This is a genomic window from Nocardia sp. XZ_19_385 (genome assembly GCF_015355755.1).
Classification (GTDB): Bacteria; Actinomycetota; Actinomycetes; order Mycobacteriales; family Mycobacteriaceae; genus Nocardia.
This window is the reverse complement of record NZ_JACVEE010000001.1, coordinates 2,513,295-2,568,852: the sequence shown is the minus strand read 5'-3', so window position 1 is coordinate 2,568,852 and position 55,558 is coordinate 2,513,295. Positions and strand designations below refer to the sequence as shown.

The 55,558-nt window shown below is 67.2% G+C and carries 55 protein-coding genes and 2 pseudogenes (1 of these 57 running past the window's edge); 30 read left to right on the top strand and 27 right to left on the bottom strand.

Annotation, left to right across the window (positions count from 1 at the left end):
- Nucleotides 1–79 precede the first annotated feature (79 nt).
- Both IBX22_RS12135 and IBX22_RS12130 read left to right on the top strand, forming a co-directional pair.
- On the top strand, nt 80–958 hold the full coding sequence (locus tag IBX22_RS12135; protein WP_375540235.1) for a carbohydrate ABC transporter permease: 879 nt from the start codon (nt 80–82) through the stop codon (nt 956–958).
- Between the two features lie 14 nt (nt 959–972).
- Nucleotides 973–1,818, top strand: coding sequence for a carbohydrate ABC transporter permease (locus IBX22_RS12130; protein ID WP_194815773.1), 846 nt, complete (start codon nt 973–975; stop codon nt 1,816–1,818).
- On the opposite strand, the gene IBX22_RS12125 is transcribed toward IBX22_RS12130, so the two are convergent.
- Together IBX22_RS12125 and IBX22_RS12120 are read right to left on the bottom strand one after the other, a co-directional pair.
- The gene (locus IBX22_RS12125) at nt 1,819–2,232 is read right to left on the bottom strand and encodes a VOC family protein (protein ID WP_194815369.1); all 414 of its coding nucleotides are present in this window, start codon (nt 2,230–2,232) and stop codon (nt 1,819–1,821) included.
- Nucleotides 2,233–2,242: 10 nt separating this feature from the next.
- Complete coding sequence (locus IBX22_RS12120; RefSeq protein ID WP_194815368.1) at nt 2,243–3,079, bottom strand: AraC family transcriptional regulator; 837 nt, start codon at nt 3,077–3,079, stop codon at nt 2,243–2,245.
- A 194-nt stretch (nt 3,080–3,273) separates the two neighbouring features.
- On the opposite strand from IBX22_RS12120, the gene IBX22_RS12115 reads away from it, so the two are divergent.
- Nucleotides 3,274–4,194: a zinc-binding dehydrogenase gene (locus tag IBX22_RS12115; protein WP_194815367.1), complete on the top strand. Its 921-nt coding sequence runs from the start codon at nt 3,274–3,276 to the stop codon at nt 4,192–4,194.
- 5 nt (nt 4,195–4,199) lie between these two features.
- Here the strand turns inward: IBX22_RS12115 and IBX22_RS12110 are convergent, their stop codons facing one another.
- Nucleotides 4,200–4,625, bottom strand: a complete 426-nt coding sequence (locus IBX22_RS12110) for an SDR family oxidoreductase (RefSeq protein WP_309234590.1) — start codon at nt 4,623–4,625, stop codon at nt 4,200–4,202.
- Here IBX22_RS12110 and IBX22_RS12105 point away from each other — a divergent pair.
- Nucleotides 4,558–5,109, top strand: coding sequence for a hypothetical protein (locus tag IBX22_RS12105; protein ID WP_228538800.1), 552 nt, complete (start codon nt 4,558–4,560; stop codon nt 5,107–5,109). The two genes, IBX22_RS12110 and IBX22_RS12105, sit on opposite strands and share 68 nt — an antisense overlap.
- Before the next feature lie 55 nt (nt 5,110–5,164).
- Entirely contained in the window at nt 5,165–6,244 is a 1,080-nt protein-coding gene (gene ychF, locus IBX22_RS12100) for a redox-regulated ATPase YchF (RefSeq protein ID WP_194815364.1), read from the top strand.
- Nucleotides 6,245–6,357: 113 nt separating this feature from the next.
- Here the strand turns inward: ychF and IBX22_RS12095 are convergent, their stop codons facing one another.
- Together IBX22_RS12095 and IBX22_RS12090 are read right to left on the bottom strand one after the other, a co-directional pair.
- On the bottom strand, nt 6,358–7,362 hold the full coding sequence (locus IBX22_RS12095; protein ID WP_194815363.1) for an NADP-dependent oxidoreductase: 1,005 nt from the start codon (nt 7,360–7,362) through the stop codon (nt 6,358–6,360).
- 29 nt (nt 7,363–7,391) lie between these two features.
- Nucleotides 7,392–8,084 carry an SDR family oxidoreductase gene (locus IBX22_RS12090; RefSeq protein ID WP_194815362.1) on the bottom strand — a complete coding sequence of 231 codons (693 nt, stop codon included), beginning with the start codon at nt 8,082–8,084 and terminating at the stop codon, nt 7,392–7,394.
- Between the two features lie 118 nt (nt 8,085–8,202).
- Here IBX22_RS12090 and IBX22_RS12085 point away from each other — a divergent pair, with 118 nt between their 5' ends.
- Nucleotides 8,203–8,772 (top strand): TetR/AcrR family transcriptional regulator, encoded by a 570-nt coding sequence (locus IBX22_RS12085; RefSeq protein WP_194815361.1) that lies wholly within the window; start codon nt 8,203–8,205, stop codon nt 8,770–8,772.
- A gap of 64 nt (nt 8,773–8,836) precedes the next feature.
- On the opposite strand, the gene IBX22_RS12080 is transcribed toward IBX22_RS12085, so the two are convergent.
- Nucleotides 8,837–9,466, bottom strand: coding sequence for a maleylpyruvate isomerase family mycothiol-dependent enzyme (locus IBX22_RS12080; RefSeq protein WP_228538772.1), 630 nt, complete (start codon nt 9,464–9,466; stop codon nt 8,837–8,839).
- Nucleotides 9,467–9,660: 194 nt separating this feature from the next.
- On the opposite strand from IBX22_RS12080, the gene IBX22_RS12075 reads away from it, so the two are divergent.
- On the top strand, nt 9,661–10,941 hold the full coding sequence (locus IBX22_RS12075) for a lipase family protein (RefSeq protein ID WP_194815359.1): 1,281 nt from the start codon (nt 9,661–9,663) through the stop codon (nt 10,939–10,941).
- A gap of 20 nt (nt 10,942–10,961) precedes the next feature.
- Here the strand turns inward: IBX22_RS12075 and IBX22_RS37435 are convergent.
- Nucleotides 10,962–11,165: pseudogene (locus IBX22_RS37435) on the bottom strand (lipase); the annotation flags it as partial.
- A 22-nt stretch (nt 11,166–11,187) separates the two neighbouring features.
- Between IBX22_RS37435 and IBX22_RS37430 the strand changes: the two are divergent.
- Nucleotides 11,188–11,359: pseudogene (locus IBX22_RS37430) on the top strand (helix-turn-helix domain-containing protein); the annotation flags it as partial.
- A 60-nt stretch (nt 11,360–11,419) separates the two neighbouring features.
- Here the strand turns inward: IBX22_RS37430 and IBX22_RS12065 are convergent.
- From IBX22_RS12065 to IBX22_RS12055, 3 genes are all read right to left on the bottom strand, one after another.
- Nucleotides 11,420–12,754, bottom strand: a complete 1,335-nt coding sequence (locus tag IBX22_RS12065) for a lipase family protein (RefSeq protein WP_194815357.1) — start codon at nt 12,752–12,754, stop codon at nt 11,420–11,422.
- A gap of 135 nt (nt 12,755–12,889) precedes the next feature.
- A complete protein-coding gene (locus IBX22_RS12060) occupies nt 12,890–14,080 on the bottom strand; it encodes a CdaR family transcriptional regulator (protein ID WP_194815356.1) in 1,191 nt (396 codons plus the stop codon).
- Between the two features lie 51 nt (nt 14,081–14,131).
- Entirely contained in the window at nt 14,132–15,124 is a 993-nt protein-coding gene (locus tag IBX22_RS12055) for a TIGR03557 family F420-dependent LLM class oxidoreductase (protein ID WP_194815355.1), read from the bottom strand.
- Between the two features lie 163 nt (nt 15,125–15,287).
- Between IBX22_RS12055 and IBX22_RS12050 the strand changes: the two genes are divergently transcribed.
- Nucleotides 15,288–16,751, top strand: coding sequence for an NAD(P)/FAD-dependent oxidoreductase (locus tag IBX22_RS12050; protein ID WP_194815354.1), 1,464 nt, complete (start codon nt 15,288–15,290; stop codon nt 16,749–16,751).
- A gap of 24 nt (nt 16,752–16,775) precedes the next feature.
- Here the strand turns inward: IBX22_RS12050 and IBX22_RS12045 are convergent, their stop codons facing one another.
- The gene (locus tag IBX22_RS12045; protein WP_194815353.1) at nt 16,776–17,231 is read right to left on the bottom strand and encodes a nitroreductase family deazaflavin-dependent oxidoreductase; all 456 of its coding nucleotides are present in this window, start codon (nt 17,229–17,231) and stop codon (nt 16,776–16,778) included.
- Between the two features lie 173 nt (nt 17,232–17,404).
- Between IBX22_RS12045 and IBX22_RS12040 the strand changes: the two genes are divergently transcribed.
- Together IBX22_RS12040 and IBX22_RS12035 are read left to right on the top strand one after the other, a co-directional pair.
- Nucleotides 17,405–18,409 (top strand): alpha/beta hydrolase family protein, encoded by a 1,005-nt coding sequence (locus IBX22_RS12040; RefSeq protein WP_194815352.1) that lies wholly within the window; start codon nt 17,405–17,407, stop codon nt 18,407–18,409.
- 201 nt (nt 18,410–18,610) lie between these two features.
- A complete protein-coding gene (locus tag IBX22_RS12035) occupies nt 18,611–18,853 on the top strand; it encodes a CsbD family protein (protein WP_194815351.1) in 243 nt (80 codons plus the stop codon).
- 64 nt (nt 18,854–18,917) lie between these two features.
- On the opposite strand, the gene IBX22_RS12030 is transcribed toward IBX22_RS12035, so the two are convergent.
- Nucleotides 18,918–20,519: a serine/threonine-protein kinase gene (locus tag IBX22_RS12030; RefSeq protein WP_309234550.1), complete on the bottom strand. Its 1,602-nt coding sequence runs from the start codon at nt 20,517–20,519 to the stop codon at nt 18,918–18,920.
- Nucleotides 20,520–20,690: 171 nt separating this feature from the next.
- On the opposite strand from IBX22_RS12030, the gene IBX22_RS12025 reads away from it, so the two are divergent.
- Nucleotides 20,691–21,296 (top strand): TetR/AcrR family transcriptional regulator, encoded by a 606-nt coding sequence (locus tag IBX22_RS12025; RefSeq protein WP_228538307.1) that lies wholly within the window; start codon nt 20,691–20,693, stop codon nt 21,294–21,296.
- 50 nt (nt 21,297–21,346) lie between these two features.
- The gene (kstD, locus tag IBX22_RS12020; protein WP_194815350.1) at nt 21,347–23,032 is read left to right on the top strand and encodes a 3-oxosteroid 1-dehydrogenase; all 1,686 of its coding nucleotides are present in this window, start codon (nt 21,347–21,349) and stop codon (nt 23,030–23,032) included.
- 55 nt (nt 23,033–23,087) lie between these two features.
- Here the strand turns inward: kstD and IBX22_RS12015 are convergent, their stop codons facing one another.
- From IBX22_RS12015 to IBX22_RS11995, 5 genes are all read right to left on the bottom strand, one after another.
- Nucleotides 23,088–23,804 carry a hypothetical protein gene (locus IBX22_RS12015; protein WP_194815349.1) on the bottom strand — a complete coding sequence of 239 codons (717 nt, stop codon included), beginning with the start codon at nt 23,802–23,804 and terminating at the stop codon, nt 23,088–23,090.
- A complete protein-coding gene (locus IBX22_RS12010; protein ID WP_194815348.1) occupies nt 23,804–24,361 on the bottom strand; it encodes a hypothetical protein in 558 nt (185 codons plus the stop codon). The genes IBX22_RS12015 and IBX22_RS12010 overlap by 1 nt, the downstream gene beginning before the upstream one ends.
- 130 nt (nt 24,362–24,491) lie before the next feature.
- Entirely contained in the window at nt 24,492–24,731 is a 240-nt protein-coding gene (locus IBX22_RS12005; protein ID WP_194815347.1) for a hypothetical protein, read from the bottom strand.
- Nucleotides 24,732–24,837: 106 nt separating this feature from the next.
- Nucleotides 24,838–25,164: a hypothetical protein gene (locus IBX22_RS12000; protein WP_194815346.1), complete on the bottom strand. Its 327-nt coding sequence runs from the start codon at nt 25,162–25,164 to the stop codon at nt 24,838–24,840.
- A 70-nt stretch (nt 25,165–25,234) separates the two neighbouring features.
- A complete protein-coding gene (locus IBX22_RS11995; protein WP_194815345.1) occupies nt 25,235–25,693 on the bottom strand; it encodes a MarR family winged helix-turn-helix transcriptional regulator in 459 nt (152 codons plus the stop codon).
- Nucleotides 25,694–25,767: 74 nt separating this feature from the next.
- Here IBX22_RS11995 and IBX22_RS11990 point away from each other — a divergent pair, with 74 nt between their 5' ends.
- The 4 genes from IBX22_RS11990 (at nt 25,768) to IBX22_RS11975 (ending at nt 30,146) form a co-directional block, all read left to right on the top strand.
- Nucleotides 25,768–27,204 (top strand): MFS transporter, encoded by a 1,437-nt coding sequence (locus IBX22_RS11990; protein WP_194815344.1) that lies wholly within the window; start codon nt 25,768–25,770, stop codon nt 27,202–27,204.
- Between the two features lie 70 nt (nt 27,205–27,274).
- The gene (locus IBX22_RS11985; protein ID WP_194815343.1) at nt 27,275–27,871 is read left to right on the top strand and encodes a CHAP domain-containing protein; all 597 of its coding nucleotides are present in this window, start codon (nt 27,275–27,277) and stop codon (nt 27,869–27,871) included.
- Between the two features lie 267 nt (nt 27,872–28,138).
- Nucleotides 28,139–29,254: a hypothetical protein gene (locus IBX22_RS11980; protein WP_228538306.1), complete on the top strand. Its 1,116-nt coding sequence runs from the start codon at nt 28,139–28,141 to the stop codon at nt 29,252–29,254.
- A gap of 196 nt (nt 29,255–29,450) precedes the next feature.
- Nucleotides 29,451–30,146, top strand: a complete 696-nt coding sequence (locus tag IBX22_RS11975; protein ID WP_194815341.1) for a DUF1906 domain-containing protein — start codon at nt 29,451–29,453, stop codon at nt 30,144–30,146.
- Between the two features lie 88 nt (nt 30,147–30,234).
- On the opposite strand, the gene IBX22_RS11970 is transcribed toward IBX22_RS11975, so the two are convergent.
- From IBX22_RS11970 to IBX22_RS11960, 3 genes are all read right to left on the bottom strand, one after another.
- Nucleotides 30,235–31,593, bottom strand: a complete 1,359-nt coding sequence (locus tag IBX22_RS11970) for a hypothetical protein (RefSeq protein ID WP_194815340.1) — start codon at nt 31,591–31,593, stop codon at nt 30,235–30,237.
- Between the two features lie 221 nt (nt 31,594–31,814).
- Nucleotides 31,815–32,174, bottom strand: coding sequence for a hypothetical protein (locus IBX22_RS11965; RefSeq protein WP_194815339.1), 360 nt, complete (start codon nt 32,172–32,174; stop codon nt 31,815–31,817).
- A gap of 100 nt (nt 32,175–32,274) precedes the next feature.
- On the bottom strand, nt 32,275–33,063 hold the full coding sequence (locus IBX22_RS11960) for a hypothetical protein (protein WP_194815338.1): 789 nt from the start codon (nt 33,061–33,063) through the stop codon (nt 32,275–32,277).
- Between the two features lie 355 nt (nt 33,064–33,418).
- On the opposite strand from IBX22_RS11960, the gene IBX22_RS11955 reads away from it, so the two are divergent.
- Nucleotides 33,419–34,699 carry a mannosyltransferase gene (locus IBX22_RS11955; protein ID WP_194815337.1) on the top strand — a complete coding sequence of 427 codons (1,281 nt, stop codon included), beginning with the start codon at nt 33,419–33,421 and terminating at the stop codon, nt 34,697–34,699.
- On the opposite strand, the gene IBX22_RS11950 is transcribed toward IBX22_RS11955, so the two are convergent.
- Nucleotides 34,629–34,934 carry a 4a-hydroxytetrahydrobiopterin dehydratase gene (locus IBX22_RS11950; protein ID WP_194815336.1) on the bottom strand — a complete coding sequence of 102 codons (306 nt, stop codon included), beginning with the start codon at nt 34,932–34,934 and terminating at the stop codon, nt 34,629–34,631. The two genes, IBX22_RS11955 and IBX22_RS11950, sit on opposite strands and share 71 nt — an antisense overlap.
- A 21-nt stretch (nt 34,935–34,955) precedes the next feature.
- Nucleotides 34,956–35,132: a hypothetical protein gene (locus IBX22_RS11945; RefSeq protein WP_194815335.1), complete on the bottom strand. Its 177-nt coding sequence runs from the start codon at nt 35,130–35,132 to the stop codon at nt 34,956–34,958.
- Nucleotides 35,133–35,282: 150 nt separating this feature from the next.
- Here IBX22_RS11945 and typA point away from each other — a divergent pair, with 150 nt between their 5' ends.
- From typA to IBX22_RS11915, 6 genes are all read left to right on the top strand, one after another.
- Nucleotides 35,283–37,181, top strand: a complete 1,899-nt coding sequence (gene typA, locus IBX22_RS11940; protein WP_194815334.1) for a translational GTPase TypA — start codon at nt 35,283–35,285, stop codon at nt 37,179–37,181.
- Between the two features lie 95 nt (nt 37,182–37,276).
- Complete coding sequence (locus tag IBX22_RS11935) at nt 37,277–39,010, top strand: ABC transporter family substrate-binding protein (protein ID WP_194815333.1); 1,734 nt, start codon at nt 37,277–37,279, stop codon at nt 39,008–39,010.
- A complete protein-coding gene (mshB, locus tag IBX22_RS11930) occupies nt 39,010–39,903 on the top strand; it encodes an N-acetyl-1-D-myo-inositol-2-amino-2-deoxy-alpha-D-glucopyranoside deacetylase (RefSeq protein ID WP_194815332.1) in 894 nt (297 codons plus the stop codon). Before IBX22_RS11935 ends, mshB begins: the two co-directional genes overlap by 1 nt.
- Before the next feature lie 91 nt (nt 39,904–39,994).
- A complete protein-coding gene (locus IBX22_RS11925; protein ID WP_194815331.1) occupies nt 39,995–41,473 on the top strand; it encodes an amino acid permease in 1,479 nt (492 codons plus the stop codon).
- 28 nt (nt 41,474–41,501) lie between these two features.
- Complete coding sequence (locus IBX22_RS11920) at nt 41,502–41,660, top strand: hypothetical protein (RefSeq protein WP_194815330.1); 159 nt, start codon at nt 41,502–41,504, stop codon at nt 41,658–41,660.
- The gene (locus IBX22_RS11915; RefSeq protein WP_194815329.1) at nt 41,657–42,142 is read left to right on the top strand and encodes a hypothetical protein; all 486 of its coding nucleotides are present in this window, start codon (nt 41,657–41,659) and stop codon (nt 42,140–42,142) included. The genes IBX22_RS11920 and IBX22_RS11915 overlap by 4 nt, the downstream gene beginning before the upstream one ends.
- A gap of 19 nt (nt 42,143–42,161) precedes the next feature.
- On the opposite strand, the gene IBX22_RS11910 is transcribed toward IBX22_RS11915, so the two are convergent.
- The 3 genes from IBX22_RS11910 to IBX22_RS11900 all read right to left on the bottom strand — a co-directional run bounded on the left by IBX22_RS11910 (nt 42,162) and on the right by IBX22_RS11900 (nt 46,172).
- Nucleotides 42,162–43,997, bottom strand: a complete 1,836-nt coding sequence (locus IBX22_RS11910; RefSeq protein WP_375540219.1) for an APC family permease — start codon at nt 43,995–43,997, stop codon at nt 42,162–42,164.
- A gap of 85 nt (nt 43,998–44,082) precedes the next feature.
- Nucleotides 44,083–45,618 carry a PH domain-containing protein gene (locus tag IBX22_RS11905; protein WP_194815770.1) on the bottom strand — a complete coding sequence of 512 codons (1,536 nt, stop codon included), beginning with the start codon at nt 45,616–45,618 and terminating at the stop codon, nt 44,083–44,085.
- Nucleotides 45,619–45,674: 56 nt separating this feature from the next.
- Nucleotides 45,675–46,172: a PH domain-containing protein gene (locus IBX22_RS11900; protein WP_194815769.1), complete on the bottom strand. Its 498-nt coding sequence runs from the start codon at nt 46,170–46,172 to the stop codon at nt 45,675–45,677.
- 279 nt (nt 46,173–46,451) lie between these two features.
- On the opposite strand from IBX22_RS11900, the gene IBX22_RS11895 reads away from it, so the two are divergent.
- The 3 genes from IBX22_RS11895 (at nt 46,452) to dapC (ending at nt 50,597) form a co-directional block, all read left to right on the top strand.
- On the top strand, nt 46,452–48,986 hold the full coding sequence (locus IBX22_RS11895; protein WP_375540234.1) for a bifunctional FO biosynthesis protein CofGH: 2,535 nt from the start codon (nt 46,452–46,454) through the stop codon (nt 48,984–48,986).
- Between the two features lie 184 nt (nt 48,987–49,170).
- The gene (gene fdxA / locus IBX22_RS11890; protein WP_194815326.1) at nt 49,171–49,491 is read left to right on the top strand and encodes a ferredoxin; all 321 of its coding nucleotides are present in this window, start codon (nt 49,171–49,173) and stop codon (nt 49,489–49,491) included.
- Complete coding sequence (gene dapC / locus IBX22_RS11885; protein WP_194815325.1) at nt 49,488–50,597, top strand: succinyldiaminopimelate transaminase; 1,110 nt, start codon at nt 49,488–49,490, stop codon at nt 50,595–50,597. The genes fdxA and dapC overlap by 4 nt, the downstream gene beginning before the upstream one ends.
- Before the next feature lie 41 nt (nt 50,598–50,638).
- Here dapC and IBX22_RS11880 read toward each other — a convergent pair whose 3' ends face one another.
- Together IBX22_RS11880 and IBX22_RS11875 are read right to left on the bottom strand one after the other, a co-directional pair.
- Nucleotides 50,639–50,806: a hypothetical protein gene (locus tag IBX22_RS11880; protein WP_194815798.1), complete on the bottom strand. Its 168-nt coding sequence runs from the start codon at nt 50,804–50,806 to the stop codon at nt 50,639–50,641.
- A 28-nt stretch (nt 50,807–50,834) separates the two neighbouring features.
- Nucleotides 50,835–51,245 (bottom strand): hypothetical protein, encoded by a 411-nt coding sequence (locus IBX22_RS11875; protein ID WP_228538304.1) that lies wholly within the window; start codon nt 51,243–51,245, stop codon nt 50,835–50,837.
- Between the two features lie 181 nt (nt 51,246–51,426).
- Here IBX22_RS11875 and IBX22_RS11870 point away from each other — a divergent pair, with 181 nt between their 5' ends.
- The 3 genes from IBX22_RS11870 to IBX22_RS11860 all read left to right on the top strand — a co-directional run.
- The gene (locus IBX22_RS11870) at nt 51,427–52,923 is read left to right on the top strand and encodes a serine/threonine-protein kinase (RefSeq protein ID WP_309234548.1); all 1,497 of its coding nucleotides are present in this window, start codon (nt 51,427–51,429) and stop codon (nt 52,921–52,923) included.
- Nucleotides 52,924–52,993: 70 nt separating this feature from the next.
- Complete coding sequence (gene pruA, locus IBX22_RS11865; protein ID WP_194815324.1) at nt 52,994–54,634, top strand: L-glutamate gamma-semialdehyde dehydrogenase; 1,641 nt, start codon at nt 52,994–52,996, stop codon at nt 54,632–54,634.
- Nucleotides 54,635–54,659: 25 nt separating this feature from the next.
- Nucleotides 54,660–55,558, top strand: partial view of a proline dehydrogenase family protein gene (locus IBX22_RS11860; RefSeq protein WP_375540218.1) — the 5' portion only. It continues 64 nt past the right edge of the window; 899 of the gene's 963 nt are visible here — the first part of the coding sequence; its start codon is at nt 54,660–54,662; the stop codon falls past the right edge of the window.

Below are 55,558 nucleotides of genomic sequence, written 5' to 3'. Positions count from 1 at the left end.
CCTGCCGTCCAGCGGAACGCCTGACACCAGCGGCGGCAGCTCGGACCGGGAACGTGGTCCGGGAACCGTGCGGAGCCAACTGGCCCGGCGGCGCGAGCGGGCGGGCTGGATGTTCATCGCGCCGAATCTGGCCGCGGTGCTGGTCTTTCTGGTGTTCCCGCTGGCCTTCTCGCTGTACCTGAGTTTCCACTCCTGGGATCTGTTCAGCGCGCCGCGGTTCGTGGGCATCGCGAACTATCGGCGGCTGTTCGGTTCGGATCCGCTGTTCCTGATCGCATTGCGGAACACGGCGGTGTTCACGGTGCTCACACTGGTGCCGACGGTGGCGATCGGGCTCGCGGTGGCGTCCGCGCTGCACCGGAAACTGCGCGGTATCGGCATCTTCCGGACGATCGCGTTCCTGCCGCTGGTCGCCTCCACGGTGGCCATGGCGGTGGTGTGGCGGTTCATCTTCACCACTGACGACGGGCTGCTGAACCTGATGCTCGGCTGGGCCGGCATCGATCCGGTGCCGTGGCTGACCGACCCGAACTGGGCGCTGGTGTCGCTGAGCATCGTGACCGTCTGGAAAAGCGTGCCTTTCGCGACGGTGATCCTGCTCGCGGCCCTGCAGGGTGTGCCGGAACCGCTGTACGAGGCGGCGAAGATCGACGGTGCCGGTGCGATTCGCCGGTTCTGGTCGGTGACGGTGCCGCTGATCCGGGGGCCGCTGTCGTTCGTCTTCGTCATCACGGTGATCAACTCGGTGCAGGCTTTCGACCAGGCGTACGCCCTGACCGGGAGCGGCGGGGGGCCGGAGACCGGCACCTATCTGCTCGGAATCATGTTGTTCCAGCACGCATTCGGGTTCTACGAGGTCGGTTACGCCGCTGCGCTGGCTTGGGTGATCTTCGCGATTCTGCTGCTGTTGACGCTGTTGCAGTTGCGGTTCGCGCGGCGGGCGGAGGTGGAACTGTGAACCGCCCGGCGCGGATCCAGCCTGTCCAGCGCAGGGTCGTCCGGCGGGTACTGGGCGGCGTGGCCGCCTACCTCGCGCTGGCGGCGATCGCGTGGTGCGCCCTGCTGCCGATCCTGTGGGCGCTGTCGGGCTCGCTCAAGCGAGACGGTGAAATCACCGAGACTGCGATGCTTCCCGAACAGCCGCAGTGGTCCAACTACGGCAAGGTCTTCGAGCTGCTGCCGCTGGGCCGGATGTTGTTGAACACCATGGTGTATGCCGTCTGCGTCACCGCCGGGCAGGTGTTCTTCTGTTCACTGGCCGGATATGCGTTTGCGCGCTTGCGATTCCGCGGTCGCGACGTGCTGTTCATCGCCTACCTCGCGACCCTGATGGTCCCGCTGACCGTCACGGTGATCCCGCAATTCCTGCTGATGCGCGCTCTGGGCTGGGTCGACACCCCGTGGGCGATGATCGTCCCGGGCTTGTTCGGCAGCGCGTTCGGTACCTACCTGATGCGCCAGTTCTTCCGAACTCTCCCAGCGGAATTGGAGGAAGCCGCCATCATCGACGGTTGCAGCACCTGGCAGGTGTACTGGCGAGTCCTGTTGCCGCACACCCGCCCCGCTCTGATGGTGCTGGCGGTCCTCACCTGGATCACCGTCTGGAACGACTTCCTCTGGCCGCTGATCATGATCCAGCGCAACGAGATCGCCACCGCCACACTGGGATTGGTGCGTCTGCAAGGTCAGTACCACACGCAGTGGCCGATCCTCATGGCCACCGCGATCGTCATCCTGTTGCCGCTGCTCGTGGTCTACGCGTTCGCCCAGCGCGCTTTCGTCCGCGGTATCGCGATGTCCGGCTTGGGCGGCCGCTGATTATTCGCCGCGATAGGTGCCGAAGCTCCACAGGTTGCCCTCGGGGTCGCGGACACTGAACCCGCGCGAGCCGTAGCCTTCGTCGCGCAGGCCGCGCACCACCTCGGCGTCGGCGGCGGTGGCGCGTTCGAACAGCTCGTCGGGGTTGTCGCAGACGACGTAGAGGCTGGCGGCGCCGGCCGGGCGGGTGCCGAACGGGGAATCGTCGCGGCCGGTGGAGCCGAACATGATGCCGCCGCCGAGTGGCCAGCGCAGCTCGCCGTGCTCGACGATCGACGGGTTGTCCTCGCGGGCGTAGACGGCGGTCTCTTCGAAGCCGAAGGCTTTGACCAGGAAGGCTGTGGTGCCGCGGGCGTCGTCCAGGGCCAGGGCGGGCCAGATGAAGGCGGCTTTGGTTTCTGTTGAGTTCGTCATGAATCCAGCTTCATCCTCGGAGCCCGGGGTCGTCTTGGACGGATGGAATCTCCTCGGCCAGCCAGGTGGTCGGGCTGCATCCGGCCAGTTCGGCGAAGTCGCGATTGAGGTGGGCCTGGTCGTAGTAGCCGCAGGTGGCCGCGACCTGGGCGATCGTGACGAACGACGGGGTGCGCTCGATCATCCGCCGGGCCCGCTCGAAACGGGTGATGCGGGCCGCGAGCTTCGGGCTCAGCCCGAATTCAGTGCCGAATCGGCGGGCGAGATGCTGGCGGGACCAGCCGATGCCGGTGGCCAGCGCTCCGATATTGGTGGTGCCGCCGGATTTCACCAAAGTCCGCCAGGCCCAGGACAATTCGGGGGTCACGAGCCGGTCGGGGCAGGCCAGCCGGGTCAGCAGCCGATCGCAGGCGGCGAAGCGTTGCGGCCACGACGCCGGGCCTTGCAGGCGTTCCCACAGTTCGTCACCGACCGGGCCGGCCACATCCGCGAATTCCAGCGAGGTGTTCCAGAGTTCGCTCGCGGGCACGCCGAACAGCGTGCGCGACCCGAGCGGGGTCAGCGCGATCGCCACGCCTTCCTGGTGGCCGGAGTGCGAGATGGCCGCCGGGCTCGCCTGCAATCCGCTCAGTACACAGCGATAGTTCGCCGGTCGCTGGCCCGGATCCGTCTGGGCGACAACGTCGACGGTGTGCCCGATGGCGACGATGAAGGTCAGATGCCGTGACGGCAGGCCCCGATGCAGCCCGGGTTCGTACCCGGTCATCCGGTAACCCAGGTAGTGGTCGATGAACCCCGCCAGTTCGGGCGCGGGCCGTGCTGCCACCACCTCCGTGGTCGGCTCCATACGCGTCACGCTACGCCGCCGCATTTTTCGCGCAACCCGGTTCGTTCGACGGGAACGGTCGGCCGAGGCTCTTCGGTGTGCGCACACGGCGGCCGGACCGGCGGTGAGAATTCGCACATGTCCGGGTCGCTGTCTGCGAGATCGGGTTGCTGCCCGGTTACCGTTACGCGTTCTAACGGTTTTCTGGAGGTGTGATGCGGCGGGTCGGGTACGAGCGCAGTGGTGGTCCTGAGGTGCTCGAGCTGTCCTCGGCCGAGGTTCCGACGCCGGGTCCCGGCGAACTTCTGGTCAAGGTGCAGGCGATCGGCGTGACGCTGCCCGTGGTCCGGAAGGTGCGCGAATCCGCCGATCCGATCCCACTGGGCGGGGAAATCGCAGGTGAGGTCGTCGCGATCGGCGACGGGGTCACCGGCTACACCCCGGGGTACCGCGTCACCGGCCTGTGCTTCGGGCACGGTTACGCCGACTACGCGATCCTGGCCGCGCGCATGGCTTCTCCGATTCCCGACGGCGCCTCCGCAGTCGATGCGGTGGCCCTGGTGCGTAGCGGCCTGGTTGCTCTCGGCGCGATCGACTCCGCCCGACCAGAATCCGGCGAGACCGCGCTGATCACCGCCGCGGCCAGCGGGGTCGGCCACCTGGCCGTGCAGCTGGCGCGGGTCCGCGGTGCGTCCTGGGTCGTCGGCGCCGTCTCCGACGCGGCCAAGTCCGACTTCGTGCGCGGCCTCGGCGCGGACGAGGTCGTCACCTACGACCAATCCTCCTGGGGCAAACCCGCCGACTACGCGCTCGACGCCGTCGGCGGTGAACTCCTGAAGCCTGCCCTCGGCGCGCTGACTCCCGGCGGCCGCCTCGTCGCCTACAGCTCCGGCGGCGGCACCATCGAGGCCTACGACCTGCTGGTCGAAGCCAAGACAGTGATCGGGTTCCAGATCCGCCGCATCGCCGAAGGCAAGCCGGACGTCTACGACCATTGGCGCCAGGAACTTTGGCAGTACTTCGCCTCCGGCCAGCTGCGCCCTGTCCACACCGAGTTCCCGCTCGAGGACGCGGCGCAGGCGCACGCCCTCGTCGAGTCCCGCGCCAACCTCGGCAAGGTCGTCCTCATTCCCTGAGCGCCTCAGTTGGCCACGTTGACGTGCTGGCGGATAGTGCTGGGATCGGACATCAGCTCGAGCATGCAGGCCGCCAGGTCGTCACGGGTGATCTGAATACCGAAGGTGACGTTGCGTTCGATCGCCGTGCGGTAGGCGCCCTTCGCCGTCTTGTCGGTGAGTTGCGGCGCGCGGACGATCGTCCAGTCCAGCACGCTGTCGCGCGCGATCTGCTCGGCCGCGGCCATGTCCGCGAGGCTGTGCCGCAGTAGCGGGCGCAGGATCAGTGGCTTCACCACGAACCGGGTGAACCAATCGTCGCCCGGCCCAGCGATTCTCGCGCTGTTGCTCACCAGCAGGAAGCGCCGGACATCGGTTGCCTCCATGGCTTTGGTGATCGATAGAGCGGCGTCGGCGCTCACCGTCGTCGGTCCGGAGTCGCGCGAACCGATGGTGCTCAGGACCGCGTCCGAGCCCTGGATGGCTACTCGCGACCGGATCCTCGACGCCGCCGCGGAGATCATGCGGCATCGCATGCCGGGGCCCGAGGGCGCGCGGCCCGAGCCGGGGGAGTCGACGGTCGAGGCCAATCTGGCGGCCATCGCCCGCGGTGCGCTGTCCTTCTACCAGCAGTCGTTACCGCTGCTCGGCGGTCTGCTTGCCCAGCCGAAACGCATGGCGACGCACCGGGATTCGATGAGCAAGCACGGTGCGGGACCCGGGCAGGCCATCGCGGGTATCGCCGCGTATCTGCGGGCCGAACAGGGGCTGGGCCGCGTGGAGGCGGACGCGGATGTGGACACAGCGGCCGCTCTGCTCGATGGCGCCTGTTTTCATCAGGCATTCCTGCGGTTCTACGACGAGGGTCCGGACGCGACTCCGGTTCCGCCGGAGCTCGCAGCACGCCTCGCCCGAACCCTGGTCGGCCGCCTCTGACGCTCGGCCGGGCGGCGGCGGAGGCGGGCCGGGGTCCGCGTAGACTCTCCTACTCGTGAGTCTCACCCTCGGAATTGTCGGTCTGCCCAACGTCGGAAAGTCGACGCTGTTCAACGCGTTGACCAAGAACGACGTGCTGGCCGCGAACTATCCGTTCGCGACCATCGAGCCGAACGTCGGGGTGGTGCCGCTGCCCGATCCGCGCCTGGGGACGCTCGCCGAGATCTTCAGCTCCGAGCGCATCGTCCCGGCTGTGGTGTCCTTCGTCGACATCGCGGGCATCGTGAAGGGCGCGTCCGAGGGCGCCGGTCTCGGCAACAAGTTCCTCGCCAACATCCGTGAGGCGGACGCCATCTGCCAGGTGGTGCGCGTGTTCGCCGATGACGACGTGATCCACGTCGACGGCAAGGTGGACCCGATGGCCGACATCGAGGTGATCGAGACCGAGCTGATCCTCGCCGATCTGCAGACCTTGGAGAAGGCGGTCCCGCGCTTCGAAAAGGAAGCCCGGATCAAGAAGGACCGCAAGCCGCTCGCCGACGCCGCCAAGCTGGCTCAGGAGATCCTGAACGAGGGCACCACCCTGTTCGCGGCCGGCAACAAGGTCGACACCGAACTGCTCAAAGAGCTGTCGCTGCTCACCACCAAGCCTTTCCTCTACGTCTTCAACGCCGACGAGTCGGTGCTCACCGACGAGGCGAAGGTCGCCGAGCTGAAGGCCGCCGTCGCCCCCGCCGACGCCGTCTTCCTCGACGCCAAGGTCGAAGCCGAACTCCTCGAACTCGACGACGAATCCGCGCTCGAACTCCTCGAATCCATCGGTCAGACCGAGCCGGGCCTGCACGGCCTGGCCCGCGCCGGCTTCCACACCCTCGGCCTGCAGACCTACCTCACCGCCGGCCCCAAAGAAGCCCGCGCCTGGACCATCCACCAGGGCGACACCGCCCCCAAGGCCGCCGGCGTCATCCACACCGACTTCGAACGCGGCTTCATCAAGGCCGAAATCGTCGCCTTCAAGGACCTGGTCGACGCGGGCTCGATGGCCGCAGCCAAGGCCGCCGGCAAGGTTCGCATCGAAGGCAAGGACTATGTCATGGTCGACGGCGACGTCGTCGAGTTCAGGTTCAACGTCTAGCCGCTGACATATCACGTCGCTGATTTGGCAAACATGCAGGTCAGAGAGGGCCCGACTCTTCGGAGTCGGGCCCTTGGTCTTTCCCGTGGCCGGTCGATGCCAGCGCGCCCGGCCTACGTCATGGAGACGACGACCTTGCCGGCTTTCGCGCGGCCCTTCTCGACGTACTCCATGGCCTGGAGGGTCTCGTCGAACGGGAAGACCCCGTCGACGATCGGGCGGATCTTCCCGGCGTCGATGAGGGCGGTGAGTTCGCGCAGTTGGTCACCGCTGGCCTTCATGAACAGGAAGGAATACGTCACACCGAGACGCTTCGCCTGGCGCCGGGTCTTGGCGCTGAGGGCGGTGATGGCCAGACGCAGGACCGGGTTCGAGCCGAGTTCGCGGGCGGTGGCCGGGTCGGGCGGGCCCGCGACGGAGATGGCCAGGCCGCCGGGCTCGAGGATGCGCAGGGACTTGGCGAGGTTCTCGCCGCCGAGGGAGTCCAGGACGACGTCGTAGCCGGTGAGGACTTCGGAGAAGTCCTGCGTGCGGTAGTCGATGACTTCGTCCGCGCCGAGTTCCTTGACGAGGCCGACCTTGGCGGTGCTCACGGTGGTGGCCACATGCGCGCCCAGTGCCTTGGCCAGTTGGATGGCGATGGATCCCAGGCCGCCGGCGCCCGCGTGGATGAGGACCTTCTGGCCCGGCTGTACGCGGGCCCGCTCGACCAGGGCCTGCCAGGCGGTCAGCGCGACTAGGGGGAGGGAGGCGGCCTCGGTCATGGTGAGCGTGGCGGGCTTGGGGGCGAGGTCGTCCTGGTGGACGGCGAGGAGTTCGGCGAAGGTGCCGATGCGGTCCTTGTCAGGCCTCGCGTAGACCTCGTCGCCCACGGCGAAGCGATCGACGGACGATCCGACCCGGACGACGGTCCCGGCGAGGTCGTTGCCCAGGACGAGCGGGAGGCGGTAGGGCAGGATCGCCTTGAGCTCACCGTTGCGGATCTTCATGTCCAGCGGATTGACGCTCGCTGCGTGGATCTTGACCAGGACGTCGTCGGCGCCCACCTGGGGGTCGGGCACCTCGGCGGCGCGCATCCCGGTCGCGTCACCGTACTTCTCGACCATGAAAGCCTTCATCGTCATCTCCGTTCCGATAGGGGTGAGCGTCAGCCTGCGTTCGGCTGGGGTGCCGCGGACAGGCTCTGCTTGACGTACCGGCTGGTCTCGTCGGCGAGGATCTCGGTCAGGCCGGTCTCGATGCCGGACAGGGCCTGGGCCGCGACGTCGGCGGCGGCGACCTTCTGGTCGGCAGGGACGCCGGCGGCCATGTCGGTGTCCATGTAGCCGACGTGCAGCGCCGAGACGGCAATGCCCCGGGGTGCCAGCTCTTCGCGGGTCGCGTCGCTCAGTGCCCAGGCGGCGGCCTTGGAGGCGGCGTAGGAGCCGACGGCGGCTGGGTGGAACCAGGACAGGGCGGATAGGACGTTGAGTACGGCGCCGCCGCCGTTGCCCTCGATGACGGGGGCGAAGGCGCGGGTCGCGGCGAGCGGGCCGTAGAAGTTGGTCTCCATCTCCCGGCGCACCTCAGCCAGGTCGCCTCCGATCAGCGTCGCGCCGGTCGAGATGCCCGCGTTGTTGATCAGCAGGGTCGCATCCGACGCGATGCGGGCGGCCTCCCGTATCGATGCCTCGTCCGTCACGTCGAGGCGCAGCGGGATGACACCCGGCACATCGACGGTCTCGGGGCGGCGGGCGGCCGCGTACACCTTCGCGCCGCGCTCCACGAGCTGGGCGGCGAGGTGCCGCCCGAGGCCTCGGTTGGCCCCGGTGACGACCGCGACCGCGTTCTTCAGTTCCATGCCCGCTCCTTGTCTATGGCGGGTGCCGTCAGGTCACCCACACGGTTTAGATTATGCAACCAATCTAAACACTGGTCTATGATAGATGTCAATCGACATCCAAATGGGAGAGTGATGCATGAGCCGCGTATCGCAGGCGCAGGCGGAGGAGAACCGCAGGCGGGTGGTGGACACCGCCTCGCGGCTGTTCCGGGAGCAGGGAACTCAGGTGAGCGTCGCCGACCTGATGAAGGCGGCCGGCCTGACCCACGGCGCCTTCTACAAGCAGTTCGCTTCCAAGGAGGCGCTCGTCGACGAGGCCACCGCCCACGCCTTCGACGAGCTCACCCAGCGCCACAGCGCCGGGCTGGAGCGGCACGAGGGGCAGCGCGCCGCCGCCCAGCAGGCTCTGATCGACACCTACCTCTCCGTCGAACACCGCGACGACCCGGCGGACGGCTGCCCGGTCGCCGCGCTCGCCACGGACATCGCACGCGATGGCGGGGGTCGTGAGGCCCGTCGGGTCTACACCGAGGGGGTGGCCGACTTCGCCGACTTCCTCGGCGGTGACGACCAGGACGGCATCGTCCGCCTCTGCACCCTGTTCGGTGCGCTGGTCCTGTCCCGGGCCACCAAGGGCTCCCCGCTCTCGGAGGAGATCCTTGCCGCCGCATACGCAGCCTTGATCGGGGGCGCGGCGGTCGAGTAGGCGAGGGCGATCAGCAGCAAGACGTTGGTCTGTACCGGAACGCAGTCGAGTCCCGCTTCGACGTCTAGCCCTTGGTACCGCTTTCGCCTGGGGCGGTGCGGTCGCGGAGCGTCGGTACACCGGGTCCGGACAGGTCGTCGCAGTAGGTGTGGCGGCCTGCCATTGCCATGGTCAAAGCGAGCGTTGGGCCGGTGACCAGGAGGCCGGTGCCCGTGGTGAACGGTCCGTCGGTTGCTTCTAATCGCAGGCCCTCGATGGCGGTTCGGCTGGGGACGGTGAAGTTTCGTTCGGAGTAGAAGCGTGCGACCTCGGTGGTGGCTTCGGTTGTTGGGGTGGCGGGGAGGTTGAGGGGGCGGCGGATGTCTTGGGCGTGGACGATTACCTCGCCGAGCCAGGCTGCGGTGTGGCCGGAGGCCGCGGTGGTGCTGGTGCGGATCGCGCGGAATCGTTGGAGGGTTTCGGCGGGGGTCGCTCCGCGGTGTTCGGCGAGTCGGCGATTGTTGTGCTTGTCGAAGTCGAAGCGGGCGCCCAGGACGCTGAAGAGCCAGCGTCGCCTGCCGATGCTCGCGGCCGCGGTGAGGTGAGCTACGACTTCTTCGACCACCCAGGAACCGCAGAGAGATTGCTGTCCCCATTGCTGGTCGTCCAAGTCGGCGAGATCCGCGGCCAGGGCCGCGCGTTCGGCGTGGACCATCGCCCAAAGTGCTTCGCGAGCAACGATATTCGACACGGGATACCTCCAGTACGGGTGCGTCGGCAACGGTCGAGGGGGGAGTTCTCGGCCGTCCAGCAGTTCAGACGACGCCGCTGACGTAGATTCATCGGCGCGCTGGACTCGCCGGGCGGATTACCGAATTCAACGCAAATGCTGCTGTAGGTTTGCCGACCATGACACAGCGCCTCCGTTCGGGCCTTTCTGTCCGGGTACCGAAAACGGTCGGTGCCAATATTTTTCGTGGTGCCCGGATATTCGTGGTGGGCTGCGCGGTGGCGTTGTCTGTTGTGGCGCCGGCGCGGGCGGAGGAATTGCTGCCGCCGAATGAGGATTTGTTCTACAGCTTTGACGGCAGTCTGGACGGGGTAGAGCCTGGGACGGTGTTGCGCGACCGGCCCGTACAGCTGGCAGCGGCGACGCCCGCGCTTCCGGTGCCGGTCGAGGGGATCCAGTTGCTGTATCGGACGACCGGGCAAACAGGGGGCCCACTGCTCGGTGTCGCGACCGTCATCCGGCCGCTCAACCCGGTCGGCGAGCTGAAAATCGTTTCGTTCCAGAACTTTTACGATGCGCTCGGCTCGCAGTGCAACCCGTCGTACTCGTTGCGTGGTGGCGGCAGGCTCAGCGAATATGGCCGCTACGTTGATCTCGGTGTCATCGCCCGCTACCTGGCCTCCGGGTACACCGTGGTCGTTCCCGATTATGAAGGCGTGAACCTCGCCTTCGGCGCGGGTCGGCAGGCCGGTCAGGTCACTCTCGACAGCATTCGAGCAGCCGAACACCGGCTCGGCGCGGATCCGGGACAGACACCGGTGGTCATGCTCGGCTATTCCGGCGGCTCTATCGCCACCGAATTCGCCGCCGAGGGTGCTGCGAACGGGTATGCGCCGGAACTGAACATCGTCGGTGTCGCCGAGGGCGGGTTGCCGGTCGATTACCAGCATGCGATCGACTACATGAACGGGACTCAAGCCTGGTCGCGGGTGATCCCCCTGATTCTTGCCGGAGTTGCGCGCGGCTACGGCATCGATCTGGACCCGTACCTGTCCGATTACGGCAAACAGGTGATGGACGACGTGCAGACCCGCTGTTTGGAAACCGTCGATTACACCCTGAGCATTCAAGACCTGCTGCGCCCGGAGTACCAGGACTACATGACAGTTCCCGAACTCGCTCATATGTTGTCCGACACCCGGATGCGCGCAGGTGAAAACCCGAAGGCGCCGATGTTCGTCATGATCGGCAACTCCGACGGTTATGGCGACGGGGTCATGGTGACCGGCGACGAACGTGAACTCATGCGCGGCTACTGCGCGAAGGGTGTACCCGTCCAGTTCCGTGAAACGACCATCGACCACAAAATGACCGGTCTGGCCTTCATGGCGGCCGTAGCCACATTTGTCGACGAAAGGTTCAACCAGGCACCGGCCGTCAACGATTGTGCGGCAATCTGAACTGAGCCGGCCATCACTCATAGTGCCCGCGCGCCGCGGCGCAGCGCATAGGAGGGAAAGCAGTTCGAGCTGACGCCGTCGATCGCGCATTGGAACGAGATCAACGGCCGCGTAACGGCTTCGGCTCCGTCGGGCAGCGGGACCGTGGTTACGGCAACGTCGGGGATGCCGTGTGCGAAATCGGCTGGCGGGCAGTAAAAGTCATCGTCTTCCGGCCGGAGCGGGCCGCGGATCGGGGGATAGCGAGCGAGGCAACTCCACGTGCACCCCCAACACCCTGAGCTACCGCCTCCGCCGCGTCGGTGAGCTGACCGGCATCGACCCGGCCGAACCGAACAACTCCCGGCTACTGGCCGCCGCCATCACCATTCACCGCCTCTATCCGCCTACGGCGGCACAGGATTCGATCAGCACCTGACGACCCGCGGCAGCACTGAGTCCCCACCCGGTAAACCGGATGGGGACTCGGTGTTCGAGATCAGCTACCCGGGAAGCCCGGCGGCAGGGGAGCGAAGGCTGCCATGAACCTCGGGCCCGGAGGGAGGCCGCGGAGTAGGGCGCTGGTCCAGGCGACCGCCGGGGGCCAGCCGGTGACCGCGTTGACCACGTGCTCCGGGACGGGGACCGTGTAGAAGCGGAGGTCGGCGCCGCGGTCCCAATAGCTTTGGACGGTGGGGAGTACGACCTTGGCGGGTGGGATGAGTTCGTCCCAGATGCCGTGCCACCAGAGGATCGGGGTGTCGGGGATGTATTTGCCGAGGCTGTTGTCCTGGAGGACCTGGACTACCGCAGGGGAGCCTTCCAGGGATTTACCGGGCTGGAAGTATTCGCTGATCGGGCGGTACATGCCGGTGGCGGCAATTGTTGCGTAGCAGCGGTTTTGGAAGTCGGCGAGGATCTGCTGGCCTTCGGGCGTCAGCAGTTCCTGCGCGTTGAATGCCTCGGGGTATTCCCGCGACAGCGAGGCGAAACCGAGCCACATCGTGAAGTTGCTGATCCCGGTGAGGCCGGGCTGTTGTTCGGTGGCGAATTTCGCCTGCTCGATCAGGTTGCCGGGGGTACCGCCGATGGTGGTGCCGAGCAGGCGCACATCCGGTGCGTAGGACTGGCGCAATTCGGCGGCGCGAATGGAACCGGAACCGCCGCCGGAATAGCCGTAGAGGGCGATACCGGAATCGGTGAGGCCCAGGCTCGCTTCGTTTTTCATGGCGCGCAGGCTGTCCAGCACCATCTTGCCTTCGGCATAGGTGTTGAAGGTGTTGAATTTGCCGTCGAAGTCCGGGACGTTGATGGCGAAGCCCTGCATCAGCCAATACACCGCCAGCGCGGCTTCTTTCATGGTGCCGGTCTGCAGCGTGTAGGAGGGGTTGCAGGTCGAATTGGTGGAGTCGATGGCCTCCTGGAACGACACCACCGGGCGCGCGCTGCCCGACCACGGAATACCGGGCACGATCACCGTCGTGGCGGTCACGATCGGATTGTCGTGAACGTCGTTGGAGCGGAACAGCAATTGCTTGGTGTAGACCGGGAACGGAATTCCCAGCAGCCGGGTCTGGACTTCTCGGGAACGCACGATTTGGCCGGGCGCGAACGATTCCAGATCTGCCGGATCGTTGTACCAGGGATCCTCGGCGGGGGTCGGAATCGGGAGCAGATCGTAGAGCTGCGGCTCCGCCGGCAATTGCGGCAACTGATTCTGGTCCGGCGGAAAGGCCGGGGGCCCCGGTTGCGCGGACGCCACGCCCACCGCACTCGCCACCACGCACGCCGACGTCAGTGCCAACGCGAGTCGTCGGAGATTTTTCCTGGCCATTTCGCAGTAACCTCGTTGTTCCTGTGTGGCCGGACACAATTGTCCAGCGCTTATGGTTCAGCACACAGGATGTTAGAGCCGCGCGCTATCGGCAGACGGCCGACGCTCGGCGGCGGCACTTGTGCATGTGCACGATCAGGATCGCGCCTTGGCTTCCAGGCGCCGGGCCACCCGCGCGGCCATCAGGGTGGCGATGCCCTCGGGCTGCTGGGGATCGTGGCCGGTCAGGTCGGTGATCCGGGTCAGCCGGTAGTTCACGGTGTTGCGGTGGATGAACATGGTCCGCGCCACCGCGTTGTGGTTGAACTGCTGCTCGATGAACGTGTCGAGGGTGAGCGCCAGCGCGGGCTGACCGTCCAGCGGATCGAGCACCGCCGCCAGCCCCGGCCGGGCCGGACCCGAGGTGGCGATGGCGTACTCGAACACCATGAACGCCCGCTCGCACACGATCTCGGACCGGCGCAGCGAGCGGGCCACCTCGGCCACGATCTGCGCCTCGGCGTACGCGGCGGGTATATCGGCCCGGGCCGGGGCCGCGGCGGCACCGATCCAGAGTTCCGGATGTGGTTGTGCCGCAGGGAAACCCAGACGCGACAGCAGGCTCGCCGCCGGGGTGTCGGCATCGCCGGGACGCATCGGCACCAGCGCTGTCCAGCCCCCGCTGTCGCGGTGCAGCAGGGTGCCGGGCACGGTGTTGATGCGACCGCGCAACCCGGTCAGCGTTCCGGGCGTGGGCTCGCCCAGGCGCACCACCGCCACCAGGAACGCTTCGCCCACCGGGGTTTCCGGATCCTGTGCCCACCCGGCCGGCTCGCGGCCCGTCAGCAGCGCGTCGACGACCTCGCGCTGGCGCTCCAGCAGATCCCAGCGCGGCTGGCGCGCCTCATCCACCAGCGCCACCGTGATGCGGGACATGATCAGCCCCAGATAGTCGGTCACCCGTAGCGCGATATCCGACACGACGCCGGTGTCCTCGACCATCGGAATCAGTTGTGAGAACAGGAATTCGATGCCGACGCGGTAGTTGTGCAGCACCACCACCAGCGGCATACCGTCGTGCACCAGGTTCACCGCGCGCAGCACCAGCGGCGCGGTGTCTTCCTCCGTGGGCGCGGTGTCATCGATCAGGAAGCGAAAGAACAGGGAGACGTTCAGGGTCGCGCTGGGCACGAAATCCGCGTCCATGAGCGAGCTCGGGAGCGTGCTGTAGGGCTGAGTGTCCGCGCTGAACGCGCCGACCAGCGCCGCGGCGCGGTCCCGGAGCCGCTCCAGTTCGGCCCGCCGCGCGTCGGAATCGATGGTGCCAGTGTGGTCGAACTCGGTCATGAGACTTCCTCGGCTATCGCCCGGCGAATCCGTCCACGATAGCCGCGGGGCTCAGCCGCGGGCGAGTGCCTCGGGCTGGACCGGCTGCAGTTCGCGCAGCTTGTCGGCGAGTTCGGTGCGGTAGAACTCGATGAAACCGTCCGGGTCGGGACCCGCGTTCTGCAGGACGGGGTGGTCGTAACCGGCGTCGGTGTATTTCTTGACGGCGGCGACGAAGCGATCGGGATCGGTGCCGCAGGTGAACTGCTCGAGGATGTCCTCTTCGCGGACCGTCGCGCTCGCGGCGGCGAAGTTCTTGGGGTTGGGCAATTCACTCATCACCGGCCAGCCGGTGAGCGCCCAGCGCGAGGTCTCCCACGCGGCCTTCGCCCCGGTGTGCTCGTCTTGCGCCCACGCCACCGGCACCTCCGCGTAGCGCGGACCGTCGCCACCGGCACGGTGATACTGCTCGACCAGTTCGGCCTTGGGCTCGGTGGTGAACAACCCGTCGCCGAGTTCGGCCGCCAGCTTCGCCGCCGACGCACCACCGGCCGCCACCGCGATAACCGGCGGCTGGTCCGGCAGATCGAAGATCCGCGCATCCGAAAGTTGCAGGTACTGACCCTGATACGACTGGTAGCCGCCGGTCCACAGCAACCGTATGATCTCCAGCGCCTCCCGCAGCATGGCCTGGCGCACCCGCACCGCGTCGGGAAACTCCAAGCCCACGATGTGCTCGTTGAGCCGCTCACCCGAACCGACGCCGAGGGTGAACCGCCCGTCCGACACCAGCGCCAGCGTTGCGGCGGCCTGGGCGACGATGGCCGGGTGATACCGCAGCGTCGGGCAGGTGACGCCGGTGGCGAGCCCGATCCGGTCGGTCTCGGCGGCGATGGCGCCGAGCACGGTCCAGGCGAACGGCGAGTGCCCCTGATTGTCGAGCCAGGGATGAAAGTGGTCGCTGATCTCGACGAAGTCGAAACCGGCCTGCTCGGCCAGCACCGCCTGCCGGATCAGTTCCTTCGGGCCGAAACCCTCCGCGGCCAGCTTGTACCCGATCTGCATCGCTACCTCCTGGACTCGGTTTCGCATTGCGACGAACTATCGAGGTGCTACCCGGCGCAACAGTCAGCAAACTGGCCCCGGCCGGTCCCGCGATTGACATACCGCGCCACTCGAAATACCGTCAGTATTCGAATACTGGCGGTATCCAACGAGGAGGTTGGGCATGAAGAGGTGTCGGGAGCCGCGCATCGTGATCATCGGTGCCGGTGTGTCCGGTATTGCCAGTGCTATTACGTTGCAGCGCAATGGGTTCCATGATTTCGTGATCCTGGAGAAGGGATCCGACGTGGGTGGGGTGTGGCATTGGAACCGCTATCCGGGCCTGACCTGTGATGTGCCCTCGCAGCTGTACCAGTTCGGTTTCGCGCCGAACCCGAAGTGGTCGCAGGTGTTCGCGCCGGGTCCGGAGATTCAGCGGTATCTCGGCGATGTGGTCGATCAGTTCGGGCTGCGCGAGCACGTGCGGTTGGACTCGGAGGTAGTCGCGGCCCAGTTCACCGGTGCCGGGTGGCGGGTGGAGACCGCGGCCGGGGCCGTGCACGAGGCCGATTTCGTCATCGCGGCCACGGGCGTGCTGCACCATCCGGCCATGCCGGAGATCCCTGGCTTGGACGAGTTCACCGGCGATGTGCTGCACACCGCCCGCTGGGACGACGCGGTGCCGACCGCGGGCCGCCGGATCGCCGTCATCGGCACCGGTTCCACTGGCGTGCAGGTAGTTTCGGCGTTGCAACCGGAAGCGGCGCGGCTCACGCATTTCGTGCGCAGCCCGCAGTGGGTCATCTGGGCGCCGATGTGGCTGCCGCAGCCTGGGGTCGTCGGCGCGGTGCTGGATCGGTTGCCCGAGATCAACAAGAAGCTGTACCAGGCGGGGATGGCCGGGGCGAAGCTGTTCACCGATATCGTCACCCGGCCCAGCTGGCGGCGGCGCGCGGTCCAGGAGTACGCCCGGCTGAGTCTGCGGGCTCAGGTGCGCGACCCGGAGCTGCGGGCCCAGCTCACCCCCGACTACGAGCCGCTGTGCAAGCGACAAGTGTTGTCCGGCAGCTACTATCGCGCGCTGCGTGCCCGCAACACCGAGCTGGTCTCCGCGGGCATCGACAAGGTGACCTCGACCGGCATCCGCACCACCGACGGCCGCGAGCACGCCGTCGACCTGATCGTGTTCGCGACCGGCTTCCAGGCGCACAACTACATGCGGCCGATGAATCTCCGCGGCCGCGACGGGATTTCGATCGACGACGCCTGGCAGAAGGGCCCGCGGGCCTACCGGATGACCGCCCTGCCCGGTTTCCCCAACCTGTTCACGGTGCTCGGCCCCAACTCGCCCACCGGTTCGATCCCGCTGCACCACGCCGCGGAAGTCACCGCCCGCTACATCACCGCCTGGATAAAGCGCTGGCGTGCGGGTGAATTCGACACCGTCGAGGTCACCGACGCCGCCACCGACCGCTTCGACGCCGAAGTCACCGAGGCGCTCGGCCCGACCGTCTGGAACACCGGCTGCAATTCCTGGTACTTCACCGAAGGCGGCAGCATCGACCTGCTGCCTTTCGATCGCGCCACCATGGAAACAATGCTCGCCGCCCCGGATGACGGCGATTTCCACCTGCAGAAACTGTCCTGATCCGATAAACGCGGCCGCGGGTTATTACCGCGGGGAGAGGCGGACGATCGGGTATTCGCGGTCGGACTTGCTCTGATATTTCCCGATGCGGGGCTGCGCGGCGGTGATGATCTTGAACGCCTGCTCGCGCTCGGCGCCCTCGAGGCGCTGCGGGAGCACCGCGACCGGTCCGTTGCTGTCGGGCAGTTCGATGGTCGCCTGGTCCGGGTGCGCCATCAGGTTGGTGTACCAGGCGGGATTCTGGCTGCCGCCGCCGGAGGCGATCAGCAGCCGGCCGCCGGTGCCGTCGTCGAACCAGGCCACCGGGGTTTCGCGGGGCTCGCCGCTGCGCGATCCGACGGTGTTCAGGACCAAGACCTCCATGCCCGCGAAGCCGCCCTTGCCCTTGCGGACCTTGCGGTTCATCCGGGCGTTCATCTTCTTCTGCATCCAGATCGAGAACGCTGAGGGGGTGCCGGCTTTGCGCTGCTTATCGGTCATTGTCTTCCTCCGTCACAATAGAGCCGAATTCCCAGCTCTTTTGGCGTTTTTGCTGTTGCTATCAACGTTAGGTGCGAGGCACCTTCTAGAGCTTCTCGATTCCTGACCGGTCGCGCAGGTGATGAACAGCACTGTTGCGTAACAGTTCGGCTTCGGCGACAGACTTAGATTCGGTGAAGCTTTCTGCCCTACGCAACACCGCCGCGGTCGCACTTGCCGCCGCTCTGACGACGACGCTGCTCGGTGGCACCGCTTCGGCGGCCCCGGAAAAGCCCTCGGCCGTTACCTCCATTGTCAAAGAGGGACGTAACTGGCATCTGAAGGTCTACTCGGCCGCGATGAACACCGAGATCCCGGTCGACGTGCAGCGTCCGATCGACGAGTCCACGCCCGCGCCGAACATGTGGCTGCTGAGCGGGCTCGACGGTGGCGAAGGCAGCGCGAGCTGGCAGGCCCGCACCGACGCGCTGCAGTTCCTGTCCAGCAAGCCGGTGAACGTGATTCTGCCGATTGGCGGCCGTGGCAGCTACTACACCGACTGGCAGCAGGCCGACCCCGAGCTCGGCATGAACAAGTGGAAGACCTTCTTCACCGAAGAGCTGCCGCCGCTGCTGGACAAGGCCCTGAATTCCACCGGCCTGAACTCGCTGGCCGGTCTGTCGACCTCCGGCACCTCGGTGCTGCAGCTGGCCGAGGCCAAGCCGGGCCTGTGGAAGTCGGTCGCCGCCTACAGCGGGTGCGCGCAGATCGCCGACCCCATCGGCAAGCAGGCCGTGAAGTTCTCGGTCGAGACCTGGGCCGGTGGCGACACCGAGAACATGTACGGGCCGGACGACAGCCCGCTGTGGGTGGAGAACGATCCGGTCATCAACGCTGAGAAGCTGCGTGGCACAAAGCTCTACCTGGCCAGCGGCAGCGGCATCCCGGTCGCGGCCGACGTCCTGTACTACCTGAACCAGTCGCCCGGCCCGATGGGCGCGGTCAACCTCAGCCTCGGCATGATCATCGAGGGCGCCACCAACGCCTGCACGATGAACCTGAAGAACCGGCTCGATTCGCTGGCCATCCCCGCGACCTACCAGTTCAACCCGGTCGGCACGCACTACTGGCCGTACTGGGAAGAGGCCCTGCACAAGTCGTGGCCGCTGCTGGCCGACGGCATGGGCATCGCTCCCTGACCGATCGTTTCCACAGCGAGTGCCCGTCAGCGTACCCATCCGCCCGGCGGGCATTCCTGTCTGACCGCTCCGAATATCTTGTGGGTTCCGCCACAGTCGAGCTGACCAGGCACAACGCGGGTTGTTTTACGCGGACACGTTTCGCTTCCGTGGGACGGGTATGCCGAGATTGTCAGCCGTTGCCTGATATTGGAGGTAGTTGTGCCCGAACATACAAGTGGTCCTCGTGAAGGAATCGAAGGCGTCGTCGAGGACGTGAAGGGTAAGGCCAAGGAGGCCACCGGCATCGTCACCGGTAACGAGGGCCTCAAGGAAGAGGGCCGCGCCCAGCAGGACAAGGCCGAATCCCAGCGTGAGGCCGCCAAGAAGGAAGCCGCCGCCGAAAAGGCGCGTGCGGAAGCCGACATCGACGAGGCCCGCCAGGCTGGTTACCAGAACCGCTGACGGGACGTAGTGCGGGTGGTGGTCGCGATCGCGACCACCACCCGCACTGTCATGTCCGGACCGGTCAGCCTTCGGCGGTGACCACGTGGACGAAGGTGCCGTCGAGGGTGGTGGCGAGGTAGCCGCCGTCGCCGTATTCATCGCTGAGATAGAACCGCAGCGTCGGCTTGTCGTCGTTGAACGACCAGTTGTCGATGATGATGTAGCGGTTGGTGGGGTTCGCGAGACCGATCTTCTCCTCCGCGCTACGGAACAGCTCGGGGAGCAGGTCCCAGTTGATCGAGCCGAGCCGGATCGCGGGGTCGGTCCGGGTGCCGCCAGGGCCGGTGCGGGTCGCGAGCCAGGTTTCGCGGTGGAAGCTGTACGTGTCGTAGACCGTGGGGCGATTCTGTAGCGGTGCACCGGTGTTGATGAAGTCGGGGTAGATCGTCGTGTCAGTGAATTCCGCACTGCCGGAGATCTTTTCGAGCGCTGCGATCGCCTGCCGGATGCCATCGGGGGTGAGCAGGCTCGGGCTGTCGGCAGGCGCGGGCGTGGGAGTGTCCGTTGGGGTGTCCGGGGTGGGGGCGAGGCTGGGCACAGTCCCGGGTTCTGTCGGTTGCGCCGCCGAGGTGTCCGGCGTCGTCGTCCACAGGGCTATCGGCACGGTGGCCGAGACGATCAGCAAGGCCGCGATTCCTCCGAGGATGAGGCCGCGCCGACGACGCTCCGCAACGGCTCTCGCCGGTGGACTCGCCAGGTACTGGCCGCCGGGCGTGGAATGCGGAGTGACCGAGGTGCGCGTTGTCGATTCCTGCCCGGCGAACTGCTGCGGCATCGCGGCGAGTGGCATCGACGGCACCGAGGTCGCGGCAATCGCCTGTGCGAGTAGCTGATCCAGCTGTTCGACCGACGGGCGATGCTCTGGATCGCGTACCAGCAGCGCTTCCAGCGCCGGTGCCAGCGGACCGGCGCGCCGTGGTGGCGGAATCTCACCGGACAGGACCGCCCCCAGCACCGCGACGGTGGTCTCACGCCGCATTGGATGGAATCCCTCCACCGCGACGTAGAGCACCAACCCCAGCGACCACAGATCCGACGCCGGATGGCCTTCTTTGCCGCCGAGTCGTTCCGGCGCAACATATTCCAGCGATCCGACCAGATGGCCGGTGGATGTCAGCCCGTTCAATCCGTCGATCGCGGCGATCCCGAAATCGGTGAGCACGGGCGAATCATCCTCGCGCAGCATCACATTCGCGGGCTTTATGTCCCTGTGCAGCACCCCCACGCCGTGCGCGGCGCGCAGCCCGGCGAGTATGCCCCGCCCTAGTCGCGCCGCTATCCCCACCGGCAGCGGCCCCGCGGCCAGCCGGTCGGCCAGGCTCTGGCCGCGCACCAGCTCCATCACGATCCACGGGTGTGCCTCGGCTTCGGAATTCACAATGTGATGCAGCGCAACCACATTCGGATGCCCGATGCGTGCCAGCGCCCGCGCCTCCCGCAACACCCGCTCCCGCTGCACCGCCGGCGAACTGGCCCCAGGCGACACATCCGGCCGCACCTCCTTGAGCGCCACCTCCCGATGCAGCATCACATCCAGTGCGCGCCACACCGTCCCCATGCCCCCACTGCCGAGCGGTTCGATCAACTCGAAACGCCCGTCGACCACTGTCCTCCCGGAAATCACGGCGTCAGCCTATGGGGTCCACCGCCCCCGCGCGAGACCCGCTGCCCCGCCCCCGCGCGAGACCGGCTGCCCTGCTCGCGACCGTTTCGCGCTGGCGTGCAGCTATTCAGCTCAAACTGACAGTCTGTATCTGGTTGACAGAGACTGTCATATGTGGAGATACTTCCAACTATGGCAAGTGGATCGATTTCGCTGCGGGAGCGGCAGCGGCGGCAGGTGCGCGCGGACATTCAGCGCGCGGCGTTCGAGTTGTTCGCGCGCAAGGGATTCGACGCGGTGACGACCGAGCAGATCGCGGCTGCCGCGGAAATCTCGCCGAGTACCTATTTCCGGCATGTGCGCAGTAAGGAAGATCTGCTGCTGGACCCGGTGCGGGAGGGTGGCGCGGGCATCGCCGCGCTGCTGGAGGAGCGGCCGGGCACCGAAACCGCGGATGTCGCGCTGGCGCAGGCGATCTTGACCCGGTCCACCGCGCTGGCGGCCGCCGAGCTGGAGCAGTGGCGGGCCGCGTTCCGCAGTGCGCCGCATCTGCTCGATCGGGTCGCGCTGGTGCCGCCGGAACATCGGGCCAGGTTGATCGAGCTTGTCGCACAGCGAATGTCCTGCGATCCGCAGACGGACAGCAAGCCGGGGCTGCTGGTGCATTTGATGCTCGCGGCCGCCGAGTTCGGGTATCTGCAATGGCTGCGCAGTGCGGACAACGCCGCGGCCTCGCTGCCGGTGTGCATCGAAGGGGCGCTCGCCGCAGTGCTCGGCAAACGGTGGAGCAAAAGCTGAAAGCGCTGTTCACGGCGTGATCTACAACAGAACAGATACGAGGACCGAAGATGCAGGACACCAATAATGTCGACGTCGTCGTGGTCGGATCGGGAGCCGCGGGGATGGCCGCGGCCCTCACCGCCGCACACCACGGCCTGAGCGCGCTCATCGTCGAAAAGGCGCAGCACTGGGGCGGGTCCTCGGCCCGCTCCGGGGGTGGAGTGTGGATCCCCGGGAATTCCGCGCTGCGCCGACAGGCCCCAGCGGACGACCTCGAAGACGCCCGGGCCTATCTGACAAGCATCGTGGGTGAACACGCGGACCCGGCGCGGATCAACACCTACATCGATCGCGGTCCGGAGGTCTTCGACTTTCTGGCGAAGCATTCGCCGTTGGAAATGCGCTGGGTGCCCGGCTATTCGGACTACTACCCGGAAGCGCCCGGCGGACGTGCGCACGGCCGATCGGTGGAACCGAAACCGTTCGACGCCCGGCGGCTCGGCCCCGAACTGGCCACGCTGGAGCCGGACTACGCACCGGGACCCAAGAATTTCGTGCTCACCCAAGCCGACTTCCGGCAACTGCACCTGGGCCTGCGCAATCCACGCTTCCTGTTCCGGTCGATCGGTATCGGCGCGCGCTGGGCGAAAGGTCAGTTGCTGCGCCAGCATCTGCTCACCCGCGGCCAGGCGCTGATGGCGATGCTGCGCGCCGGGCTCCTGGAAGCGAATGTCCCGCTGTGGCTGGACACCCCGCTCGTCGCCTTGCGCGAGCACGACGGCCGCGTCACCGGCGTCATGGTCCGGCGGGACGGTGTCGAGCAACTCATCGAAGCCCGCTGCGGAGTGGTGATCGCGGCGGGCGGCTTCGAGCACAACGCGGAGATGCGCCGGCAGTATCAGCGCGAACCCATCGGCACCGACTGGACCGTCGGCGCGAAAGCGAACACCGGTGACGGCATCCGCGCGGGCCAATCGCTCGGCGCAGCGGTCGAATTCATGGCGGATGCCTGGTGGGGGCCGTCGATCCCGCTACCCCGGGTGCCCTGGTTCTGCCTCGCCGAGCGCAATCTGCCGGGCAGCATCGTCGTCAACGACCGTGGCGAGCGGTTCATGAACGAATCACTGCCCTACGTCGAAGCGACGCACCGGATGTACGGCGGCCACAACGGCCAGGGCGAAGGTCCTGGTGAAAACCTCCCCGCCTGGCTGATTTTCGATCAGCGCTACCGCAACCGGTATTCGTTCGCGGGTTTGACGCCGCGCCAGGCGATCCCACGCCGCTGGCTGAAGTCCGGCGCGGTGACGCGCGCGGATTCCCTCGCGGAACTGGCAACGGCGATCGGCGTCCCCGCCGACCAGCTCGAAGCCTCGGTCACGCGCTTCAACGAATTCGCGAAGCACGGCAAGGACGAGGATTTCGGCCGTGGTGAAAGCGCTTACGACCGCTACTACGGCGATCCGCGTCAGCGCCCGAACCCGAATCTCGGTGCCCTGGACAGCGGCCCGTTCTACGCCGCCAAGCTGGTGCCCGGCGACCTCGGGACCAAAGGCGGGCTGGTCACCGACTCGGTGGGCCGAGTACTGCGCGCCGACGGCAGCAGCATCCAAGGCCTGTATGCCGCGGGCAATGCCAGCGCTCCGGTGATGGGTCACACCTACGCCGGTCCCGGCGCGACCATCGGCCCCGCGCTGGTCTTCGCCTACCTCGCGGTGCTGGATGCTGCCGAACACCCGGTGGCGCGGAGCCATTAGACGAACGCACGCCCCCTGTGCGATCCACAGGGGGCGTGCGAGTCGGCCGATCGCGCTACGACGTCGGGCCGGTGGTCAGCAATTGGTTGAAGAACGCGCGGTAGCCGCGAAGGGCGTGGCGGAGGTCTTCGGTATCGGCGTTATCGGTCCAGCGGTGCCCCAGGGTTTCTTTGCGCTCGGCGAAAGTAGCCGTGAGATGGTCGATCGTTTCCGAGACGAGTTCCTGCGCCCGGCTGACGGCGTCGTGCGGGTTGTCGACGAAATTGCCCTGTAGCTCGCGCCATTCGGTGCGTAGGCGCTCGACCTCGTTATCGGCGAACAGCGGTCCGCCAGCATCGCCGTCGGTCGCGCCGGACGTCGGCTGCTGGTTTTCGGCAGCGACCGGCTCGTGCGTTTCGGCGGCAACCGGCTGGTATGTTTCGGTTTCGGCGGCGATCGGCTCGCGCGTCTCGGTTTCCGCGGAAGTCCCGTAGCCGGGATCCTTCTCGACAGCAGGTGACTGCTCGGTGTCGGCCTCGTGGCGGTACTGCGCCCGATCCGACTCCTCGTTCAATTCCGATTCGGTGGCCGGCTCGTATGTGCCGGTCTGCGATGCCTCCGTTGATCTCGATTCGGCGGCCTCGTCGGTGTGGTGCGTGCCGGACCAGTTGTCCGGGTCGTCACCGGGCATCGGCTGATCCTCTTCGGCGTCGTGGGGCTTGGTGTAGGTCGAATCATCTACCGGGGTCTCGGAATCCGAGGGCTGGACGCCATGGACGTGCTTGGTGCTCATTACTTGATGTCCTTACTGTGCTGAGAGTGACCGTTCATCAGGTCCTGGAAGAGTTCGCGATAGTGCACGATCGCGGTCCGCATTTCCTCGGTGGAGGCGCCGTTCTCGTCGCGACGGGTCGCGATCTCGTGCGCGGTCCGGTAATGGCCGAGGGTGGCGGCGTGCTGCACCGACAGGTCCGCGACCTGCTGGTCGTAGCTCTCGGTGGGATAGCCGCGCTCGGCCATGATGGTGGTGACGAGCCGGTCGGCGGCGACCATGGCCTCGGCCGGATGGTCGACGAACTTCTCCTGGACTCCGGCCCACTCCATCAGGTACTGCTCTTTGCGTTCCTGCGGGAGTTCTCGCAGCTCGAGTTCGGAGTGCCGGCGTTCACGTTGCGCCAGTTCACGTTCGGCGGCTTTACGATCCTCGGCTTCCTGCAAGGTCCGGTCGTACTCGGGCCCGAATTTTTCCCGCAGCCGCCGCCGGCGCAGCATCGGCCAGAGCAACAGGCCTAACAGCGCGAGGACTACTACCACCGCGATAACCACTACTGCCAACATTCCGGACGACACCGCATTCTCCTTCGACGAGCGTCTGTTGTTCCGGTAGTGCCTCGCAATCGGCAGCTCAAACGTCATTTGACCCGGTGGGACACAGCAAAATAGGGCCCCGTCGCGGACGAGGCCCTCAGTTGTCGGTCAGTTACCGGCTGGCGAGCCGCCGGATGCGTTCCCGCACCCGCGCCTCGTCGACGCCCAGCCGCGCGCAGGCGCGCGCCAGGTCGACGGCCGGAAATGCCTGTGGCGCACGGTCACACGCGTCGACGACGGCGACCGGGCGGCCTTCGCTGGTCAGGATGACGCGCTGCTGCTTGCTCGCGTCGACGAGCCAGTCGACCCCTCTCAGGGAAGCGGTGGAGACCGGAATTCGTAATGGGCCCATGGTCTTCAGTGAACCCGACTAGCTCCGAAAGCACACGTCGAAACCCTGAATAGGTACTGGTGGGGCCACAGGTACGGAAGTCAATCCAGCTGGGGCACTGGGTGACTCAGCGCCACGTGCTGGTCCACCGCCGCTTGGCCCAGCGCCGGGCTCGCCGGCTGACGAGCAGTGCGGGCAACAGCAGGACACCGGCCAGCAACATGCCGACCAGGATCAACCCCGCGAGTAGTTCGCCGAGAGCTTGCAGGGCGGCGGGGAGCGCGCACGCCGCGGCCACGATCGCAAGCACGACGGCGGCGGTGGCATGCCCGGAATCGGCGAGGATCGCCGCCGAGGTGCCCAGGCCCGCCGCGATCACCAGGCCTAGGACACCGATGAGGTAATTGTCCCAGGAAAGCCAGGTAGAGGGTTCTGTGCTGCGGTGCTGTCCCACGGTCCCCAACCTAGTGGGATCGGCTACGGACACAACGGGTTCGCGCCGATTGTCCGCATCGATGTCCGCCCTAGGGCCGGGGCCAGGGGTTGTCTTCCTTCGCTTCGATGGACGCGTTGAACCGCGCGACGAGTTTGCTCAGCTGTTCGACATCGGCCTGGTCCCAGTCCGCTACCACGGTGCCGATGCCCTCGCGGCTCTGCGCGCGATCGTGGGCGAGCGATTCCAAACCTTTGGCGCTGGCCCGGATCTTGCGCGCGACACCGCCGTCGGGGTCCGGAACCCGTTCCACCAGACCCTGTTTCAGCATCGAGCCCACTTGACGGTTGATGGTGGAGACGTCGAGCCGGAAGGCCTCGGACAGTTCGCGCAGGCTCAGGGGGGTGTCCAGTTCGAGCCGGGTCAGCAGTAGATACGCGGAGCGGTCGAGCCGGAAGCCGGGCCGGCGTAGCACCGAGGTGGGGAAGTGCCGGGAGAGCAGGGTCATCTCGTAGACCAGGCGCGGCAGCGCCGCAAGCTCGTCGGACATGGCACCACTATGTCGGCCGTCTCACGCCGATAGCAAATTGTGCACAATACATAGGATGTGTACCGTACACATGCATGACCATTGCCGAATCCAGCGTGGAAGACACCGACTCGAGTCCAGGGACTCGTCGCCCCGCGCCCGCCGTGCTCATCGCGACCCTCGGCATGGTCGGCGTAGTCGTCTCGCTGATGCAGACGCTGGTCATCCCGATCATTCCGTCGCTGCCCACGATGCTGAGCACCTCGCCGTCCAACGCGTCCTGGGTGATCACCGCGACGCTGCTCGCGGGCGCGGTGTTCACCCCGATCAGCGGCCGGCTCGGCGACATGTTCGGCAAGCGCCGGGTGCTGTTCGTGAACCTGCTGTTCCTGATCGCCGGTTCGGTGGTGTGCGCGAGCTTCTCCTCGCTGCTGCCCGAAATCATCGGACGCTCGCTGCAAGGCGCGGCGGTCGGCGCCATCCCGCTCGGCATCAGCATCATGCGCGACGAACTGCCCGCCGAGAAGGTGGGTTCGGCGATGGCGATCATGAGCGCCACCCTCGGCGTGGGCGGTGCGGTCGGCCTGCCGGTCGCCGCCGCCATCGCGCAGAACGCCGACTGGCACATGCTGTTCTGGACCGCGGCCGGCATGGGTGTGCTGTGTGCGGCGCTGGTGTTCTTCTTCGTCCCGGAATCACCGGTGCGCACCCCCGCGCGCTTCGATTTCGGTGGCGCCGTTGGTCTTTCGATCGCCCTGCTGGCGTTGCTGGTCGCGATCACCAAGGGCGCGGACTGGGGCTGGGCGAGCGGGTCGATCCTGACGCTGTTCGCGGTCGCGCTGGTGGTGTTCCTCGGCTGGGGCTACTACGAACTGCGCCAGGCCGCCCCGCTGGTCGACATCCGGGTGTCGGCGCGGCCCCGGGTGCTGTTCACCAATGTCGCCTCGATCGCGGTCGGCTTCGCGCTCTACGGCATGTCGCTGACCTTCCCGCAGCTGCTGATGGCGCCGGAGCAGACCGGCTACGGATTCGGGCTGTCGATGGTGAACGCCGGACTCGTCATGGCCCCCACCGGGCTCGTGATGATGCTGCTGTCGCCGGTCTCGGCGCGGCTGTCGGCGGCGCGTGGCCCGAAGGTGACGCTGATGCTCGGCTCGGCCGTCATCGCTGCCGGTTACCTGCTGGCCGTGCTGCTGATGGACAGCGTCTGGCAGATCATGCTGGCCTCGATCATCTGCGCCGGCGGTGTCGGCCTGGCCTACGCGGCGATGCCCGCGCTGATCATGGGCGCGGTGCCGATCACCGAAACCGCCGCCGCCAACGGCCTCAACTCGCTGATGCGCTCGATCGGCACCTCGACCTCCTCGGCCGTGATGAGCGTGGTGCTGGCGCACATGACCATCCAGCTGGGGGCGCATGTGCTGCCTTCGCGGGAGGGTTTCCACACCACCTTCTTCATCGCGATGGCCGCTGCTGTCGTGGCGATCGCGTTGACCGCGTGCATCCCGATGGGAAAAAAGACCGAATCCTGATCGCACCGGGAACCGTTCGGCTCCCTTATTCGTCTACTTTGGCAGGGAGACGACCGAAGGCCGGGGGAGCATGAAGACACAGAAGGTCGGCCGATGGGTCGCGTCGATCGTGGTGGTCGTCGCGCTCGCCGTCGCCGCCGTGCTGGGAGTGCGCCTGTGGCAACAGCATTCGGGCGAATACGCGGTGGTGGGGGAGAACCTCACCGAGTTCCCGGCCATCGACAAGACGAGCCTGAGCGCCGATCAGTCCCGGCTGATCGGTGTCCTGCAGCGGGAGTTCAAGGATCCCGGCGCCGGGACGAAATACGCCGAGGGCCGCGAGGAACCGTGGTGCGCCGACTTCGTCAGCTGGGCCATGCGCGAGGCCGGTCTGCCGCTGGCCAACCCGAACTCCGGATCCTGGCGTATTCCGGGCGTCTACACGCTGCAGGAGTACTACGAGCGCACCGGCAGATTCACCGGGCTGTCCCGCTATCCGCCGCGCACCGGTGACGTGCTGCTCTACAGCGACCGCAGCCCGTTCACTCAGCACACCAACATCGTGCTGGCCTACGACAACGGCGTCGTCACCACGATCGGCGGCAACGAATTCGACGATGTGCGAATCAGCCGATTTGTTCTCGCGGACGTACCCGGTGTGGTCGGTCTTGGCAGATTGCACAGTTGAGCCGTCGGCAACGGTGAAAATCGTTGCTGTTCAGCTCGAATACTCGGCGCGCTAACAATCGGCGAGTCTTCGCCCGCGCCTTACCATGGAGTAGGCAGCGCCCGGCAGCGCTGTCGACTAGGGGCCCTGTCCTGCTACCCCCTCATCAGCAGGACAGGGATCCCGCCTTGTTCAGGGCGGCGCAGGCCTCCCGACACCTAGTTCGCGTAGCGTGTCCGGTGTCCGTCTTCAGGTAAGGGTTCCGGAACATTGCAGCCGATCGACGCTTTGAGTAGTGATTCGACCTGGATCGACTACGCCGAATTCGGCGAACGCTTCGTCGCCCAGGCGGTGACGCAGGAGCGAATCGTGGCCGCGGTGGCCGGTATGGCCGGTCGCGGTGTGTCCATCGGCCCGTACTCGCTGGGCCCCGCCGGCCTGGCCGGATTCGTCGCCGAGGGCAAGGTCGGTGCGCCGGTCGTGCTCCGGCAGGACCCGCACGTCATCTTCCAGGTCACCGTGCCGCTCTCGCTGTCGGTGAAGGTCTTGCTCGGCGGGCAGAAGCTGCGGCTGGCGGCCGTGGTCGAAATCGATCTGGCGCTGCACGCGCGCGCCGCCGACCCGGTGCTCATCGTCATCGACATTCCGCCGATCACCGCGCGTGACGTCAGTTTTGTGCTGCGCGCCCAGGCGATCGCCGCTTCCTGGGAATGGCTGCTCGGGCCGCTGGCCGGGGTGGTGCAGAACGAGGTGGCCAAGCGGGTGAACGCGATCTTGTCCGAACCGCAGGCGCGGCGCGGGCGGGTCTTCGATGTCGAGGCCATCGTGGGCGGCACGAAGTCCCCGCATCGCGACAAAGTCGATTTCGACTGGATCGACTACGGCGAGTTCGGTCACCGCTTCTTCGAACGCATCGTCACCCGGGACCGGGTCTTCGACGTCGTGCGGCGGATGGCCGGTCGTCCGATCGAGGTCGGGCCGCTGCGCACCGGCCCCGGCAAGAAGGCCACGGTGCACGTGCAGGGCTCGATCCTGGAACCGGAGCTGACCGACCGCAAGGCCGAGGAGGTCTCCTTCGACCTGTTGCTGCCGGTAAGCCTGGACATCACCGTCGATGTCTTGAAATCCAACCGCTACCGCGCCGATGTGCGCGTCCCGCTGGTTTTGACCGCGCGCGCCGCCGACCCGCTGGCGATCGTCATCGATGTCGACCCGCTCGCCACCGAGGACATTCAGCTGGAATACAAGGCGGAGGGCATGCGCGCCGCCACGCTCGGTGCGCTGGCGGGCATCAAGAAACAAGTTGTCGCGCAGGTCGCAAGCGTCATTCGCAAGGAATTGGCCGACGCTTCGGGCCGGACCATCGACGTCGCGGCCCGTGTCGGCGGCACTGCTACGCGCTAGTGACCAGTGGGACTCATGTGGCGAATGTGCCCGATGAGCCTGGCGGTTCCCCTGTGAATGTGGTGAAATGAGTACACGTTCGAGGCTCCCGGCGCGCGGCTGCAGGAATGTAGCCACCTTGGGGAAGGTGCGCCGGGCACGCTGCCCATAAAGGTGCGTAATTTCTTCCCGCGGTTGGTGCGAAGGAGTCTGCGTAATGGATCTATCCCGGCGTTCCCTTTTCACCTGTGCCGCCGCGGTGGCCGCTGTGGGCTTGACCGCACCGCGAGTTTCCGCCGAACCGCTCGGCACCCTGCTCGATTACGCGGGCGGCGTGCCTTCGGTCGATGCGATCATGCAGGCCGGGCATCTCGGCGCCATCCGCTACGTGTCCGATCGCCGTCCCGGCGCGGAATGGATGCTGGGCAAACCCCTGCTCGCCGGTGAAGCCGAGGCGCTGCGGGCTGCGGGCCTGCAGGTCGTCTCCTGCTACCAATTCGGCAAAGGCCCGACCGCGGACTGGCGCGGCGGTTTCGAAGCGGGTCAGCGGCACGCTGAGCGCGGATTGCAGCTACATCTCGAAGCGGGCGGTCCCGCCGATCGCCCGATCTATACCTCGATCGACGACAACCCCAGCATCGAGGACTTCGACGCCATGGTCCGGCCGTACCTCGAAGGCTGGGAGTCGGTGGCCGGTCACCAGAACACCGGCGTCTACGCCAACGCCCCCACCATCGACTGGGCCATCGCCGCCGGGCTCGGTTCCTACTTCTGGCAGCACAATTGGGGCACACCGCAGGGTTATGTGCACCCCGCCGCGCAGCTGCATCAGTTCGAAATCGACAAGCGGGTGGTCGACGGTATCGGCGTCGATCTCAATCACATCCTGGCCGAGTCCTACGGACAGTGGTGAACCCGTAGCGTCCGAGAAATTCCGCGACGGCCACTCGGGACGGTAGGCACACCCAGTGCGGTTGGGGCGCAATGGGTGTGCCGCTCGGTCAATCCGTTAGGAACGCGAGGAGTTCGCGGCGGAGGTCGGGGTCGGGTTCGCGCTCGGCGGCCTCGGTGATCCAGGCGTGGGCCTCGGGTGGGCGTTGCTCCGGCGGCCAGGCTCGCAGGGCCCCCAGGGCTGCGCGGCGGCAGCGGATGACACGGTTGGACAATGCGACCGGGAGCAATCTGCTGCCCTGGCCGGGGTACTCGCTGAGGGGCCGTACTACGAATTCGAGGGCCATGTCGGCTTCGAAATCTCGGCCGAGACCGAGGGATTCGGTTGGTCCCGATGCCAGGTTATCCAGCGGGAGTATCTCTTCCGCGAGTGCGACAACCTGCTCGACCGTCGTCTCGTCGGCCTCGTCCATCGCCCACTGCCAGATGAAGGCGTCATCGCTGCCGTTTCGCAGGCGGTCGAGGGCATGTGCGAAGACATCCATACCAAGCTTCCCCGCACACGTGAGGGCGACGTGGAACCTGCCACGATGTTCTGGCGCTTCGTCGGCGAGTTCGCCGAGCACCAGTTCACGCCACCGCGGTTGGCTCAGCAGGTCCTGATATCGGGCCTGTAGCCGTGCGGGCTCTTCCTCGGGCCACTCGAAATCGTCTTGGCGGCACAGTTCTTGGAGAGACTGTGCGGTGCGGAGCCGTCCGAGCGTAGGCGCGGCCCGGTCGAGGTGTTCGGCGAAGCGGTGCATGACGGGTACGGCGTCGTCGTAGCTTCGCATGTTCGCCGTCGGCCCGCGCAGATTGGCGAGGGCCCGCAGGATACCCCCCGCTCCGTCCAGCAACGCGTCGTCGATATCGTCGTCGAGCAATGCCTCGTACAGCCCACCGGTCGTAGCGGCGATGTAGGCGAGGTACTCGTCCAGCACTCCGTTGCTGTAACCCTCGCGCAGCAACCAGGCTTTGATCTCCGGGTCCGAGCACCCCCGCAATCGTTCGACGGCATGGATCCGGCCCCACCCATCGAGGCGTTTGGCCAGCTCGAACACCGCGCGCTGCCGGTCGGGTTGCGTGTTCATCAGCGCGACGACTGCGAAGAGCGCGAATTCTTCCAGACTGCCCAGCAATTGGAGGAGTTCGCTGTCGCGCTGGTCGCCGCTGATGCCGAGCAGCACGATGCCGAGCTTGGCGACTTCCCGGCGGGTGGCGTGCTCGGCGACGAATCTGGCTGCGACGCGGAGCTTTTCGCGCGGCACCGGCCGGGATCGCAACTCCAGCACCAGATCGTCGGCGACGCGGACCGCTGTAAGACCCGCGAATACCTCGAGCAACTGGGCAGGATCGTCCAGGTTGATGAGCACCTGGTCGGCCAACTCGGCGGCAGACTGGGATTCGACCTGGAAGTGGTGCGAGCTCACGCCATCGAAAACCACACTGGAAAGCAGTTTTCGGCCAGGAGTTTCATCCGGAAGCGGATACCCGTCACGCGGCCAGGGGCCGGGACCGTGCAGGGCAGCGAGAGACAAGGCATGGGCCACGAACGTGGCCGAGGGGCTCAACGGCCCGGGCGCAGGACGCCCTTTCCATCAGTGTTGATCACGAACACGAGAATGGCATCCCGCTCACCGCAGCGCAACCGCTAGGTCTGGCTGTGGCTCAGCGGCGCGACGCGCAGGTCGGGTTCGTCGTCCGGAACGACGCGCAGGTTCGGCCTGGTGTCCGGGGCCTGATGATCACCGCGCCAGGAGAACAGCGACCACCGGGACAGGCCGGAGAAGGCCGAGCCGAGGCTGCTGAAGGAGAACGAGGAGATCGCCGAGCCGAACGAGCCCACCGAGCCGATGGACAGCACGGAGCCGACCGAGCCGATGGACAGGACCGAGTAGGCGGAACCGATGGAGAGGATGGAGCCCTCGGATCGGATGGACAGGATCGACCGGTGCGATCGCCTGCTCCGGATGGAGTGGCCGGGGCGCAGCAGTTTGTCGACAGTCGCCATGAGCCCGGTCTACCACAGTGCGGCGGGATCTTCGCGGTATCGACAGGGTCCGGAGACGACGAAACCCGGCGGTCGCGAGACCACCGGGTTTCGGCAAATATCAAGCTACGTTGAAGAAGCCCAGCATCGGCAGGAAGGAGCAGGTGCGCGGCTCGGCGTCGGCGGCCTGGGTGGTCAGCGAACCGCCCACCACGGCGACGATGCGGCCGGAACCGGTGTCGGCGATGGCCGACAGGGTAGCCGGGCCCTCCGGGTTGATCTTGGCCTCGTCGGTGAGGGCCTGCACGCCGGACTTGCCGGTGTTCAGGTTCATCCACTGCACGGTCATCGGCGGGTTCTGCACGGCGGTCGGCGACTTGGTGCCGAGCGCGGTGAACACGAAACCGGTCTGGCCGGCCTTCGGTCCGGGCGGGGGCAGCTGGGCCGGGCCGGGCACCGCGAGGGCGGTACCGATCGAGTCGGCGGAGGCGCTGATGCAGCCCTTGCCGATGCTCGGGTACAGGAACTGCGCGATTACGGGGCCGTCCTGCGGGAGGGTCGGGCCACCGCCGCCGCTACCGTCCAGGAAAGTGATGATCCGTTCCAGGGTGGCCTTGATCTGCGGGGGCAGATTCAGCGTGGCCAGCAGGGCGCGGGCCTGGGCCAGGATGGCGGCCTGCGGGCCACCATCGGCAATGTCTTTGGCTGGGCCGGTGATCGAACCGACGATGGCCGGAGCCAGCGCGGCGAGCGCATCCACCGGAATTCCCTCGGGCACCATGGGGATGTCGTTCGAAACCGCGGTGGACGCGGGCGCCGGGGCCGCAATGGCGGTGGGCGCAGCGAGTGAAGCACTCGCGGCCAGGGCGAGAGCGGTCAATGCGATCCGCGATCCTCGGTTGCGAAGCACTGGTCTAGCCGTCCTTACCTTCGGGTACATCTGGAGCGATGGGGTGAAAACCCATCGTTTCGGGGTCACTCTAGGGACAAGGCCACCGAGTTGTACAGCTGCGGTGTCCGAGTGGTGCGCGTTGGACGAACAGTGTGATCAGAACCTAGCGCGATCTGGTGTTACTCGAGTGATGTGTGATGCAGATGTTATCAGCAATTACGCCGACGACAGGGTCAACGCCGGGCATCACTATAGGGCCCTGATGAGTGGTCCTACCGGGGCGTCCGCCTTGTGGGCCTCCGCGCTGCGGTTAATGTAGTCGGAGTTTTCAGACCCTGCCGCCGAACGCCCCGAACATCTCGCGGGAATCACCATGCCCCGCACCGAATCGAAAGCCTGCGAAGTGATCCCAGAGAGCGAGCGTCCGGCCGCCACCGCCCGCCTGCGTTGGGCGGTGCTGGCACTCGGCCTGTCCGTCTTGGCGCGGTTGCTGTGGATGCTGCTGTCGGAGAACGGGATGAATCTCGTCGACTTGCACGTCTATGTCGACGGCTCGGCCGCGCTGCTCACCGACAAGCTCTACGACTACACCTACTCCGAGAAGACCCCCGACTTCCCGCTGCCGTTCACCTATCCGCCGTTCGCGGCGCTGGTGTTCTATCCGCTGCACTTCCTGCCGTTCAAGGTGATCGCGATCGGCTGGCTGCTGGCCACCGTGGCCGCGCTCTACGGCATCGTGCGGATCAGCCTGGAACTGCTGCTCGGCAAGGAGCGGATGCGCGAAACCGGCTGGCAGGCAGCGGCTGTCGGCTGGACCGCGGTGGGCGTCTGGCTGGAGCCGGTGCGCACCACGATCGACTACGGGCAGGTGAATGTCTTCCTGGTGCTGGGCGCCATGCTCGCCGCGCGCAGCTCGCGCTGGTGGGTGTCGGGCGGGCTGGTCGGCATCATCGCGGGCATCAAACTGACCCCGGCGATCACCGGCCTGTATCTGGTGGCGCGGCGGCGCTGGGGTGCGGCGGTGTGGTCGGCGGTCGTGTTCGGGCTGACCGTCGGGATCAGCTTCCTGATCAACCAGCACGAGGCGAAGCGCTATTTCGGCACGCTGCTCGGCGACGCCGACCGGATCGGTCCGGTCGGGTCGGTGTGGAATCAGTCGATGCGAGGTGCGCTGAGCCGGATCATCGGCTACGACGTGCAGACCGGCGCCTGGTACCTCGCCGGTGTCCTCGCCATCGCGGCGCTCGGCTTCGCCGCCTGGCGCACCCTGGGCCCCGACGACCGGCTGGGCACGCTGATCATCGTGCAGCTGTTCGGGCTGATGATCTCGCCGATCTCCTGGTCGCATCACTTCGTGTGGCTGCTGCCGACGGTGCTGTGGCTGGTGCACGGCCCGCTGCGGCGGGCGCCGGGCGCGCGGATCCTGGCCGGGTTCTGGTTGCTGACCATGCTGGTCGGCGTGCCGTGGGTGCTGTCGTTCGCGCAACCCTCGATCTGGGATGTGTCCCGGCCCGGCTGGCTGGCCTGGCTCGGTGCGGTGGACCTGTTCGGTGTGCTGGTGCTGTTCGGCTGGATGATCTGGGTCAGCCGGTCGAATCGGACTGCGCGGCCAGCCGATCGATCTCCCGAGCCAGCGAAATATCCAGGCCGGTGAGACCACCCGAGTCGTGGGTGGACAGCGCGAAGGTGAGCTTGCGCCAGCGGATGTCGATATCGGGGTGATGGTTCATCGTCTCGGCGATCTCCGCGACCTGACGAACGAGTTCGATGCCGTCCAGGAACGAGCCGGCTTGGACGGTGCGGGTGATGGTGTCGCCGGAGCGGGTCCAGCCGGTCAAGCCGGCGAGCGCGTCGGAGAGTTCGGCGTCGGTAAGCAGTGGGGTGCTCATCACCCCGTTCTACCCAATTCGCTACGCGGCGCGCGCCAGTTTCAAGGCTTTCTTGAGGTCTTTGCCACAGCAGCCCGCGGCTTCGGCCTTCTTCATCCGCATGATGACAACAGGGCATTTGATGCAGCGCGTCTTCTTACGGCAGCATTTCTTCTTCGGTTTCAGCTTGGAAACCTTCTTGGCTTTCACCTTGCCCACATTGGTTAGCGTACCCTAAGTCCAGGTGCCGGACGTCAGGGGGACACGCAAGTGCCGGTAAGCTATCACCTTGGCCGCATGCCCGGTGAGTTTTGATCCACCTGTTTAGAGGCTAGGCCAGTACTTACACCAACAGCAGGAGGATTCAGCGTGTCGTCTGCGCGCGATTTTCGCAACGTCGCCATCGTGGCCCACGTCGACCACGGCAAGACGACGCTGGTCGACGCCATGCTGCGGCAGTCCGGCGCTTTTGCCGAACGGGCCGAGCTGGTCGACCGGGTCATGGACTCGGGCGACCTGGAACGCGAGAAGGGCATCACCATTCTCGCCAAGAACACCGCGGTGCACCGGCACCACCCCGACGGCTCCGTCACCGTCATCAATGTGATCGATACCCCCGGCCACGCCGACTTCGGTGGTGAGGTCGAACGCGGCCTGTCCATGGTCGACGGTGTCGTGCTGCTCGTCGACGCGTCCGAGGGCCCGCTGCCCCAGACCCGTTTCGTGCTGCGCAAGGCGCTGGCCTCGAAGCTGCCGGTCATCCTGGTCGTCAACAAGACCGACCGCCCCGACGCCCGGATCGCGGAGGTCGTCGAGGAGAGCCACGACCTGCTCCTCGATCTCGCCTCGGATCTCGACGACGAGGCCGCCGAAGCCGCCGAGCTGGCGCTGGACCTGCCGGTCCTCTACGCCTCGGGCCGCGCGGGCAAGGCCTCCAAGGAGCAGCCGGAGAACGGCTCCGCCCCGGACGCCGAAAACCTGGATGCCCTCTTCGAGGTGCTGATGGAGAACATCCCGGCGCCCAAGGGTGATCCGACCGGGCCGCTGCAGGCCCACGTCACCAACCTCGACGCCTCCAACTTCCTGGGCCGCCTCGCGCTGGTCCGGATCTACAGCGGTGAGCTGCGCAAGGGCCAGAACGTGGCCTGGATGCACGCCGACGGCGTCAAGACCATCAAGATCACCGAGCTGCTGCAGACCATCGGTGTCGAGCGTCAGCCGGGCGAGCTGGCCGTGGCCGGCGACATCGTCGCCATCGCGGGTGTCCCGGACATCATGATCGGTGACACCCTCGCCGATCCGGAGAATCCGGTCGCGCTGCCGCGCATCGCCGTCGACGAGCCCGCCATCTCGGTCACCATCGGCACCAACACCTCGCCGATGGTGGGCCGGGTGAAGGGCCACAAGCTGACCGCGCGCATGGTCAAGGATCGCCTCGACAAGGAACTGGTCGGCAACGTGTCGCTGCGCGTGCTCGACATCGGCCGGCCGGACGCCTGGGAGGTGCAGGGCCGCGGTGAGCTGGCGCTGGCCATCCTGGTCGAGCAGATGCGCCGCGAAGGCTTCGAGCTGACCGTCGGCAAGCCGCAGGTGGTCACCAAGAACGTCGACGGCAAGGTGCACGAGCCGTTCGAAGAGCTGACCATCGACTGCCCCGACGAGTACCTGGGCGCGGTCACTCAGCTGCTGGCCGCCCGTAAGGGCAAGATGGTGCAGATGAGCAACCATGCCGCCGGCTGGGTGCGCATGGAGTTCATCGTCCCCTCGCGTGGCCTGATCGGTTTCCGCACCGACTTCCTCACCGAGACCCGCGGCACCGGTATCGCCAACGCCGTCTCGCACGGGTACGCGCCGTGGGCCGGCGAGATCCGCGCCCGCCACACCGGTTCGCTGGTCTCCGACCGCGCGGGCACCGTGACCCCGTTCGCCATGATCCAGCTGGCCGACCGCGGCCAGTTCTTCGTGGAGCCGGGCGCGGACACCTACGAGGGCCACGTCGTGGGCATCAACCCGCGCTCGGAGGACCTGGACATCAACGTCACCCGCGAGAAGAAGCTGACCAATATGCGCAGCGCGACCGCGGACACGTTCGAGACCATGGCCAAGCCGCTGCAGCTCGAACTGGAAGGCGCGATGGAGTTCTGCGCCGCTGACGAGTGTGTCGAGGTGACGCCGGAAATCGTGCGCGTGCGCAAGTTGATCCTGGGTGCTACCGAACGTGGCCGCGAGCTGTCGCGGCGTAAGGCTCGGGACCGGGCTGCTCTGTAGTGCGAGTGCCCGGCGAGGCAACGGGTTTTCACACGCCGTCTAGTAGTGTGCGGCGTGTGAGCCCGGGGGCAAAACGGCGCGCCATGATGCGCGCGATGTCAGTGCTGGTGGCGGCCTCGGTGACGGTGCTCGCCGGATGCACCGCGAATCCGCCACCGCCCATCGAGAGCACCGACAGCCCCAAGACGACGCCTGCCAAGCCGGGCAAGAACACCGTCGTGGTGGCGCTCGACGACATCGGGATCGGGTTCAACCCGCATCTGCGTTCCGATCAGTCGCCGGCCACCGCGGCGGTGAGTTCGATGGTGCTGCCCAGCCCCTTCCGGCCGGTGCCGAGCACCGTGACGCCGGGCGCCACCGACTGGGTGGCGGATACCGCGCTGATGACCTCGGCCGAGGTCACCTCGCAGGAACCGTTCACCATCACCTATTCGCTGCGCAATCAGGCGAACTGGTCCGACGGCGCACCGATCGCCGCGGAGGACTTCCGGTTCCTGTGGCAGCAGATGATCACTCAGCCCGGCGTGGTCGATGCCGCGGGCTACCGGTTGATCTCGGATGTGGGTTCCTCCGATGGCGGCAAGACGGTCACGGTGACGATGAGCCAGGTTTACCCGGCCTGGCGTGAACTCTTCGTGAACTTGCTGCCCTCGCATCTGCTCAAGGACTCCCCGGGCGGGTTCACCAACGGTCTGGTCGAGCGAATCCAGGTGTCGGGCGGCAACTTCCGCATCAAGTCCGTAGACCGCGGCCGCGACGAAATCTTGCTCGAGCGCAACGATCGCTACTGGGGCACACCGGCTGCCCCGGACCAGATCCTGTTGCGGCGCGGCGGAACATCCGCGCAATTGGCCGATTCGCTGCGTACCGGCGACACCCAGATGGCCCTGGTGCACGGCGGCGTCGCGACTCAGGCGCAGCTGGCGGCGATTCCGTCGGTGCGGACCGCGATCATGGCGCAGTCGCGCCAACTACAGCTCGTCCTGAACGGACGCGGCACCGGAGATCTGAGCGATACCCGGGTTCGCCGCGGGGTTCTCGCGTTGCTCGATCCCGCGCTGCTGGCCACCGTCGGAGCGCAGACCGGTGGCTCGGTGGACCCGGTGCGCGCACAGATCCTGAGCCCCTCCGATCCCGGCTACGCGCCGACCGCGCCGCCGCGGATGTCCGCGGACGAGTCCTTCGCACTGCTCGCCGAGGCCGGTTACAACCGGGCGCCGGAAACCCCCGCGACTTCGCCCACCGCGCCCGCACCACAGCCTCGGCAGTTGACCAAAAACGGTAAGCCCCTTGCCGTTCGGATCGGTGCGGTGACCGCTGACGCGACTTCACTCGCGGTCGCCAACACCGCAGCCGACCAATTGCGCAGCGCCGGAATCGATGCCACCGTGCGCAGCCTCGCCGCGGACGCGCTCTACGGCAAGGAACTGGTCGAGGGCGGCGTCGACGCGATCGTCGGCTGGGCAGTCGCCGGATCCGATCCGGCGACCGTGCTCGCTTCCCGCTACGGCTGCCTGCCGGTGCCGGCCGCCGGCGCCGACAGCACCACCGTCACGACGTTCGAGTCGCTGCGCCGGGCGCCGAGCAACCTGTCCGGAGTGTGCGACCAGGCGTTGCAGCCGTCCATCGATGCCGCGTTGCGCGGGATCGATGTGCCCCAGGTGCTCGCCGAAGCCGAACCCGCACTGTGGAATTTGTCCACCGTGCTGCCGATCGTGCAGGACAACGTGGTCGCCGCCGCGGGCCCGCGGGTCGACGGGGCGTCGCTGAGCGGCGCCATTCAGGTCGGCATCTTCGGCGACGCGGCGATGTGGCGGCGGATTCTGTAATGGGTGGTTTGTTGCTGGTGCACGCGCACCCGGACGACGAATCCATCACCACCGGAGGCACTATCGCGCACTACCGCCGCCTCGGCGTGCCGGTGACCGTGGTGACCTGCACCCTCGGTGAGGAGGGTGAGGTGATCGGGGACGAGTGGGCGCAGCTCACCGTCGACCACGCCGATCAACTCGGTGGCTATCGGGTCCTGGAATTGTCAAGGGCACTGGCCGCTTTGGATGCTGGAACGCCGCGCTTCCTCGGTGGCGCCGGGCGCTGGCGGGATTCCGGGATGGCGGGTACACCGTCGGCCGAAAACCCCAGGGCCTTCGTCAATTCCGGCCAGGCCGCCGTGGACGCGCTCACCGAGATCGTGCTGGAGCTGCGCCCCGACGTGGTCGTCGGCTACGACCCGAAGGGTGGCTATGGGCACCCGGATCACATTCGCGCACACGAGGTTACGACCGCTGCCGTACATGCGGCGGCCGAAAAGGGCTGGGACACACCGAAGTTCTACTGGACCGTGACCGACGCCGACATCCTGCGCCTGCACACCACCGCCCTGGCCCGCCGCACCGTCGAAGGCCTGCCCGGCGCGCTGCCCGCCGGATGGCGACTGCCCACCGTGCACGAGCTCGCCAGCGTGCCGAGCCGGACCGTCACCGCGACCATCGACGTCTCCGATGCCCTGGCCGCGAAACGGGCCGCCTTGCGCGCGCACGCGACTCAGGTGACCGTGGCGCCCTCCGGACGCGAATTCGCGCTCTCGAACAACGTCGCCCAGCCCGTGCTGCCCGAGGAGCACTACGTCCTGGTGCGCGGCGAGCGGGGTCCGACCGGCACCGACGGACGCGAGCACGACCTGTTTGCCGGGATTGCCCGAATTGTGGCTAGCAGCCGCTAGATACCGGTAGCTGGGTGTCTGCTGAGTTACTCTCAGCGCGGGGTAAGGTTCGTTCGTTCACAGACGTTCGACGCGGAGGAATGCACGTTTCATGACGGCAGTCAGCGACAACGAGACGAACCATCTCAGCGTCGAGGATCACGGGTATCACAAGAGCCTCAAGCCGCGACAGCTGCAGATGATCGCCATCGGCGGCGCCATCGGCACCGGCCTGTTCCTGGGCGCGGGCGGCCGCCTCGCCAGCGCGGGCCCCGGCCTCTTCCTGGTCTACGCGGTGTGCGGTGTGTTCGCCTTCCTGATTCTGCGGGCCCTCGGCGAACTGGTGCTGCACCGGCCGTCCTCCGGATCGTTCGTCTCCTACGCGCGTGAGTTCTTCGGCGAGAAGGCCGCATTCGTGGCCGGCTGGATGTACTTCCTGAACTGGTCCATGACCGGTATCGCCGACACCACCGCGATCGCGCAGTACTTCCACTACTGGGCCGGCTTCTCCAGCATCCCGCAGTGGGTGCTGGCGCTGATCGCACTTGTCATCGTGCTCGGCATCAACCTGATGTCGGTGAAATGGTTCGGCGAGATGGAGTTCTGGGCCGCGCTGGTGAAGGTGTTCGCGCTGAGCGCGTTCATCATCATCGGCACGATCTTCCTGCTCGGCCGGTTCACCGTGCAGGGGCATCCGACCGGCATGTCGGTGGTCACCGACAGCGGCGGGCTGTTCCCGACCGGGCTGCTGCCGCTGGTCGTGGTCACCTCCGGCGTCGTGTTCGCCTATGCGGCAGTCGAACTCGTCGGCACCGCGGCGGGGGAGACCGAGAATCCCGAGAAGATCATGCCGCGCGCCATCAACTCCGTCATCTTCCGCATCGCGATCTTCTACGTCGGCTCGGTGGTGCTGCTCGGCCTGCTGCTGCCCTACACCGCCTACAAGTCCAGCGAGAGCCCGTTCGTCACCTTCTTCGCCGCGCTCGGCGTCCCCGGCATCGGCAGTGTGATGAACCTGGTAGTGCTCACCGCCGCGTTCTCCAGCCTCAACGCCGGGCTTTACTCGACCGGCCGCATCCTGCGCTCGATGTCGATGAACGGCAGCGCTCCGAAGTTCACCGGCGTGATGGGTAAGAACGGTGTGCCCTACGGCGGCATCCTGCTCACCAGTCTGATCGCGCTGTTCGGCATCGCGTTGAACGGCATCGTCCCTGACCAAGCCTTCAACATCGTCCTGAACCTCGCCTCGCTCGGCATCGTCTCCTCCTGGGCCACCATCGTGCTGTGCCAGCTACAGCTGTACCGGTGGTGGAAGCAGGGCAAGGTGGAGCGCCCGTCGTTCCGGATGATGGGCGCCCCCTACACCGGCTTCGTGACGCTGGTCTTCCTGTTCTTCGTGGTCGTGCTGATGGCCTTCGACCGGCCGATCGGCATGTGGACGGTGGCGGCGCTGGTGGTCATCATCCCGGCCTTGGTCATCGGCTGGTACGCAGCCCGTAAACGCGTCTTCGCCATCGCCGCAGAGCGCGAAGGCCACACCGGCCAGTTCCCGGTCGTCGCCAATCTCCCGATGGACGGCGACCCGCGCTAGGCAGTCTGTTAGCCGTAGACTCGCTGATGTGTACAACTGGGACCTGCAGAACGCCATCGCGGCCTTTGTGGACAGCATGCGGCCCTATGGGCCGGCGCAACACGAGCTGTACATGCACGCGCTGTACACCTTCGTGGACATGCAGAGCCACCTGCTGACCCTTCTCGGCTTCCCCCCGGTCCAGTGACCGCCACCGCCGACAAGCGCGCCGAGCCCGCGGCCGACCCCGATGAGCGGGCGCCCCGCGGGGTCCTGATGACGGTGCTCGTGCTGAGTGGGCTGTTCACCTTGGCGGTCGAGGTTCTGTACCTCCCCTTCTATCTCGGCCGCTCCGGTATCCCCGCGGCGGAACCCGCTGTCGTCGCCGCGGACTTCGCCGTCGCGGGCACCGGCGGCGCCACCCCGTTCCCGGTCACCGCCTTGCTCGCAGCGGTACTGAACGTCCTCCTGGTAGCCGCCATGGGCACGCTCACCACCAGCCTGCGCATCATGCTCCTGCCGCTGCTCGCCTGGGCCTTCGGCTTCTTCCTGTGCTCCATCCCCGGCCCTGGCGGCGACTTCATGCTCCTGAGCGACTGGAGCACCCTGATCTTGCTGCTGTGCGGTGTGATCCCGCCCCTGCTCTACGCGGTCTTCCGCTGGAATCCGGTGCCCACGTCCGCGCGCTGAACCGAAGCCGCGAATCCGATCACTCGATGCGGACGGCCATGGTGGCCACTACGGCGTCGGTGCGGGCGCGGAGGGCGGTGGCCAGGACGGGGCCGCGGGGGTTGTGGAAGATGCGGTGGCGCCAGCGTTTCGGCTCTATTTGGGCCAGGAGGACGGTTACGTGGCGCGGGGTGGCGGTCTGTTTGCGGACGTAGCCGGTGAGGGTGGCTACCAGGTTGCGGTGCGGGCAGGGGAGCACGACCAGGGGAATGCCTGGGTTCCATTCTTTCCAGAGGGCGCTCAGGGCCTTTGTTTTCGCCGGGTCGATTTCGGCTGCTACGGCGATGATTTCGCCGCGCATGCGGAGGGCGGCTTCGAGGGCGCGGACGGTGACGTCGCTGATCGTGACTACCGGGACGATGACCAGGGGGTCGTAGTCCGGCGTGTGGGTCAGTGGGGGTGGGATCAGGCCGAGGTGCATCGTTTGGGCTATTGAGCGGTAATAGTTTTCGGTGCGGGCGAACAGGATTATCAAGGCGGGGACGATGATCAGCAGTAGCCAGGCGCCCTCATGGAATTTCTCGGCCAGCAGCACGATGCCCGCGAGGCAGGTGAGGATGGCACCGAAGCCGTTGAGCAGGATCCGGGACCGCCAGCCGCGTCCGCGTTCGGCGAACCAGTGGCGCACCAAACCCGTTTGGCTGATGGTGAATCCGATGAAGACGCCGATCGCGTACAGCGGGAGCAGGCGGTGGGTGTCGGCGTCTACGACGACGAGGATGAGGCCGGCGGTCAGGGCGAGGGCGAGCACGCCATAACGGAAAACCGGTCGCTCCGAACGCATTGCGAACAGGGACGGCAGGCGGCGGTCCTTGGCCAGCAGCGACAGCAGGACGGGCAGCCCGCCGAAGCTGGTGTTGGCGGCGAGCACCAGCACCACGGTGACGGTGAGGTTGGTGAGGTAGAACAGCCAGCCGGTACCGAACGCGGCCGCCGACAACTGAGCCAGGACGGTCACGCCACCACGGGGCACCACCTCGTGATGCCGGATCAGCCAAGACAATCCGAGCAACATCACGCCGAGCAGGACACCGAGCGCGACTTCGGTGTGCTGGGCGCGCCGCGCGGCCGGACTGCGAAAGGCGGGCACCGCGTTGGCGATCGCCTCGACACCGGTGAGCGCCGAACACCCGGCCGCGAATGCCTTGAGCAGCAACAGGATTCCGACCGCTTCGAGCACCGGGAACGGCGCCTCGCCGGTGCCGATGACGGCGACCGGAGCCGACTGGAACAGCCCGATCACGATCACCGCGACCATCAGCACGATGAACAGGAACGCGGGTGCCATAAGCACTTTCGCCGATTCCGCGACGCCGATCAGGTTCAGCACCGTCAGGACCGCGAGCCCGGCCAGCGTGAGCGGCAGCAGATGATCACCCAGCGCCGGGAACGCACTCGCGAGGCTGGCCGCGCCCGCGGCGAGACTGACGGCGACGGTGAGCACGTAGTCCACTACCAGGCTGGCCGCGGCCAGCAACGCCGCGAACCGCCCCAGATGTTTCTTCGCGACCGCGTAGGAACCCCCGCCGTCCGGATGTACCGCGATCACTTGCCGATACGACAGCACGAGCACGAGCAACAGCGCGGCGATCGCACCCGCCACCGGCAGCGTCCACGACACCGCCGCCGACCCGGCCACGACCAGCACCAGCACGATCGCCTCGGGACCGTAGGCCACACTCGACAGCGCATCCAGCGACAACGCCGCCAGTCCGCCCACGGCGGTCAGCCGATACTTGTCGCCCTTCTGGATTCGCCGCATCCGCGGGTCGGCAATCGGCAACTCGTTCGTCCGCGGCTCCGCTACGTCGACCACGGCATCCATTCAACGCGGCGAGGCATCAGCTATCGGGCAGCGACACGAGGTGGCCGGTGTATGCAAATCGTGCAGTTTCCCGCGATTACGGCTGAATTCGGTCAGCTCCGGTCTCGAATTGCACGGCTTGCATACGTTCCCCGAGCCGGCCGGGTGTCACCGATTCGATCAGCGGCCAGGCCTGGTCGAGGGGAATGTCGATGACGAGGTAGCGCTTCTTGCCGGCCGCGGTGGCCGCGATGACGGTGGCGACTCCGGAGCGCCGCTGCCAAAACGACTGCCGCACAGTCCAGCCGATGATCCCGGGCGCCTCCAGGCAGTCCCGGGCGCGGTCCAGCGAGCCGGAGCGGGTGATCAGCCAGGCCGGGGAGTCGCCGGTCGCGGGAATCACGGTGTGCCCCAGCCCGCGATACCGATCTTCGGCCAAGGCCGCGCCGAGCACCACGAGCACACCGGGCAGCAGCAGCCACCAGAGCGAAAGCTGAACTCCGCCAATGCGTAAGAGGACCAGCAGCAGCGCGAGCAGCACTGCGGGGGTGAGTGCCCGGCTGTGTCTGCGCCGCCGAGCCACCGGTCCATGGGCGACCAGCGGAGCGGTCGCTTGCACAGTGGTTCGCACTGCGGCGACAGCGCTCTGGTCGCCAGAGTTCCGCCCCGGGCGCGGCGCCAGCAACTCGGCGAGCGTGCGTTCGACGGCGGCGCGCGGAGCCTGGGGCAGCAACGTCAGCTTGGGTTTCTCGCCGACCATGATCGCTTCGAGCTCCGCGGCTCCGGCAAGCCGCAGCAGGAGCGGTTCCTTCACGGTGGCCCCGCGCAAGCGCGCCAGATCCATGGTGATCTGGCGCGTGGTGAACAGGCCGTGGCGCAGGTGCAGTGTGCGCCCGTCGTCGAGCACCTGCAGATCATGATAGGTGGTCAGGTACCGGGCGCAGGCGGCGAGACTGACGACCAGCACGATCGCGGCGAGCAATGCGAAGGCCGCGAGGACGAGGGTGGTGACGCCGCCGTCCTCGATGTTCTGTGCCGCACGGGATTTGAACAGCAACCGGCCCAATCCGTACTGGAACGCCAAACCCACCGGCGGCGCGACTACGGCGAACCCGGTCAGCGACAACGGTGCGTAGCGAGCCCAAATCGGTTGCCAGTGACCGATTTCCCGCTGCGGGCGGGCAGGCTCGGCTGACGTTTCCTCCGAAACCTGTTGCACCGCCGTGTTTTGCCCGGTGTGGGCGAGCAGCTCCGCACGCAGTCCCGGCACCACCCGGGCATCGAGCGCGTCGAGTTTGAACTTGTCCTCTCGGTCCGCGGTCTTACCGGTACCGATGACCATCACCGCCAGCCCCAGCGCCCGCCGCAGCAGATCGGCTTCGATGTCGACCGATCGGATCCGCGAGCGCGGCACCGACAGCTTCTTACGCTGGATCAAACCGGTGCGCAGCTCCACGTGCGTCGGGCCGACGCGATAGCTCGTGGTGAACCACCGGGTGAGCGCGAACAACACGATCAGCGCCAGCGGCACCAGACTCCACAGATGATTGCCGCTACTGGTGCCGAGCAGCACGGTGCCGATCAGCACCGGGATGAACTTCACCAGCTCGGTAACCGGATGCACCAGCAGCATGCGCTTGTCCAGGCGCAGCCACGGTTGCACCGATAGCGGTGGATCGGCGACCTCGGTCACGTCGCGTCCCCGCGATGCTGCGCGGCGATTTCGGTGAGTCGCTGCACGGTCTGCTCGGCGACCGGCAGATCCAAGGCGGAGATGTGCACCGCGCCCGCGGACGAGGCGGTCGTGACGGTCACCGTGGCCAGCCCCAGCATCCGCTCCAGCGGTCCACGCTGGGTGTCCACGGTCTGGACCCGGGAGATCGGCGCGACCCGGCTCTCCTGCGTCAGCCAGCCGACCCGGGTGTACACGGCTTCCTCGGTCACCTCCCACCGATGCACCGCGTACCGCCACAGCGGCACCAGCACGGTGGTGATCGCGACCAGCACCAGCACCAGGCCCAGCGACAACAACGCCGAGCCGCGGCGATCGGCATCGACCGCCGCCCAGACCAGCAGCGCGATCACCGGAATCAGCCAGCCCGCCGCCACCTGCAATGCCCACAGCAATCGTGCCTTGGGACTGGGACGCCAGGCGGGATCGGCCATGATCGGGCGCGGCAGCGTCATCTTGCCATCTTGCCCGAACTTCGAGAGCAGGCAAACGAACAGGGCGTCGAGCGTGCCGAGCGGAAGCCGCCGCGGGGGAATAACGAAGCGCGGTGGCGCGGTTGTCCCGCTCATGACCGGGGTGCGTGCCCGGGTTGGATGACGCACGAGCAGTCGAGGGAGACAGTCCGGGATGTGTAGCGCATGATCGAGGGCGTGAGTGAGCGCAGCGAACGAACCAAGGGCACAGCGGAGCTAGCGACGCCGAGTGTTCCCCCTGCACCGCCCACGCCGTCGGCTATGCGGCGGGCGTTGCGGCGCGCGCGTGACGGCGTGACGCTGAACGTGGACGAGGCGGCCGTGCTGCTGCACGCGCGCGGCGAGGATCTGGCCGATCTGTGCCTGAGCGCCGCGCGAGTGCGGGATGCGGGGCTGGAGTCGGCGGGCCGGCCCAAGACGATCAGTTATTCGCGCAATGTGTTCATCCCGCTGACCCGGTTGTGCCGGGACAAGTGTCACTACTGCACGTTCGTGACGGTGCCGGGCAAACTGCGCGCCGAGGGCAAGGGCATGTTCCTGGAGCCCGACGAGGTGCTCGAGATCGCGCGCCGCGGCGCCGAACTGGGTTGCAAGGAGGCGCTTTTCACCCTCGGTGACCGCCCCGAGGACCGCTGGCCCGAGGCCGCGCAGTGGCTCGACGAACGCGGCTACGACTCCACCCTGGACTATCTGCGCGCCGTGTCGATCATGGTGCTGGAGGAGACCGGCCTGCTGCCGCACCTGAATCCGGGCGTGATGAGCTGGGAGGAGATCTCGCGGCTCAAGCCGGTGGCCCAGTCGATGGGCATGATGCTGGAGACCACCGCGGCCCGGCTGTTCACCGAGAAGGGCAACTGCCACTACGGCAGCCCCGACAAGGATCCCGCGGTCCGGCTGCGCGCCATCACCGACGCGGGCCGGCTCTCGGTGCCCTACACCACCGGTATTTTGGTCGGCATCGGCGAGACGCTGACCGAGCGCGCCGAGTCGATCATGGCGATCCGTAAGCAGCACAAGGCTTTCGGGCACATCCAAGAAGTCATCATCCAGAACTTCCGGGCCAAGGACGACACCGCCATGCGCGATGTCCCCGACGCGGGGATGGACGAGTTCCGCGCCACCATCGCGGTCACCAGACTGCTGCTGGGTCCCGATGTTCCGGTGCAGGCGCCGCCGAACCTGGTGTCGCACGAGGAATGTCGCGCGCTGATCGACGCGGGTATCGACGACTGGGGCGGCGTCTCCCCGGTGACCCCGGATCACGTGAACCCGGAACGGCCCTGGCCGAATCTGGACACGCTGCGGGAGATCACCGAGGCGGCCGGCTACCAGCTGGTCGAAAGGACTTCCGCGCACCCGAAATACGTGCGTGCGGGCAATCCGTGGATCGATCCGCGCATCGGCGCGCACGTGGCCGCGCTGACCGATCCGCAGACCGGTCTGGCGAACCCGGCCGCCATGCCGAAGGGCCTGCCGTGGCAGGAGCCGGACGAGTCCTGGGAGTCCGCCGGTCGCGTGGATCTCAACACCTCGATCGACACCACGGGCCGGAATACCGAGTCCCGCAGTGATTCCGGGCTCGGCGAGGAGATCGTCGGCGCGTTCGGCGACTGGGAGACGATCCGCGAGCAGGCCCGCGACTTGGCGGTCACCGCGCCGGAACGCCTCGACTCCGATGTTCTCGCCGCCCTGCGCGCCGCCGAAAAGGACCCCGCCGGGCTCACCGACGACGGCTACCTCGCGCTGGCCACCGCCGATGGCGCGAACCTGGAAGCCGTTGCGGCACTTGCCGATCAGCTGCGCCGCGATGTCGTCGGCGACGATGTCACCTACGTGGTGAACCGGAACATCAACTTCACCAACATCTGCTACACCGGCTGCCGTTTCTGCGCCTTCGCCCAGCGCAAGGGTGACGCCGACGCCTTCACCCTGAGCACCGATGAAGTCGCCGACCGCGCCTGGGAAGCCCACGTGGACGGGGCCACCGAGGTCTGCATGCAGGGCGGTATCGACCCGGAGCTGCCGGTCACCGGGTACGCCGATCTGGTGCGCGCGGTGAAGAAGCGGGTGCCGTCCATGCACGTGCACGCCTTCAGTCCGATGGAGATCGTGAACGGCGCCTCGCGCGGCGGCCAGAGCATCCGCGACTGGCTGGTCGCGCTGAAAGAGGCCGGGCTGGACACGATTCCGGGCACGGCCGCGGAAATCCTGGACGACGAGGTGCGCTGGGTGCTGACCAAGGGCAAGCTGCCCAGCTCGGCCTGGATCGAGGTGATCAGCACCGCGCACCAGATCGGTCTGCGCTCCAGTTCGACCATGATGTACGGCCACGTCGACAACCCCAAGCACTGGGTCGGGCATCTGCGGGTGCTGAGCGGAATCCAGGACCAGACCGGCGGTTTCACCGAATTCGTGCTGCTGCCGTTCGTGCATCAGAGTTCGCCGTTGTACCTGGCCGGCGCGTCCCGGCCGGGTCCGACGATCCGGGACAACCGCGCCGCGCACGCCCTGTCCCGCATCATGCTGCACGGCCGCATCGACAACATCCAGACCAGCTGGGTGAAACTCGGCACGGCGGGCACCCGCATGATGCTCAACGGCGGCGCCAACGACCTGGGCGGCACCTTGATGGAGGAGACCATCTCCCGCATGGCCGGCTCCCAGCACGGCTCCGCCAAGACCGTCGCCGAGCTCACCGAGATCGCCACCGGCATCGGCCGTCCGGTCCGGGAACGCACCACCGTTTACGGCCGGGTCGACCGGACGAACACCCCGCTGCCGCTTACGGTGGGATAGCCGAATCCCCACATGCTGGACGGCAGGCGACGGATCCACTCCGGCGGCACTAGGATCTAGGTGCTGGGACGTCGGTGCGGACGGGGCGCTTAGGGCAGACTGACCGGTAGTAACGTGGGGTATCCCGATAGGGTTTCGCAGGCGGGACCATCGCCGCAGGTGAGGACAGACTAGGAGAACGGCAGTGCCGTACATCATCGCTGAACCGTGCGTTGACGTGAAGGACAAGGCATGCATCGAGGAATGCCCCGTGGACTGCATCTACGAGGGTGGTCGCATGCTGTACATCCAACCCGACGAGTGCGTGGACTGTGGTGCATGTGAACCGGTGTGCCCGGTGGAGGCGATCTTCTACGAAGACGACACCCCGGATCAGTGGAGCGGCTACGTGAACGCGAACGTCGACTTCTTCCACGAGCTGGGTTCCCCGGGCGGCGCGACGAAGGTCGGCGCGGTCGATTACGACCCGCCGTTCATCAAAGAACTACCTCCGATGGCGGAATGAGCCCACGACTACGGGTCAGCAGTCTGCTACCCGATTTTCCCTGGGACACGATCGCAGCGGTCAAGGCGAGAGCGGCGGCGCACCCCGATGGGCTGGTCGATCTGTCGGTCGGCACGCCGGTCGACCCTGTCGCGCCGCTGATCCGTACCGCCCTGAACTCGGTGGCGGAGGTGCCCGGCTACCCGACCACGCACGGCACCCCGGAGTTGCGGGCCGCTGCCGTGGAGGCCATGAAGCGCCGCTTCGGCATCACCGGCGTCGATCAGGCCGCGGTGCTGCCGGTGATCGGTACCAAGGAGCTGATCGCGGGCCTGCCCCGGCTGCTCGGGCTCGGCACGGGCGACCTGATGGTCATCCCCGAGGTCGCCTACCCGACCTACGAGGTGGGCGCACTGCTCGCGGGTACGCAGGTGCTGCGCGCCGACGGACTGACCAAGTCCGGCCCGCAGACACCGGCGCTCATCTACGTGAACTCGCCGTCGAATCCGACCGGCCGCGTGCTCCCCGTCGACCACCTGCGCAAGGTGGTGGCCTTCGCCCGCGAACGCGGTGCGATCGTGGCTTCCGACGAGTGCTACCTGGGCCTGACATGGGAGGGTCGCGCCGCCTCCATCCTCGACCCCGAGGTGTGCGACGGCGACCACACGAATCTGCTTGCCATCCACTCGCTTTCGAAGACTTCGAACCTGGCCAGCTACCGCGCCGGTTTCGTGGCGGGCGACCCGGACCTGGTCGCCGAGCTGCTCGAGGTGCGCAAGCACTCCGGGATGATGCTGCCGCTGCCGATTCAGGCCGCTATGACGGCCGCGCTGGGTGACGACGCGCACGAGGCGCAGCAGCGCGAACGTTACCGCGCCCGCCGCGAGATTCTCCGGAATGCGTTGCAGGCGGCCGGTTTCCGCATCGATCACTCCGAGGCGGGCCTGTACCTGTGGTCCACCCGGGGCGAGAACTGCCGCGCGACCCTGGACTGGCTGGCCGAGCGCGGCATCTTGGCGGCGCCCGGAGACTTCTACGGGCCGAACAGTCACGAGCATGTACGCATCGCGCTGACGGCTAGCGACGAGCGCATTACCGCTGCCGCCCAACGCCTTTCGGCGAACTGATCCCGGCATCCCGGCGCGTTGTGCGCCGGGACCCAGGTGGGTTACTCGGGAGCAGCCGAGGTTTCTTCCGGTCCGGCACCGGACCGGCTGGGCGACACCCGGATCACTCCCGCGTCCAGATCCAGTTCGACTCGGGGGCGATCGGTCTCCCCGTTGCTGTCTCCGCTGCCCTCATCGGCCAGCTTCTGGCCAGGGAATAGCTCACCCATGATGCCCATGGCACCACCCTAGCCGCGCTCAGCGCAGCGCCGGGTCGGTGACCTTGTCGCTGCTCCCGGCCGCGGCGTAAACCCGGTCCTGCAGATCGAGCAGCAGGTTGCCGGGCTGTACCTCGACGAAGGTCCGGCTGATCACCCCGCCCTGCGGGCACCAGACCGCGACCTCGTGCCGGCCGGGCTTCAGATTGTTGATGACCATGGTGCCGGACGGATGCATGCTGATGCTCTGCGTATCGGGGGTGCCCATGCTCGGATCGATATTGCATCGATCCGCCGGGTACTGGGTCCCGGTGACGGTCACCTTGACCCGCTCCCGCCCCGGGACAACCTGAGCGGAACCCCAATGGTCGTCGGCTTGGGCGAGCGCGGGCGTAGCCAGCATCAGCGAGCCGGCAGCGAGGACGGTGGCAAGAATGCGCGGGGAAGTCATGGGATGAGCCTAGGTCGCACATGATCGTCGACGCCACTCCCGAACACCTGGCAGCCGCTGAACAGCCTCGGCGCGAACCGAATTCAGCTCGAATTCCGCGCACGGCTCGAGGGGTGGCGCCGGTGGACGCCAGGTCGCGCCGGCGCATCGCGCTCCGTAGTGTGGAGCCGATTGTCAGCAGGTGAAGGGGTTTGGTGCGATGCAAGGGGCGGGGCTCACCTTCGGGACGGTGTTCGCGGGGTATCAGATCGAGCGGCCGCTCGGCCGCGGCGGGATGGGGACCGTGTACGCGGCACGCCATCCCCGGTTGCCGCGGCAAATCGCCCTGAAGCTACTCAACCGGGACTTGTACGCGGACGAAACCGCGCGCCTGCGGTTCGAGCGGGAAGCCGATGTCGCTGCGCGGCTGGATCATCCGAATATCGTCTCGGTGCTGGATCGGGGAGCCGAGGACGGGGTGCTGTGGATCTCGATGCAGTATGTCGAGGGCAGCGACGCGGCGGCGTTCGGCGGTGCACCGCTGGATCCGATGCGGGCCGCGCGCATCATCGGACAGACCGCGGAGGCCTTGGACCACGCCCACGAACGTGGAGTGCTGCACCGTGATGTGAAGCCGGCGAACATTCTGCTCGCCGCCGCCCGCGACGGTGACCGCGTGTTGCTGACCGACTTCGGCATCGCGCGACTGCGCGATGATCAGCACCAGGCAACCAAGACCGGGGAGTTCCTGGCGACGCTGGCCTATGCTGCGCCGGAACAGCTTTCGGGTCTGCCGATCGACCACCGCGCCGATCAGTACGCGCTGGGCTGCACACTGTTCGCCCTGCTGACCGGCGCGCCGCCGTTCCAGGCCGGTAACCCGGGCGCGGTGGTCGCGGCCCATCTGACCCAGCCCGCTCCGCAGGCCCGCCGGGTCGTACCGCACCTACCGCCCGCGGTAGATGCCGCGATCGCCCGCGCCATGGCCAAGGATCCGGCGGAGAGATTCGCCAGCTGTGTCGAATTCGCGCAGACGGTACTGCGGGCGCTCGCCGGGCCGGCGCACAACCCGGTGCCTGCGGGCGGGTGGCAGCCGGTCCCGCAGCCGGCTCGCGTCGCCCCGCACCCCACCGTCGTGGCTCGCACCCGGAGCCGGGGAGTTTCGGCCGGCTGGCGAACCGTCGCCGTGCTGGCCGTGCTGGCGCTGGTCGGCGGAGTCGGTGCGGCCGGCGTGTATTGGAAGTTTCTGCGGCCCGTGTCCAAGACACCGTGGGGCTTCCAGCAGTCCATCGCGATCGCGTTCCCGCAGTTGATCCCACAGGCCCCCGGTGGCATCGGGTGGCGGGGCGTGCAGTGCTGGGGCGTCGGCACGGTGGTCGCGCAGCCGGGCGATCCGCTCCCGGCCAAGCAGATCACCTGTAAGGACCCCGAGGGGCTGACGATCTGGTTCACCGAGTACGAGCAGCAAGCGGATGTGGACACCTACCTCCGGGCCCACACGACCCATGTCGGCGAACGGGAGTTCTCCAGGCCGGGCGGGTTGCGGCTGTACCGGCCGATCGACCCGGCGGCCCCGTTCTCGCTGGCCACCTATGGCTGGGTGAGTTCGTTCACCAACCGTATTCTCGTGGAGGTGTCCTGGCCGGGGCACACCTTCGAGGACGTGCGCGACCAGTGGTGGCAGTCCGCCCCGTTCTGATCGCGCCGACACGCCCCGATAGGGGGCCGCATCCGCCGCCCGTGGCGTACTCGCAGGGCTAACCTGAGTTATGGACGCTGTCACGGTTGTCCCTACTCCCGCGAACGAACCGGTGCACTCCTACGCACCGGGGAGCCGGGAGCGTGCGCTACTGGTCGCGAAGCTCGCCGAGATCTCTGCCGAATCCGTCGATGTGCCGCTGGTGATCGGTGGCAAGCATCGGCCGGGGACCGGGCAGGGCCACGATATCGTCGCGCCGCACCGGCATCGCCACGTCTTGGGGACCTACACCGATACCACTCATTCCGAAGCGCGCGCGGCCATCGATGCGGCGGTCGCGGCCGCGCCCGCCTGGCGGGCGCTGCCGTTCGACGAGCGCGCCGCCGTGCTGTTGCGGGCCGCCGACCTGCTGGCCGGGCCGTGGCGCGAAACCATCGCCGCCGCAACCATGCTGGGGCAGTCGAAGACGGCGCAGCAAGCCGAGATCGACGCGCCCTGCGAGCTGGTCGACTTCTGGCGGTTCAATGTGGCGTTCGCGCGGGACATCCTGGCGCAGCAGCCGCAGTCCAGCCCCGGGGTGTGGAACCGGATGGACTATCGGCCGCTGGAAGGATTCGTCTACGCGATCACGCCGTTCAACTTCACGGCGATCGCGGGCAATCTGCCGACCGCGCCCGCGCTGATGGGCAATACCGTGGTGTGGAAACCATCACCCACGCAGACGCTTTCGGCGTTCTACACGATGCGGTTGCTGGAGGCGGCGGGGCTGCCGCCCGGCGTGATCAATATGGTGACCGGCGACGGGGTGGCGCTCTCGGAGATCGCGCTGGCCGATCCGCGCCTAGCCGGTATCCACTTCACCGGGTCCACCAAGACCTTTCAGTACCTGTGGCAGGAAGTCGGCGCGAATATCGGCCGCTACCACGGCTATCCGCGTCTGGTGGGGGAGACCGGCGGCAAGGATTTCATCGTCGCGCACCCCTCCGCCGAGCCGGACTCGTTGCGTACCGCGCTGATTCGCGGCGCGTACGAGTATCAGGGACAGAAGTGCTCGGCCGCTTCTCGCGCATATATTCCGCGCTCGCTGTGGCGGCGGATGGGCGACGACTTCCTGGCCGAAGTCGAGGAGCTGACCTACGGCGATGTCACGGATCTGTCGAATTTCGGTGGGGCGGTGATCGATCGGCGGTCCTATGACAAGAACGTCGCCGCCATCGAGCGCGCCCGCGGGGCGGGGCTCACCATCCCGGTCGGCGGTACCTACGACGACGCCGAAGGCTGGCTCATCCGCCCGACGGTGCTGCTGGCCGACGACCCGCGCGACGAGTCCTTCGCCACCGAGTACTTCGGGCCGATCCTGTCGGTGTACGTCTACGACGACGCCGAACCAGGCGCCTACGCGTCGATCCTCGACGAGGTCGACTCCGCCGCGCCCTACGCGCTCACCGGCGCGGTCTTCGCCCAGGACCGCCAGGCGGTCGAACAGGCCGGAGCCGCACTGCGTTTCGCGGCGGGCAACTTCTACATCAACGACAAGCCGACCGGCGCGGTGGTCGGGCAGCAGCCCTTCGGTGGCGCCCGCGCCTCCGGCACCGACGACAAGGCCGGCTCGCCGCTGAACCTGCTGCGCTGGATCGCACCGCGCACCATCAAGGAAACCTTCGACCCGCCGGCCGAGTACCGGTATCCGCATATGCAGGCGGAGGGATGACCCTTCCCGTTTCCCGGAGTGCGGCATGGGGATGAATCCGCTGCGCCCGGTAATTCTCGCGGCGGCCGACTCGCCGCGGATGAAGCGCGCCATCACCGGCACGAAGATCACCGCGGACATCGTGCGACGGTTTGTGGCGGGCGAGGATCGGAGCGAGTTGCTGCCCGTGGTCGCCGATCTGCTGGCGAGTCGCCGGTTGATCAGTGTGGATTTCCTCGGCGAGAACACCACCGACCGCGCGCAAGCCGATGCCATGGTGGCGGAATACCTTTCGCTGATCAACGATCTGGCGGCGGCGCCGCGGCCCGCCCTGCCGGGGATCGGGGCGGCTCCGGTCGAGGTGTCGGTGAAGCTCTCGGCGCTCGGTCAGGCGCTGCCCGTCGACGGGCCCGCCATCGCGACCGAGAACCTGCGCATCCTGTGCGCCAAGGCCGACGAGGCCGGGGTGTGGGTGACTGTGGATGCCGAGGACCACACCACCACCGACGCCACCCTGGCGGCCGTGCGTGAGTTGCGAGCCGAATTCCCTTGGCTGGGAGCGGTTTTGCAGGCGTATCTGCATCGCACCGAATCCGACTGCGCGGAACTGGCCGGGCACGGTTCGCGAATCCGGTTGTGCAAGGGGGCCTATCGAGAACCGCGCGAGGTGGCGTTCCAGCGCGCGAGCGAGGTCACCGACTCCTACCTGCGCTGCCTGGAGACCCTGATGCGCGGCGACGGCTACCCGATGGTCGCCACCCACGACCCGGTGCTGATCCTCGCCGCCGAGCAGCTCGCCGCCGAAACCGGCCGCGACATCGGCAATTTCGAGCATCAGATGCTGTACGGCATCCGCGACTCCGAGCAGTCGCGGCTGGCGGGCGCGGGGAACGCGATGCGTGTCTACGTGCCCTACGGCAGCCAGTGGTACGGGTACCTCACCCG

What these genes read in the sequence shown, in the direction of transcription:
- kstD (WP_194815350.1), top strand. Translation starts at nt 21,347, where the DNA reads ATGCAGGACACCAATAATGTCGACGTCGTCGTGGTCGGATCGGGAGCC.
- IBX22_RS11880 (WP_194815798.1), bottom strand. Translation starts at nt 50,806, where the DNA reads ATGGGTGAGCTATTCCCTGGCCAGAAGCTGGCCGATGAGGGCAGCGGA.
- IBX22_RS12125 (WP_194815369.1), bottom strand. Translation starts at nt 2,232, where the DNA reads ATGACGAACTCAACAGAAACCAAAGCCGCCTTCATCTGGCCCGCCCTG.
- mshB (WP_194815332.1), top strand. Translation starts at nt 39,010, where the DNA reads ATGGGTGGTTTGTTGCTGGTGCACGCGCACCCGGACGACGAATCCATC.
- IBX22_RS11995 (WP_194815345.1), bottom strand. Translation starts at nt 25,693, where the DNA reads ATGTCCGACGAGCTTGCGGCGCTGCCGCGCCTGGTCTACGAGATGACC.
- IBX22_RS12050 (WP_194815354.1), top strand. Translation starts at nt 15,288, where the DNA reads ATGAAGAGGTGTCGGGAGCCGCGCATCGTGATCATCGGTGCCGGTGTG.
- IBX22_RS12060 (WP_194815356.1), bottom strand. Translation starts at nt 14,080, where the DNA reads ATGACCGAGTTCGACCACACTGGCACCATCGATTCCGACGCGCGGCGG.
- IBX22_RS12065 (WP_194815357.1), bottom strand. Translation starts at nt 12,754, where the DNA reads ATGGCCAGGAAAAATCTCCGACGACTCGCGTTGGCACTGACGTCGGCG.
- IBX22_RS11875 (WP_228538304.1), bottom strand. Translation starts at nt 51,245, where the DNA reads ATGACTTCCCCGCGCATTCTTGCCACCGTCCTCGCTGCCGGCTCGCTG.
- IBX22_RS11990 (WP_194815344.1), top strand. Translation starts at nt 25,768, where the DNA reads ATGACCATTGCCGAATCCAGCGTGGAAGACACCGACTCGAGTCCAGGG.
- IBX22_RS12080 (WP_228538772.1), bottom strand. Translation starts at nt 9,466, where the DNA reads ATGGTCCACGCCGAACGCGCGGCCCTGGCCGCGGATCTCGCCGACTTG.
- IBX22_RS12120 (WP_194815368.1), bottom strand. Translation starts at nt 3,079, where the DNA reads ATGGAGCCGACCACGGAGGTGGTGGCAGCACGGCCCGCGCCCGAACTG.
- IBX22_RS11975 (WP_194815341.1), top strand. Translation starts at nt 29,451, where the DNA reads ATGGATCTATCCCGGCGTTCCCTTTTCACCTGTGCCGCCGCGGTGGCC.
- IBX22_RS12075 (WP_194815359.1), top strand. Translation starts at nt 9,661, where the DNA reads ATGACACAGCGCCTCCGTTCGGGCCTTTCTGTCCGGGTACCGAAAACG.
- IBX22_RS11925 (WP_194815331.1), top strand. Translation starts at nt 39,995, where the DNA reads ATGACGGCAGTCAGCGACAACGAGACGAACCATCTCAGCGTCGAGGAT.
- IBX22_RS12115 (WP_194815367.1), top strand. Translation starts at nt 3,274, where the DNA reads ATGCGGCGGGTCGGGTACGAGCGCAGTGGTGGTCCTGAGGTGCTCGAG.
- IBX22_RS12005 (WP_194815347.1), bottom strand. Translation starts at nt 24,731, where the DNA reads ATGGGCCCATTACGAATTCCGGTCTCCACCGCTTCCCTGAGAGGGGTC.
- IBX22_RS12085 (WP_194815361.1), top strand. Translation starts at nt 8,203, where the DNA reads ATGAGCCGCGTATCGCAGGCGCAGGCGGAGGAGAACCGCAGGCGGGTG.
- IBX22_RS11900 (WP_194815769.1), bottom strand. Translation starts at nt 46,172, where the DNA reads ATGACGCTGCCGCGCCCGATCATGGCCGATCCCGCCTGGCGTCCCAGT.
- IBX22_RS11895 (WP_375540234.1), top strand. Translation starts at nt 46,452, where the DNA reads ATGCGGCGGGCGTTGCGGCGCGCGCGTGACGGCGTGACGCTGAACGTG.
- IBX22_RS12025 (WP_228538307.1), top strand. Translation starts at nt 20,691, where the DNA reads ATGGCAAGTGGATCGATTTCGCTGCGGGAGCGGCAGCGGCGGCAGGTG.
- IBX22_RS11965 (WP_194815339.1), bottom strand. Translation starts at nt 32,174, where the DNA reads ATGGCGACTGTCGACAAACTGCTGCGCCCCGGCCACTCCATCCGGAGC.
- dapC (WP_194815325.1), top strand. Translation starts at nt 49,488, where the DNA reads ATGAGCCCACGACTACGGGTCAGCAGTCTGCTACCCGATTTTCCCTGG.
- IBX22_RS11985 (WP_194815343.1), top strand. Translation starts at nt 27,275, where the DNA reads ATGAAGACACAGAAGGTCGGCCGATGGGTCGCGTCGATCGTGGTGGTC.
- IBX22_RS11955 (WP_194815337.1), top strand. Translation starts at nt 33,419, where the DNA reads ATGCCCCGCACCGAATCGAAAGCCTGCGAAGTGATCCCAGAGAGCGAG.
- IBX22_RS11935 (WP_194815333.1), top strand. Translation starts at nt 37,277, where the DNA reads ATGTCAGTGCTGGTGGCGGCCTCGGTGACGGTGCTCGCCGGATGCACC.
- IBX22_RS11950 (WP_194815336.1), bottom strand. Translation starts at nt 34,934, where the DNA reads ATGAGCACCCCACTGCTTACCGACGCCGAACTCTCCGACGCGCTCGCC.
- IBX22_RS12105 (WP_228538800.1), top strand. Translation starts at nt 4,558, where the DNA reads ATGGCTTTGGTGATCGATAGAGCGGCGTCGGCGCTCACCGTCGTCGGT.
- IBX22_RS12055 (WP_194815355.1), bottom strand. Translation starts at nt 15,124, where the DNA reads ATGCAGATCGGGTACAAGCTGGCCGCGGAGGGTTTCGGCCCGAAGGAA.
- IBX22_RS12045 (WP_194815353.1), bottom strand. Translation starts at nt 17,231, where the DNA reads ATGACCGATAAGCAGCGCAAAGCCGGCACCCCCTCAGCGTTCTCGATC.
- IBX22_RS12015 (WP_194815349.1), bottom strand. Translation starts at nt 23,804, where the DNA reads ATGAGCACCAAGCACGTCCATGGCGTCCAGCCCTCGGATTCCGAGACC.
- IBX22_RS11905 (WP_194815770.1), bottom strand. Translation starts at nt 45,618, where the DNA reads ATGCTGCTGGTGCATCCGGTTACCGAGCTGGTGAAGTTCATCCCGGTG.
- IBX22_RS12090 (WP_194815362.1), bottom strand. Translation starts at nt 8,084, where the DNA reads ATGGAACTGAAGAACGCGGTCGCGGTCGTCACCGGGGCCAACCGAGGC.
- pruA (WP_194815324.1), top strand. Translation starts at nt 52,994, where the DNA reads ATGGACGCTGTCACGGTTGTCCCTACTCCCGCGAACGAACCGGTGCAC.
- IBX22_RS12095 (WP_194815363.1), bottom strand. Translation starts at nt 7,362, where the DNA reads ATGAAGGCTTTCATGGTCGAGAAGTACGGTGACGCGACCGGGATGCGC.